A 56,685-nucleotide genomic window follows, 5' to 3' on the forward strand; every position below is an offset into this window, starting at 1 on the left:
ACTCGCATGGTTGTTACCTCGTGATCTCTGGTCGAAAAAAAAGCCCGCACTGTTCAGGTGCGGGCTTTTTTCTGTGTTTCCTGTACGCGTCAGCCCGCACCGTTACCTGTGGTAATGGTGATGGTAGTAATGGTGGTGGTGCTGATGCGGTTCATGGATGTTGTGTACTCTGTCATTTTTATTTGTCTGTCTTGTATTCCTATATTGGTTAAAGTATCTGCCCGCCTAAGTCAATAAATTTTTAAATTGATCACATTCCGAAACTTGTTCATGTGCTGCTGGCGATATATTTATTTTCAACCAATTCCCCCTGTTATGATCTCTTGCAACCAGACGTAATCTCTTATTATTTTAAAAATTACAGCACGTTATTTTGTTAGTTTTTTTTCAATATCATGGACCAAACGGTGCAACATTACCGTATCTCGCTGTCCCAGCAGGCCGATTCGCTGTTGTAGCCAGTCGGTTAATTTGTGGTCATCGGCCGCCTCCAGAGTCGTTAGCAGGCGTAAAAGGCGCGCGCGTAACGCCTGTAACTGCGATTCATCAGCAATATCAACGGATTCAGTGGTCTGTTGCATTAAACCTGCTAATTGATAGCAATACACCATGACCGCCTGACCCAGATTGAGCGAAGGGTAATCCGCCACCATCGGCACGCCGGTCAATACATCCGCCAGCGCCAGCTCGTCATTGGTCAGACCGGAATCCTCACGGCCAAAAACCAGCGCAGCATGACGCATCCAGCGTGATTTTTCCTGTAATAAGGGAACCAGTTCAGCGGGCGAAGCGTAGTAATGAAATTTTGCCCGGCTGCGGGCTGTCGTCGCTACGGTAAAATCCACATCGTGGAGCGCGTCGACAAGGGTGTGGAAAACCTCAATATTATCAATAATATCTCCAGATCCATGTGCGACCCAACGGGTGGCGGGCTCCAGGTGCGCCTGGCTGTCGACAATACGCAGGTCAGTAAATCCCATGGTCTTCATAGCCCGGGCGGCTGCGCCGATATTTTCCGCTCTGGCGGGAGCGACAAGAACGATTGTTACACGCATTTCATTACTCTTTTTGACTAATTTACAGGAAATTAGCTGGCGTTTGTAAGCATATTACGCTTCGCAAATTTACAAAATTTTAACGGATATCACTGAAAAAGCATTTTTGATTTCGTAAAAGACGCTACACTATTGCGTATCTGTACTATTGCTGTTTATGTTAACAGAACATCGTTATCCTGCTGTTTATTTAGGATAATTTAATTTAAAATAGATCCTGTTCTTTGGATTCATCACATTTATTAGTTGGCTTACGTAACTAGTTGGAATATTGCAAATTTGTGATGAAAGCTAGCATTTAGCTACGATGATTTCATCAAACTGTTAACGTGCTACAATTGAACTTGATATATGTCAACGAAGCGTAGTTTTATTAGGTGTCCGGTACGTCTTAGCCTGTTATGTTGCTGTTAAAATGGTTAGGATGACAGCCGTTTTTGACACTGTCGGGTCCAGAGGGAAAGTACCCACGACCAAGCTAATGATGTTGTTGACGTTGATGGAAAGTGCATCAAGAACGCAATTACGTACTTTAGTCATGTTACGCCGATCATGTTAATTTGCGACATGCATCAGGCAGGTCAGGGACTTTTGTACTTCCTGTTTCGATTTAGTTGGCAATTTAGGTAGCAAACATGCAGACCCCGCACATTCTTATCGTTGAAGACGAGTTGGTAACACGCAACACGTTGAAAAGTATTTTCGAAGCGGAAGGCTATGATGTATTCGAAGCGACAGATGGCGCGGAAATGCATCAGATCCTCTCTGAATATGACATCAACCTGGTGATCATGGATATCAATCTGCCAGGGAAAAACGGTCTCCTGTTAGCGCGTGAACTGCGTGAACAGGCTAACGTTGCGCTGATGTTCCTGACGGGCCGCGATAACGAAGTCGACAAAATTCTCGGCCTCGAAATCGGCGCGGATGATTACATCACCAAACCGTTTAACCCACGCGAATTGACCATCCGTGCCCGCAACCTGCTGTCCCGTACCATGAACCTGGGTACCGTCAGCGAAGAGCGTCGTAGCGTTGAAAGCTACAAGTTCAACGGTTGGGAACTGGATATCAACAGTCGTTCACTGATCGGCCCGGACGGCGAGCAGTATAAACTACCGCGCAGCGAGTTCCGCGCGATGCTTCACTTCTGCGAAAACCCTGGCAAAATTCAGTCGCGCGCAGAGCTGTTGAAGAAAATGACCGGCCGCGAGCTGAAGCCGCATGACCGTACTGTTGACGTTACCATTCGTCGTATTCGTAAGCATTTCGAATCCACGCCGGATACGCCGGAAATCATCGCCACCATTCACGGCGAAGGTTATCGCTTCTGCGGCGACCTGCAGGATTAATTCGGCCCAGGCGCCGAACCGTAAAAACAGCCGGTAAGTTATTCTTACTGGCTGTTTCTTATGCCCCCCCTTCCGCTAAGCGGCCTCGCTTTCCCTCCTGACCTGCCGTTATGACGTACTCTTTTACATAAAAATTGTCGTATAGCGCTGTTTATCTCAGCTTGCGAAAGTTAAGGTAGTTTGTGTATTTACATTAAAGAGTAATACACGGGATTTGTTAGTCCCCAAAAAATAAGGGGATGCTCACAGGACGTGAGGTTTCAAAGGATGAAAAAATCACCATTATGCTGCTACCTGTTTTGTGCAGCGATGTCAGCTTCATCAGCCGCGCTGGCTGCTACCGCGCCGGTCTCCGCAGGCGTTATTCATTTCAAAGGCCAGATTGTCGAATATGGTTGTAATCTTGCGCCTCACGATCGCAATATCGAGGTATCATGTTTGCGGAATAATATCCCCCATTTACAGACAGTCGCCACACCGTCTGGAAACGCTATTTCGTTGATGAATGGAATCGCCACGGTACGGCACGTGTCGTTAAAAGATCATCCGGAGATTCAAAGCCTGATCGTCCAGTACCGCTAACCGCTTATGGCTCCCGCCGGGAGGAGTTCCGGCAGGCGGCGATTTCGCTCAGTAAAACGCCGCCCGCCTGCATTTTGTACTTTTCTCTCATTCGTATCCTCCAACAGCGATGTTCATCGCTTCGCTATCCTGTACGCTCTACGCGCTCGTTAAGCACGGTACCTATGATAGCTGTCATAAAATGATTGCAAATAAAATCATCACATTTACTATGGTTAACCTTACAAACAGCGTTGTCGCTCATGCATTGATAAGGTGAATACATTGACTTAAATATTCTTGTTGGCTATTTTAATTTACTTAATTATAATTTTAAGTGAATATTAAATTTATGTTTACCTTTTAATAGTCAACCACTTTATCAGCCATAATAATGGGGAAGATATGAAGCAGTTAAACGGCGGGAATGTGTATCGTCCCACAGGGAAAGAAAAAAACCTGCAAGCCATTTTAAATATTCATCGGCACGTTATTCAAAACATCTCCCCTGTCACTATTACGGCCGGTAAAACACTGGATATCAAGATTGATAATCAATCCCACATCCTGTTAATCACTAAAGGCGCTATTAAAGTATGTCGGCGTATCGACAGCATTGTAATGGGCTGCGGTGTCTCACCAATGATTTTAGGCCTTGTAGATGCCTATGCTGACTTATACCAGTTAGAAGAGAATTCAGACGTCTTTTTTATCGCCGAAACCACCTGTGAATATTATCCTGTACCAGTAAAAGATTTTGTGGAAATAGCTGATGAAAAGCATCTCTGGCGTGACATTTCGAACATCCTGATGTACCGCATTGCTTTCATGACTAACCGTGACAGAAACCTTATCGGGCAGGACGCCTATAGCCAGATAAAAGCGCTGTTACTTGAACTGTGGTCGTATCCTGAAAGCTCACGATTTGAGATCAACGCACAGAACTTCATACAGCAGAGAACCGGGCTTTCACGCAGCCGTATCATGCAGGTACTTTCAGAACTAAAAGCGGGGGACTATATAAAAATACTGCATGGAAGACTGTTAGAGCTTCGAAACCTGCCGGTTTCATTTTAAACGGACAAGCGTCGTATATTCTTAAAAAGAAAGCAATATAGAGTTAAATAAATCCTCCAGGAAATAATAACTATTATCAAAAAAGAGATCTTGCTCTATAAACCCAGTCATCAACCATACTTCTTTAGTGGTATTTTATTAAGCTTTGTTACCGAGTCCGAAACTGGACTGCCGTTCAATATTGCATCAGAATTTTTATTGAGTTCATAGTTGATATACGTAGAATAGCCGCCTGCTTATCTACAGAACAGAAAGAAGCGCATACAGAGTAAAATATAATATTTTATTTTATATAGCTATCTTTATTTTTCAGCGAATAGAATCAGGCAACAATTAATATGTTTAATAAGAAAATTATCATCCTGGCAATGTTAACTGCCGTAGCATCCACACCAGTATTTGCCCAGAACACGATTACGTTCAATGGCAAAATTTACGATCAGGCGTGTACGATTCAGGTTAATGGCTCCACGGATACCACCATTGATTTAGGTAATTACAGCAAAGAACGCATCGCGGAAAAAGGCGCCACAACCGATTACGTGCCGTTTACCGTAAGCCTGGTTAGCTGCCCGGAAGCAGGAACTGGCGTACCAACCCAGGCCATGTTCCGCTTCCACGGCGCAACAGATGATTCCAACCCAACGTACTTCAAAAACGCGGACGAAGGATCGGAAACGGGCGCCGCGGGTGTCGGTATTTCTATTCAGAACGCTTCACATAGCGATGTGACAGATAACACGGATGATGCCGCAGTAAACCTGCCAACCGACGGCTCGACAGCAGACTTTACCTATTACGCCGCCATGGCAAACGATGGTTCCGCAACCGTAACCGGTGGAGATGTTAGCACTCAGGTTACGTATACCGTTTCGTATCAGTAAGGCATTCTCATCCTGATGTGGACAGGCAGGATGCCAGTCCATAGCGTAAAACATCTTTACAGAGTAAAAAATGAAACACATAAAGAAATCCGTGTTGGTCGTATTACTGACAAGCCATGTTGCCCATGCCAGCATTGTTGTTGGCGGAACCCGACTGGTTTTCGACGGCAATAATGATGAGTCGTCAATCAATGTAGAGAATAAAGACAGCAAAGCGAATCTTGTTCAGTCATGGTTATCGGTTGCCGATCCCCGGGTCACAAATAAGCAGGCGTTTATTATCACCCCGCCTCTTTTTCGCCTTGATGCCGGGCAAAAGAACAGCATTCGGGTTATTCGCTCTGGCGCCCCTCTACCTGCAGATCGGGAGTCTATGTACTGGCTCAATATTAAGGGTATTCCTTCTATTGATGATAATGCCTCCGCGAACCGCGTGGAAATCTCCATTAATACCCAAATAAAGCTTATATATCGACCGCCAGCATTAACAAAATCGACGCCTGATAGCCAGAGCCAGCAATTAAAATGGCAGACGGCAGGTGATGTTATTACCGTAAATAACCCCACTCCCTATTATATGAACTTTGCCAGTGTGACGCTTAACAGCCATGAAGTGAAATCAGCGACCTTCGTTCCGCCAAAATCATCAGCGTCATTTAAATTGGGTTCTACTGCCGCCCCTCATGGCACGGTAACGTGGCGATTAATCAGCGATTATGGGATGAGTTTAGAGCCGCATTCCGGTTCATTCTAGCCATTAACGACTTCACTTTACTTTTACCCTTTCAGGACTTTTACTGTGCAATTCTCCAGAGTAGAGCCCCGTTCTCAATTAGCGTTATCGTTTCTCTTTATATGCTGTTCCATAAAACCAGCGTTAGCGCATGATCATTTTAATCCATTATCGTTGGAAAATGATGAACCGGGCGTGGAGAATGTCGATCTATCGGTTTTCGAAAAGGGGGGGCAGGCAGAAGGCACCTATAATGTTGATATTTATATTAATAACACCAGTGTTGAAACAAAAAATATTGCCTTTAAAAATAAAAAATCAGCAGATAATAAGCTCTCCCTACAGCCGTGTCTTAGCGTTGAACAACTCAAGCAGTGGGGCGTAAAAACAGAAAACTTCCCCGAGCTTAAAAATGACCCAAACGGGTGTACCGATCTTAGTCTGCTGGCTGGCGCTGTAGCAAAGTTTAATGTCATCGGTAACCGGCTGGATTTAGCGATCCCTCAAATCGCGTTGATCGCCGACCCGCGAGAATTCGTCCCTACCAGCGAATGGGATGAAGGCATTAATGCTTTTTTGCTGAACTACAGTTTTACCGGATCGCAGGATCACGATATTGATGAAAACCGGACGGAAAATAGCGAATACGCTAACCTGCGCCCTGGTATTAACATTGGCGCATGGCGTTTTCGTAACTACTCAACCTGGAATCATGATAGCGATGGGCAAAATAGCTGGGATTCTGCCTACACCTATGTTTCTCGCGATATCGAATTTTTAAAAGGACAGCTGATCGCCGGGGAAAATAACACGCCCGCGGACGTCTTTGACAGTATTTCATTTAAAGGCGTACAGATCTCTTCTGATGACGATATGTTGCCGGACAGTATGAAAGGGTTCGCCCCGGTCATTCGCGGGGTGGCCAAAAGCAGCGCGCAGGTAACCGTTGAACAAAACGGTTATACCATCTACAAAACTAACGTTCCGGCGGGTCCATTCGCCATCAACGATCTTTATCCAACCGGCGGTTCGGGCGACCTGTACGTCACCATCAAAGAATCCGATGGTTCTGAACAGCATTTCATTGTGCCCTACGCCAGCGTTCCGGTATTACAGCGTGAAGGCCACCTGAAATACGACCTGACGGTAGGCCGCACGCGTTCATCAGATACGCATTCCGCGCAACAGAACTTCGCTGAACTGACGGCCTTATACGGATTAGCAGGCGGCATAACCGCCTATGGCGGAATAGAGAGTACGCTGAGCAATGATGTTTATCATGCGGCGCTCATCGGGACAGGCTTAAACCTTGGCGATCTGGGCGCATTGTCTTTAGACGTCACCAACTCATGGTCAAAAATTAAAGCAGGCGATGTGGTTAGCGATACGCTTACCGGACAGTCCTGGCGTATTCGTTACAGCAAAGATATTCAGTCAACAGGCACCAATTTCACTGTCGCCGGTTACCGTTATTCGACCAAAGATTACTACGCTCTTGAGGATGTGCTGGATACCTATAGCGATAATAGTCACTATGATCATGTACGTAATCGCACCGACCTGTCGTTGTCGCAAGACATTATCTACGGTTCCATTTCACTCACTTTATATAATGAAGATTACTGGAATGACACTCATACCACATCATTAGGTATTGGCTATAACAACACATGGCATAACGTAAGCTACGGCATTAACTATTCTTATACGCTGAACGCCGATAATTCTCAGGATGAAGACGACGATACGGAAGACAGTAATGACCAGCAAATTTCAATCAATATTAGTATTCCGTTAGATGCCTTTATGCCGTCAACGTATGCCACCTACAATATGAATTCCGCGAAAGACGGCGATACCACGCATACTGTCGGTTTAAACGGAACAGCGCTGGCACAGAAAAATCTCTCATGGAGCGTTCAGGAAGGTTATTCCTCTCAAGAGAAAGCCACCAGCGGTAATGTGAGCGCAACCTATAACGGGACGTATGCGGATATTAACGGCGGGTATAGCTACGATAATCATATGCGCCGTCTGAATTATGGCGTTCAGGGCGGCGTACTGTTACATCGAAATGGCCTGACACTATCCCAGCCAATGGACGACACCATCATATTGGTTAAAGCCCCTGGCGCAGCGGGTGTCCCCGTGAATAACGAAACGGGCGTGGACACCGATTTTCGGGGGTATGCCGTCGTACCTTATGCTTCGCCTTACCATCGTAATGAAGTGTCTTTAGATACGACGGGCATTAGAAAAAATATTGAGCTCATTGATACCAGTAAAACGCTGGTGCCTACCCGTGGCGCGGTGGTCAGGGCTGAATATAAAACCAATATTGGTTACAAGGCATTGATGGTATTAACCCGCATAAACAATCTGCCTGTTCCTTTTGGCGCGACCGTCTCGTCTTTAACAAAACCAGACAATCACAGCAGTTTTGTTGGTGATGCGGGGCAAGCCTGGTTAACCGGACTGGAAAAACAAGGGCGGTTATTAGTGAAGTGGGGACCAACAGCAGCAGACCGGTGTCAGGTCTCTTATCGTATACCGAGCTCCCCCTCCGCTTCTGGCGTAGAAATTTTACACGAGCAATGCCAGTGATTCTGGTGGGATAAAAGATGAATATGAACAGATTTGCTGCATTAGCCGCCCTGTTAACGTTCACGGGTCTGGCATTATGGTCGCCATCGATCAGCGCGGCATACAATACCGCAGATGCCGTAGACATTAACGTTACGGGATTAATTTATGCCGATCCGTGTACCGTTACGGTACCTGACACGATCTCTCTTGGACAATATGCCCGGGCGGATATCGCCGTGGCCGGTGGCAATACCGCCACCATTCCTTTCACCATAAAAATGACGAATTGCCCGGCAACGACCACAAAAGCCGCGATTTCATTTAACGGCGTACCTTATCCCGATCCAAATTATGCTTCTGCGATTTATGCAAACAGCGCGGCCAATCCGGCGCAGGATTTAGGATTACAGCTTTTTAACCTGGACGGTAAAAGTCTGGTCAATCTGGCCAACAACGTCACTTACACGGTGGATATCAACAGTAATACCCATGAAGCCAATTTGCCTGTCGCCGCAAGGATGTATACCCCGCACGGAAAAGTCACGGCAGGGGATTTCACGTCCGTTGTGACGATCACTATTGCATGGCAATAACATCTTTCTATTTCACCTGGTATAAAAGCAGGAATTTTTCATGAGAAGGTTATATCTGGCGCTTATTCTGCTGTTCGCGTATTCCGGTCATAGTTACGCCTCCTGTAAACGTTCCGGTAATGAAGGCGCGATCACTATCACCCCGCCGTCGCAGCTTGTGGTGGATAGCCACGCCTATACCGCAGGCGAAGTGTTGTGGCAATCGGGCTGGATTTCCACCTCCGAAGTCACAATGGATGGCTGTAGTCGCGATTATAAGGTCGGTTTTTTATATGAACCCGGTAGCGCGCAGTCAAATACATCAGCGACAATCAATGCGAATGACGGGAACAACACACCGGTATTTAGCACCGGCATTTCCGGCGTGGGCATTGCGATTAAAACCCAAACGAATGCTGGCCCTTACGATAATGTCATGCCAATCGATAATACCTACCATAATGGCGATGGCAATAAAACACACCATGCGATGGCTCCCGCCTACAATGTTGAACTGGTCGCCTTAGGCGGTCCGATCACCTCCGGTACCGCGACATTCCAAAGCCCACTGGCGCGCGTATCTTTTCGCGATAGCGCAACGGAAGACTCCGGCGGCGATATCCTGACCCATCTGTATTTGGGGAATACGCAATTGATTATGAAAGCGATGGGATGTCGGGTAGAAACACCTGCCATCACCGTGGATTTAGGCAGCGTCAATTTAGGCAGTTTCGCTAACAGTCAAACCGCGGGCACAGGCGAGCAGGATATCTTATTGACCTGCGAACAAGGCACCGCTATTTCCGCATCGTTAAGCGCCCAACCGGCCAGCGGAAACAATCCTGATAATTCAGTCATCCAGTTGAGCAATGCAAGCGCGCCAACCAGCGCAACCGGCGTTGGCGTACAGTTGGGTATTCAGGCGCCGGACGCCGGTTTCTTTACCGACCGTTTGCCAATCAATCAAAAAATTGATCTCTTTACTCACACGATTACCACCAATGCCGATGGCAGCCAGACGGTTAACGGCGGAACCATGAATATGTCGACCACCCTGAAAATTAGCGCGCGCTACTATAAAACCGCCGCCACGGTGACTCCCGGCCAGGCGAATGCCACGGCAACATTAAACCTGACCTATAACTAACGGCATCACAGTTTCTGGCGCTGCGCGGGAAAACGTTAACGCGCGCGCCCGTTAGATTTATTTCCACAAACGTAATTCGTCATCTTTTACTGGCGGTAATGACTTACGTTGCTGACAAGAGAGCGAATACCAGTCCAGATGGCGCGTCAGGAACATCACGCCGCCAAGCGCCAGTAGCAGAACGCCGGTACCCAGAAGCAACGAGCTATCTTCCGAACGCAGCAATCCCCACATCACGCCATCCAGCGCCAATAACGCTAGCGTAAACAGTACGCTATTGCGCCATCCTTTCAGCACCGCCTGCAAATAAACGCTATTCATCAACGCGCCCACCAGGCTTGCAGCAATCCAGGCTGGCGTGAAACCGATATGTTCCGACAGTGCCAGCAACAGCAGGTAGAACATCACCAGCGATAACCCCACCAGCAGATACTGCATCGGGTGTAACCGCTGCCCCGTCAGGGTTTCGAAGACAAAGAAAGCCATAAACGTTAGCGTAATCAACAAAATGGCATATTTCGTCGCTCTGTCCGTCAGTTGATACTGGTCGGCTGGCGTCGATACAGCGACGCTAAACGCCGGTAAGTTGTCCCAATCCACCTTTTGCGCATCAGCAAACTGTTCGCCGAGATTCGTGGCAAACCGACTGGTTTGCCACTGGGCCTGAAATCCTGAACCGCTGATTTCGCGTTTACCGGGAAGAAAATCCCCCACAAAATTTGGGTGCGGCCAGTTACTGGTCAGGGTCATTTCACTGCTACGCCCGACGGGAACCAGTGAAAAGCTGCCGGTTCCGCTTAAATTTAGCGACATCGCCAACGTCAGGTTGCGCGTCGCCCACTGACTGTCCGGCAGCGGGATATGAATGCCCTCTCTACTTTCCGGTAAGCCGGTCCCCGGTTCTACAGTGAGCGTTTCACCATTCACCTGCGGCGCTTTTACTGCGCTGATACCGCGCGCATCGCCGACGCCTACGACGATAAAGGGCTTTCCAAGGGTAATGTTCGGTCTGTTCAGCTCATGCAGACGGGCCACATCAAACTCCGCCTTTATCGCCATATCGGTATGCCACACCTGCCCCTGATAAATACCTATTTTTCGCGCTTCAACGTTTTGATTGCCTTCGACCAATAGCGACTCCGGCAGCCAAAAATAGAGATAACTGCGCTTATACTGGACCTCTTTCTCCTCTTCCAGCACGGTATAGAGCTCTGTCACCGGAACCGCCACCAGCGGGCCGACAACCTTTTGCGGGCCGCTGGTACTCTGACGAATAGCGGCTTCTACATGGCTTCGATAATCAGCACGTTCCACGATGGTGTGCCGTACCATCATCAGGGGAATTAACAGCAGGATCATGGCGCCGCCTAACGTAATCATTTTCCACAACAGGGGGGATTTCAACATAGCGTTCTCCTTTGCAATGCCAGCAGTGTAAGAACGCGATGTGGGGAGAATTTGAAGTTATGTGAAGTGACGGTGAAGTGTCAACGAGGCCAGCACGCCGCCTTCGGGACGATTGCACAACGTCACCTCACCGTTGAGGAGCCGCGCCGCCTCGCTGACAAACGCCAGTCCAAGCCCACTGCTTTTACGCCCGTTTTCGCGGGGCAACGAATAGAATCGGTCGAAAATGCGCGGCAGCGCAAAATCAGGAATACCACAGCCGGAATCCGTCACCTGCAGGATCGCTTTCTCCCCCATCGGCTGAGCGCTTAATGTGATAACGCCATTTTCAGGCGTAAAGTCGATGGCATTGTCCAACACATTGCCCAGCGCCTGCGCCAGAAGCTCCGCGTCGGCGACGACAACCAGCGAGGAAGGCCGTAGAGTAAGGGTGATATTTTTTGCCGCCAACTGAATGCTGCGCGCCTCGCTAAGCTGCGTAAATAGCTCATCAACAGCAACCGGCGCGAGAGGGATATCCTGTCGGTTTTCCAGCCGCGCCTGGCGCAGCAGGGTTTCTACCAGCGCCTGCATTCGCGTATTTTGCGCCAGTATATTCTCTGTAAAGCGGGTAACCACATCCGCGGGCGGTCCTTCACGCAGAATCTCCGCCGCGCCGCGTATCGCCGCCAGCGGACTTTTCAGCTCATGAGTCAACGCATACACGTACTGCTCAATCTCATTCTTGCCTTCCAGCTTAATGCGCATACTCTCCAGCGCCTGCGCCAGTTTACGCAGCTCGCTGCTGCCTAATGCAGGTAACGCAAGCGGGCGGTTTTCGGTGACGGAATCCGCATAGCGCGTCAACCGGGCGATGGAGCGGTTAATCCACCAGACCATCCCCGCGCCAATCGCCAGCGCAATTCCCAGTAAAACGGCGCTGGCCCACAGAATGCGCCGTTCGCTGCGCTTAATCACCGGCGCCATTGCCGCATTCGGTTTACCGACAGACAGGACGCCGATAATCCGTCCATCGCTGATTATCGGCGCGGCTACGTACATCACCGTGCTATTGGGATCGGCAGTATCTTTTGCCGTGCTGCGGGCGCCATACTGTCCGCGCAGCGTAAGCCAGACGTCATTCCAGCGAGAATAATCCTGCCCCACCGCTTTGTTTTCCGAATCAAACAACACCTTCCCCTGCGCATCCGTCATGTAGACATGGTATTCATTGCGCACTTTGACGATCCCGCTGATATTGGCGCGAAACGGGCGATGTTGCAGCTGGGCGAATGCCTTCGCCAACTGGCCGTCAGTCGGGTTGCCGGAAAGGAGATCGTCGCGGGCCAGCGCCGCCAGCAGCGTTGCGGTGTCAATCAGCGTCCCTTCCGTCGCGCGGCGGACGCCCGGCTTTATCTCCTGAACGAAGATAGACAGTACAAACACGGCGGCGACGGCGACAATAAGAAAGTAGCCCAGCAGCAAACGCATTCCGATGCGCATCAGACGCTCCTCAGGCTGTATCCCATTCCACGATGCGTGTTAATTGGCGAGAGATCCGGATTGATCGCGCGTAGCTTAGCGCGCAGGGTTTTGATGTGTGTATCGACCGTCCGATCGAAGGTCTCCTGGGCATCAGACCAGACAATATCCATCAATTGCTGGCGCGAGTACACGCGCTCCGGCGACAGCAGCAGGGTTTTAAGGAGCAGAAACTCATAACGCGTCAGCGAGAGCGGCGTACCAAACCAGGCGATCTGCGCCGCCGGCTCATTGAGTTCAAAATGTCCGGTACGCACCACCGGCGACGGCGCAGCAAACTTTTTCACCCGGCGCAGCAGCGTGCGCACGCGGGCGCTCACTTCGCGCGGCGAGAACGGCTTGGCGACATAATCATCTGCGCCAATCTCCAGACCAAGCAATCGATCCACTTCATCGCTACGGGCAGTCAGGAAAAGAATCGGCAGCGCAGGATGGCGTTCCAGCAACTGCCGACACAGCTCAAAGCCGCTGATATCCGGTAGTCCCACATCGAGAATCACCGCATCCGGCCGTTGCTGACGCGCTTTTTCCAGCGCGGGCAGCCCGCGAGCGAATAGCTCAACGGTAAACCCTTCCAGTTGCAGGGTGTAGATGAGCGTATCGGCGATTCCCTGTTCATCCTCGACTAACCAGACCTGCGGTTGCTGCATACTCTTTCCCTGTTATTGTCGCCACGGCATGACCGGCACCGCGCTGATGGCGTTCTTCGGCGACCCGTCGACCACTTTGTCGGAATAGGCCAGATACGCCAGCGTGTTGCGTTTCTCATCATAGAAACGCACGACCTGCAATGACTTAAATATCAATGAGGTGCGTTTTTTGAAAACCACCTCTCCCTGCGCCTTGCCGTTCTTAATTTTGTCGCTCAGTTCAATAGGCCCGACCTGCTGACAAGAGATGGCGGCGTCAGACGTATCTTCCGCCAGCCCCAATCCGCCTTTTATGCCGCCCGTTTTCGCCCGGCTAACATAGCACGTCACGTTTTTGACATCAGGATCGTCAAAAGCTTCCACCACGATTTTATGGTCAGGACCGAACATTTTAAATACCGTATCGACTGAACCAATTTGTTCCGCGCGGGCGCTCTGCCCCAGCAGCAACAAAATTGAGAAAAGTACTAAGCTCTTGTATTTCATATTGTTACCATTCATAAAAGTTACATTGCGTAATTATTAGACATTCTAAAATAAAATGGTTATAGATCACAGGATTAGAATAATTACCTGTCACGTTGCCTAAAAAAAGCATTTAAGCTCAAAAAAAACACTGAATGCTAAAAGAACAAAAAATGCTATTATCCTCTTACCTGATATCGGGTGCTCGTTGTTGAAAGGATGGGGATATTTTATGGATCAGGCTGGCATAATTCGCGACCTGTTAATCTGGCTGGAAGGTCATCTGGATCAGCCGCTGTCACTTGACAATGTGGCGGCAAAAGCAGGCTATTCCAAGTGGCACCTGCAGAGAATGTTTAAGGACGTGACGGGCCACGCCATTGGCGCTTACATCCGCGCCCGTCGTTTATCGAAATCAGCAGTGGCGCTGCGTTTGACCGCGCGTCCAATTCTGGATATTGCTCTTCAGTACCGCTTCGATTCTCAGCAAACCTTTACGCGCGCCTTTAAGAAACAGTTTTCCCAGACGCCAGCGCTGTATCGTCGCTCCTCGGAATGGAGCGCCTTTGGCATTCGCCCGCCATTACGGCTGGGCGAGTTTACCGTGCCGGAACATCAGTTCGTTACGCTGGAAGATACGCCGCTCCTTGGCGTCACGCAGAGCTATTCCTGCTCGCTGGAACAGATTTCCGACTTCCGCCACGAAATGCGCGTGCAATTCTGGCATGATTTCCTCGGTCATTCGCCAACTATTCCGCCAGTGCTTTATGGGCTTAATGAAACGCGCCCCAGCATGGAGAAAGACGATGAGCAGGAAGTATTCTATACCACCGCACTGCCGCAAGAGCAGGCCGATGGCTATGTTCAGTCGGCGCATCCTGTGCTGTTGCAGGGCGGTGAATACGTCATGTTCACCTATGAAGGGTTAGGAACCGGCGTGCAGGATTTTATCCTGACCGTTTACGGCACCTGTATGCCAATGCTGAATCTGACCCGTCGTAAAGGGCAGGATATAGAGCGATACTATCCGTCAGAAGATACCAAAACCGGCGATCGCCCTATCAACCTGCGCTGCGAATTTCTGATCCCGATTCGCCGTTAACGCTGTAGCTCATCCAATGCAGGGGCGTCCAGATGCGAAACGTCCCCTGCGGTTTCTACCACCCACCCAGACGCCAGCCACTGACTTTCCTGGTAATCGATGCGGGAAATAGAGCAGTTGCGCAAACGTAACCGGCGTTCCGCCCAGGCGGGTAGTCCCAGTATAGTACTGACCAGACAGCCCAACGCGATACCGTGACTGACCAATAAAGGTCGGCTGCCCTGCGGTAGCTCCAGACAGGACGCCAGCGCGGCATGAACGCGATCGCTCAACTCCTGCATCGATTCCCCACCAGGAATGCGGCCATCCTGCGTGCCGTTGACCAGCTGACGACGCCAGCCCTCTTCTTCTTCCGTCAGCGAATCGATCTGGCGCTTTTCCAGCACGCCCATATCCAGCTCGCGCAGGCGGGAGTCAAAGGTGATATCACACCCGCACGCCTGGGCGATAATCTCCGCCGTGCGTTTTGTGCGGCCTAAATCGCTGCTGATGATATGGGTGATGCCGAGGCTGCGGGCGCGTTCTCCTACCTGCATGGCCTGCTGCTCGCCTTTTGCTGTCAGGGGACTGTCCGATTGGCCCTGAATACGTCGCTCGGCGTTCCACTGCGTTTCACCGTGGCGAACAAGGTATACCTGTAACATGTTTTTTTTCCGTTATACTGCGATAAATTTTTAAAACTGAGCTTAATTATGCACCAGGTTATCTCTGCGACCACCAATCCTGCCAAAATTCAGGCAATTCTACAGGCATTTGAAGAGATTTTCGGCGAAGGATCGTGCCATATTACGCCCGTCGCCGTCGAGAGCGGCGTACCGGAGCAGCCCTTCGGAAGCGAGGAAACGCGTGCTGGCGCACGAAATCGCGTGGATAATGCGCGACGCCTGCATCCACAAGCTGATTTCTGGGTAGCCATTGAAGCCGGAATTGACGATGACGCCACCTTCAGTTGGGTGGTGATTGATAACGGCGTTCAGCGCGGTGAAGCGCGATCGGCCACGCTGCCGCTGCCCGCCGTCATTCTCGACAGAGTCCGCCAGGGAGAAGCGCTTGGCCCGGTGATGTCCCACTATACCGGTATTGACGAGATTGGTCGCAAAGAGGGCGCCATTGGCGTATTTACCGCCGGAAAATTAACGCGCTCCAGCGTTTACTACCAGGCGGTGATCCTGGCGCTCAGCCCGTTTCATAACGCGGTGTATCGATAATTATTTGCGCTATGTTGTAGGCCTGATAAGCACAGCGCCATCAGGCATTTCGCGGCGATGTTGCCGGATGGCCGCTTCGCCTTATCCGGCCTACGAGCAAATCAGGCGTTTTTCAGCAGTACGTTCTCAAGCCAATGACGCAGTTCAACCGGCGCGGATTTCAGGCTGTTTGACCCGCGCGTGATGGTGGCGATGCCCGCCCCCAGCTCGGTTTTCAACTCGCGCTGGCTCATTTCGCCACGCAACAACTCCTCAATAATGCGCACGCGCGTTCCCAGCGCTTCACGCTCGTCCGGCGTAAGCATCAGTTGTAATAAAGGCAGATGCAGATCCTCTGCATATGCCTGACGGAGTAACTCCACAAAACGAAGCCACTCCTGATTACGTTGTTCGGCGATAGCCGATGAATAAGGGGAATGCTGGGTCATGTTATACCGCCGTTTGTACTGTTACACGAGTACAAATGATAACATAACCCGTCTGCATTAATACCGTTGCTGCCACTCAGAGTCGCTCATTAAGGCCTCTTTCTGCCCCATAAAGTGGCGATAGTAAGCGTCATAGGCCAGAACGTTTTTCACGTAGCCGCGCGTTTCCGAAAAGGGAATGCTTTCGACAAACGCTACGGCATCGATACGCCCGGCGCTATTGCCAAGCCAGGTGCGCACGCGTCCCGGCCCGGCGTTATACGCCGCCGAGGCGAAAATACGGTTATTACCAAACTGCTGATAGACATACTGCAAATAGCTGGTGCCAATGTTGATGTTGGTCTCCGGCTCCAGCAGTTGGCCGGGGCCGCGGTAGTCCGGAATCGAAAACATTTTCACCGTATGGGTGGCCGTTCCCGGCATAATCTGCATTAAGCCGCTGGCCCCTACCGGCGATTTTACTTTCGGGTTCCAGGCGCTCTCCTGGCGGGCAATCGCCATGGCATAGCTTTGTGAGATATCTTTTCCGCGGGTATAGCGGGTAAAGAGATCGTTATACGCCAGCGGGAAACGCTCCTCCAGATGATCCCACAGTTTTCCGGCGATCGTCGCCTGTACGCTCAGATCCCACCAGTGCTGGTTAAACGCATAGCGCGCCAGCTGCGCCTGTTCAGATTTACTACGGCTTTTTACCAGATTCGCCCATTCGCTGCGCGCCGTGTTATCCAGGTTCCAGTACATCAGCTCCCGTACACGCGCCATCTCCGGCCCCTGCGTCAACGCGCTGTTTACGTTGGCGGGCGCTTTATCAATTTTAAGCGTGTACTCTTCGCCTAAACGCTGCGCCGCAACCATCGGATAAAAACCGCGCTTCTGCATTAAAGCATGAAGGATCTCTTTCGCTTCGGCGTCACGACCGCGCTCCAGCAATAAATCCGCCTGCCAGTAACGCCACTCGTCTTTCTCTTTCGCCTCCATTGGCAGGCGGGCAAGCCAGGTATTGAGACCGCGACGATCGCCCATCCCCAGCGCCATACGCACGCGCCGTTCGATAAGCGACGTCGATTGCGAGCGCATAATCGCGTCATCGCGCCATTTCGCCTGCGCATCGGTCACATCGTTGCCCATCAGTCGCCAGGCAACGATATCGCGCAGCGCCTGCGTTTGTTCCTCATTAAGTTTCTGCGCCTGTACCAGCGAGGGGATCATCAGACGCGCATTTTCCGCGTCCTGGCGGGCGACGCTGGCAAACGCGACTTCCGCCATCTGGCGGGTAAAATCGGTGGCGCCGGTGGTGCGTGCGAAGGTCAACACGTTATTAGGGTCATTAGCCAGGGTAATGATCGCTGAGGCGATCGTTTGATATTCCGCCGGCATCTGTCCGGCCAGCACCGTAACCAACCCCGTATTCCCGGCTTTCATCGCCAGCCGAATACGTTCCAGATACGCCAGCGGGTCTTGCTTGCCGGAGGCCCGCCAAACGCTGAACAGTTTATCGCAGGCATTCGGCTGACTTTTGCCGGTCAGCCAAAGGTCTTTCGCGCCCTGCCAGGCCGCTTCCGTTTGCCCGGTACTCCATTTCGCGTAGTAATAGTTACATTGCGCTTCCGTGGTGCCGGGTTTCTCCGGGCTAAACGCCAGCAAGCCGCGCCAGTCTTCACGACGCGCCAGCTCATTGACGAAGCGTGATTGCAGCGTACGCGCAGGCGGAAGCGTAGGATTGGCGCGCACAAACTGCGTGACAGCAATCGCCGGTTGATTCATCAAATCGTCGGTGATCTTACGGTATTCCAGATACGGGTAGAGCGGATAATCTTTCAGACCCGGCATCATCTGCTCTACCACATCCATCTGGCGGTTGTCCCAGGCCTGCTTAATCTGCGCATAGCGGTTACGCTGCTCTTCCAGTGAGTCGGCCCGCGCGAGGTGACAAAAGGTCAGCAGGCATACGCTGGCGGCGACGAGACGCCAGACAAATGGTTTGGCTCTATCCACAAGCACTTCCTCAATTGTTATCCAATGCAGCATCATGCCGCGTAATGAATTTATGCTAACCAGTCATAGCCATTTGCGCCACGTTACGGACACTTTTTTACTTTTATTGCGAGTGCGATCTGCTGGCTGGGCTTAGGCAGGGAAAAAGGCTACACTTCGCCTTTGAAATCTATTCACCATCACGATAAACATAGAGGCGAAGTCCAACGTGGCTCAATTCGTTTATACCATGCATCGTGTCGGCAAAGTGGTTCCGCCGAAACGTCATATTCTGAAAAACATCTCGCTGAGCTTCTTCCCTGGCGCCAAAATCGGCGTGCTGGGCCTTAACGGCGCCGGTAAGTCTACCCTGCTGCGCATCATGGCGGGTCTCGATAAAGATATCGAGGGTGAAGCGCGCCCGCAGCCCGGCATTAAGATTGGCTACCTGCCGCAGGAACCTCAGCTAAACCCGGAACATACGGTACGCGAGTCGATTGAAGAGGCCGTTTCGGAAGTGGTTAACGCCCTCAAACGTCTGGATGAAGTGTACGCGCTGTATGCCGATCCGGATGCCGACTTCGACAAGCTGGCGGCAGAGCAAGGCCGGCTTGAAGAGATTATCCAGGCGCACGACGGTCATAACCTGAACGTGCAACTTGAGCGCGCAGCTGACGCTCTGCGTCTGCCGGACTGGGATGCCAAAGTCGAAAAACTGTCCGGCGGCGAGCGCCGTCGCGTGGCGCTGTGCCGTCTGTTGCTGGAAAAGCCGGACATGCTGCTGCTCGACGAACCCACCAACCACCTGGATGCCGAATCTGTTGCGTGGCTGGAACGTTTCCTGCACGACTTCGAAGGCACCGTCGTGGCGATTACCCACGACCGTTACTTCCTCGATAACGTCGCCGGCTGGATTCTGGAACTTGACCGCGGCGAAGGTATTCCGTGGGAAGGCAACTACTCCTCCTGGCTGGAGCAGAAAGATCAGCGTCTGGCGCAGGAAGCGTCTGCCGAAGCGGCGCGCCGTAAATCCATTGAGAAAGAGCTGGAGTGGGTGCGTCAGGGCGCGAAAGGCCGTCAGTCGAAAGGTAAGGCGCGTCTGGCTCGCTTTGAAGAACTGAACAGCGTTGAGTATCAGAAACGTAACGAAACCAACGAACTGTTTATTCCACCAGGACCGCGTCTGGGCGACAAAGTCATTGAAGTCAGCAACCTGCGTAAATCCTACGGCGACCGCGTACTGATCGACGACCTGAGCTTCTCGGTGCCGAAAGGCGCTATCGTCGGGATCATCGGGCCAAACGGCGCGGGTAAATCGACCCTGTTCCGCATGATGTCCGGTCAGGAGCAGCCTGATAGCGGCACCATTACGCTGGGTGAAACCGTCAAGCTGGCCTCGGTCGATCAGTTCCGCGACGCGATGGACAACAGCAAAACCGTCTGGGAAGAAGTGTCCGGCGGGCTGGATATCATGAAGATCGGCAACACTGAAATGCCAAGCCGCGCCTATGTAGGCCGCTTTAACTTCAAAGGCGTCGATCAGGGCAAACGCGTTGGCGAACTGTCCGGCGGTGAGCGCGGTCGTTTGCACCTGGCGAAACTGCTGCAGGTGGGCGGCAACGTCCTGCTGCTCGACGAACCGACGAACGACCTGGATATCGAAACCCTGCGCGCGCTGGAAAACGCCCTGCTGGAGTTCCCTGGCTGCGCGATGGTTATCTCGCACGACCGTTGGTTCCTTGACCGTATCGCCACCCACATTCTGGATTATCAGGATGAAGGTAAGGTGGAATTCTTCGAAGGCAACTTTACCGAATACGAAGAGTACAAGAAACGCACGCTGGGCGCCGAGGCGCTGGAGCCGAAGCGTATCAAGTACAAGCGTATTGCCAAATAAATGTCTGAATGCCGGGTGGCGCTTGCGCTTACCCGGCCTACAAACCCAGCGATTCCAGTACGTTGTGAAACTGTAGGCCTGATAAGACGCGGTAAGCGTCGCATCAGGCATTGGTTCTTATCCCTGCTCGCCCATCATCTCTTTCACCAGTTCCACACAGCGCAAAAAGCGGCCATCGTAATCAGCCTCTTTAACGTGAACGAACTCAATGTTGTTCTCTTTCAGCATCTCGACCAGCAGGTTCTGGAACGCTTTGCGATCCACTGAACTGCCCAGGCTTCGCAGCCCGTCAGCTACCCACGGCGTATTATTCTCCAGCAAAATCACCAGGTCGAAGCGATACTCGTCGATCAGCGCCTGGACAAAGGGATGCTCGCGCCCTTCGTATTTTTTGCAAAATGCCTGGGTGGTGACGAAATCGGTATCGATAAACGCCACTTTATTCGCATATTTCACTGCAAAATCAATATATTGCGCATGACCCAGCGCGATTTTATCGTAGTCGGAATACTGTAACGCCATCTCATCGCCGCCCAGATGCGAAAAGACATAGTCGCGGCCATATTCCCAGGCGCTGGTGGTATTAAAAATATTGGCGAGCTTATTGACCAGCGTAGACTTGCCGCTTGATTCCCCGCCCAGAATCGCGACGGTACGCACGAAAAACGGCTTCACTTCGGTAGGAATATATTCCCAGTAACGAAACGGATTTTCGCGGATTTGCGCCCCACTGATATTCATAAACGTGCGTTCAGGATCGACCAGCACCGTCTCAATCCCTAAATGCTCCAGGTACTGCGGCGCATCAGCCTCTTCGGAAGTGTAGATCCAGCTCGGCTGTATTCCCTTCTCTGCCATAAACGCTTTAATGCCGTTGCTCCAGACGTCCCAGCCATGCGGATAAGGCTCCATCCCCTCTTCATTAAAGGCGTGAATGCGAATATTTTTTTGGTATTTGAAGGTTTGCAGCAACCAGCGCAGGCGATCCGACACGGTGGGCTGCTGCGACATGGCGCTATCCTCAAACAGCCCACGGTCGCGCGTATCGTCATATCCCATAATGATGTGCAACTCATCCACCTGGCTACAGGCGCGCTGGATCAAGTAGATGTGTCCGGTATGCAATGGATAAAATTTACCGAACACCACGCCAATGTTTTTCTGTCGGCGGGGAAACTCCAGCCCGAGAAAACGGTGTAGCGCCTCCAGTTTTTGCGCGCTGGGGCTTTTGATTTTGGCGTTAAGTAACTGACTCAGATACCCCTTGGTCATACCGCTGGCGTCAGCCACCTGTTGCAGAGTGCAACCTTGCTGCTTAATCGCGGTTTTGAGATAGTCGAACGATGACACAAGAGCCTCCTGCTGGAAAAATCGCATAACACTGCCTGACGGCGCTTCGCTTATCAGGCCTACAACATCAATCCGTATCAATCCGTATCAATCCGTAGGCCGGATAAGACGCATTGCATCGCCATCCGGCAAATTATACAACATCACTACATACAGAGAATTATAAGTCGTCAAACACGCTTAACGCATCTGCGAGCTTTTTAACACCGAACACCTGCATTCCTTCCGGCGGCTTTTTCGGTACGTTGGCGGCAGGCACAATCGCCCGACGAAAACCGTGTTTCGCCGCCTCGGAAATACGCTCCTGCCCGCTCGGCACCGGACGAATCTCGCCTGCCAGCCCCACTTCGCCAAACACCACCAGATCCTGCGGCAACGGCCTGTCACGCAGGCTGGAGACCATCGCCAGCAGTAAAGCCAGATCCGCGCTGGTTTCGGTGACTTTCACGCCGCCGACCACGTTGACGAAGACGTCCTGATCCGACATTTGCAGACCGCCGTGTCGGTGCAGCACCGCCAGCAGGATTGCCAGACGGTTTTGTTCCAGACCGACCGCCACGCGTCTGGGGTTCGCCATCATCGAGTGATCGACCAGCGCCTGAATCTCCACCAGCAACGGTCGCGTACCTTCCCAGACGACCATCACTGAACTGCCGGAAGTGACCTCATCGCCACGGCTTAAAAAGATGGCGGACGGATTGCTCACTTCGCGCAACCCCTGTTCGGTCATGGCGAAGACGCCCAGCTCATTGACTGCGCCAAAGCGGTTTTTGTGGCTGCGCAGCGTGCGGAAACGAGAATCGGCGTCGCCGTCGAGCAATACTGAGCAATCGATACAGTGTTCCAGCACTTTCGGCCCCGCCAGCGATCCGTCTTTGGTGACGTGGCCGACCATCACGATCGCCACGCCGCGCGTTTTGGCGAAGCGCGTCAGGTAGGCTGCCGTTTCGCGCACCTGGGCGACGCTGCCTGGCGACGACTGGATGTCCGCCATATGCATCACCTGTATAGAGTCGATCACCATTAGCTTCGGCTGTTCTTCTTCGGCAATCAGGCAGATCTGCTCGATGCTGGTTTCGGAGAGCATATTCAGATTCGCCGTCGGCAGGCCGAGACGGTGCGCGCGCATCGCCACCTGCTGTAGCGACTCTTCGCCGGTGACGTACAGTGTTTTCATCTGCTCGGCGAGCTTGCACAGCGTTTGCAGCAGCAACGTTGATTTGCCCGCGCCGGGATTACCGCCAATCAAAATGGCGCTGCCGGGTACCACCCCGCCGCCCAGCACGCGGTCAAACTCTTTAAAACCGGTAGAAAAGCGCGGCAGTTCCTCAAGACTGATGTCAGACAGTTTCTGCACTTTTGATACGCCCGCACTGCCGGCGTATCCGCTCAGACGTTCGTTACGCGCCACCGTCGGCGATGCGGCAAGGCGCACCTCGGTAATGGTGTTCCAGGCATGGCAGGCGCTGCATTGCCCCTGCCAGCGCGGGTAATCGGCCCCGCATTCATTACAAACAAAGGCGCGTTTGGGAGCTTTTGCCACGTTTTACCTCTTTCGTTAACGCTGTTGCCGGATGGCGCTGGCGCTTATCCGGCCTACGGTCGCCTGGCCATTGGGCAGGTTAATCATTTCTGGTTCATGCTGCCGGAGAGAATGCAAAACACGCCCATCAGGTCAGCGTGGCGGATCGTAATCTCCGTCTTTTCGTTTACTTTTGGCTTGGCATGGAAGGCAATACCTAACCCTGCCGCTTTGATCATGGGCAGATCGTTAGCGCCGTCGCCAATCGCCACCGTCTGCGCCAGCGGGATGTCATGCTCTTGCGCCAGACGAAGCAAGGTATTGGCTTTATACTCAGCATCCACAATATCGCCGATAACGTGACCGGTAAATTTACCGTCCATGATCTCCAACTCATTGGCGACCGCCGCCGTCAGGCGTAGCTGGTCACGCAGATAGTCGGCGAAGAAAGTGAAGCCGCCGGAGGCGATAGCGATTTTCCAGCCAAGCGCTTCCAGTTTTAGTACCAACTGCGTTAATCCTGGCATTAGCGGCAGATTCCCGCGCACCTGGCGCAAAATATCGGCATCCGCGCCTTTCAGCGTCGCCACGCGGCTGCGCAGGCTGGCGGTAAAATCAAGCTCGCCGCGCATCGCGCGCTCTGTCACTTCAGCCACCTTCTCGCCGGTACCGGCCAGCTTCGCGATTTCATCGATACACTCAATCTGGATCGCCGTGGAATCCATATCCATCACCAGCAGCCCCGGTGTGCGCAGATGCGGAATTTTACCCAGCGGCGCGACATCCAGCTGCGCCTCATGCGCCAGCCGCGTCGCACGCGGCGTCAGCGACCCCGCCAGACGAATGACCTGATAATCCTCCACGCACCAGGCGGCGACAATCACCATTGCGGCGCCCAGTTTGGTCTGATATTGAGTTAAACGCTGCTTATCCAGCCCGCGCCCATACAGCAGCCAACCGCTGCGGCCTGCATGGTAATCCAGAGGCATCACCTCGTCGCCGCTTAAAGAAAGAGGCAAACCAGGCCATAAAGAGACATCTTCAGGCAGATCGCACCAGGTAATGTTAGGCATTAAAGCTCCTGTAAATCGTTCAGGCCGGTAACCGCCCCGCGGAAAATAACGCATGAGGCTACCTTGTAACCATCGCTTCTGGCAACATTAAGCCTCAAATTTTCAGCAGGTGGAATATGGCTCGCGCAAAACTGAAATTTCGGCTGCATCGTGCAGTCATTGTATTGTTCTGTCTCACACTGCTCGTCGCGCTCATGCAGGGCGCGTCCTGGTTTAGTCAAAACCACCAGCGACAGCGCAACCCGCAGCTGGAAGAGCTGGCCCGCACGCTGGCGCGCCAGGTGACGCTCAACATCGCCCCGCTGATGCGCAGCGAAACACCGGATGAAAATCGCATCAACGCCGTGCTGCGTCAGCTCACGCAAGAGAGCCGTATTCTGGATGCCGGCGTCTATGATGAACAGGGCGATCTTATTACTCGCGCTGGCGAAAGCGTCAATGTGCGCGACAGGCTGGCGCTGGATGGCAAAAAAGCGGGCAGCTATTTTAACCAACAAATTGTCGAGCCTATCCAGGGGAAAAACGGCCCCTTGGGTTACCTGCGTCTGACGCTGGATACCCACACGCTGGCCACCGAAGCAAAGCAGGTCGATAACACCACCAACATTCTACGCCTGATGCTGCTACTCTCGCTGGCGATAGGCGTGGTGCTGACGCGCACCTTGCTACAAGGTAAACGCACCCGCTGGCAGCAGTCGCCCTTCCTGTTAACGGCCAGCAAGCCTGTTCCGGAAGAGGAAGAGCGTGAGGAAAAAGAGTAAAATGACGGCTTAATAAAGGTAAGGAAAACCACCATGACTACATTACGCCTGCTTATTTCTGACTCTTATGACCCCTGGTTTAACCTGGCGGTCGAGGAGTGCATTTTCCGCCAGATGCCCGCCACCCAGCGCGTGCTGTTCCTGTGGCGCAACGCGGATACGGTGGTGATTGGACGCGCGCAAAACCCGTGGAAAGAGTGTAATACGCGGCGTATGGAAGAAGATAACGTCCGTCTGGCCCGCCGTAGCAGCGGCGGCGGCGCGGTATTCCATGACCTCGGTAATACCTGCTTTACCTTTATGGCCGGTAAACCGGAATACGATAAAACCATCTCCACCCATATTGTGCTCGCGGCGCTGAATTCGCTGGGGGTCATGGCCGATGCTTCGGGACGCAACGATCTGGTCGTAAAAACGCCGGACGGCGATCGCAAAGTCTCCGGTTCAGCCTATCGCGAAACCAAAGATCGCGGCTTCCATCACGGTACGCTGCTGTTGAACGCCGACCTCAGCCGTCTGGCGAACTATCTGAATCCCGATAAAAAGAAACTTGCGGCGAAAGGGATTACCTCCGTTCGCTCCCGCGTGGCTAATCTTACCGAGCTATTACCGGGTATCACCCATGAACAGGTCTGCCAGGCGGTCACGGAAGCCTTTTTCGCCCATTACGGCGAACGCGTCGACGCGGAAGTGATTTCACCGGATAAAACGCCGGATCTGCCGAATTTTGCCGAAACCTTTGCGCGCCAGAGCAGTTGGGAGTGGAATTTCGGCCAGGCACCGGCGTTCAGCCATCTGCTGGACGAACGTTTCACCTGGGGCGGCGTCGAGCTGCATTTTGACGTCGAGAAAGGTCATATCACCCGCGCACAGGCGTTTACCGATAGCCTGAACCCGGCACCGCTGGAAGCGCTGGCGGGGCGACTGCAAGGGTGTTTATACCGCGCGGATATGCTGCAACAGGCGTGCGAAGCGCTGCTGATTGATTTCCCGGAGCAGGAAAAAGAACTGCGGGAATTATCGGCGTGGATTGCCAGAGCAGTGCGCTAAATGAATAATATCAGAGAGATGAATGTGTCTCTGATATTATTTAAACATAACAACATATTCTGAAAAATGAGTGAATAGCACAAATAGTTAAAACACACTCGCCAACTACTATAATCTTTAAAATTAATATTATTTCCCCGCACTTCATAAACCCAGCGAATTATAAACCATTTATCATCACCACTGATGATTAAAGTTTTTCTTAAGCAAGATTTAATTTTATTAAATTTACAACCTATCATTCTCTTCATAGAATCCCGGCGCGCATTACATGTTCTTTGGAAATATACTTAATCGTTAGGGATTACTGATGAAAAAATTATTAATAGCGACCTCTGTCGTAATAGGATTATCAACTTCAGCGCAAGCGGTTGAATCCACTGCTGTATTAAAACTGACTGGCGTTTTAACCAACGGCGCATGTATACCAGAGTTAAGTGATGGTGGAGTTGTAGATTTCGGTACTAAGGCCGTTAGCGATCTGCTGCCAACTGAGACGAATCAACTGGGATACAAAGATATAACAATCACCATTCAGTGTCTTGCACCGTCAAAAGTTGGCTGGACCGCTACCGATAATCATCCCGATTCGGTAACATCATTGACTATCGATGACGCAACATTTAGACATCAGAACAATAGAATACCAAACTATCAGCTAGGTCTGGGTAAAACAGCAGGTGGTATCAACATTGGTTCATACGGCCTCTCTATGGACTTGAATAATGCGACCGCCGATGGAGTTCAGACGAAAATGGTAGTGGCAAGTAGTAATAATCCAGATTACTGGGCTATCGCAGGAAACGAATTCGTTGCGATTACAAATACATTTCCAACTGTCACTACATATAGTGTCGGCGATGAAAATGGCCCCGCCGCCTTTACCACCGCAACATTTCCTATACGCGTAGCTGCCGCTATACAGGGAACGGACACACTGGCTATTACCGATAACACCACGCTTGATGGTCAGGCGACCTTTACACTCGTATATCTGTAACTCCAGCATTCACATGGAATATTCAACACCTCTTTAATGGAACTATAATGAAAAAAATTTTGCTTATTACTGCAATTGCAGCAGCCTTTGCTACAACCAGCGTGAATGCTGACACCACCGCCGTATTAAAAGTCACCGGTCAACTGATTGTTGGCGGTTGTACCCCAGAACTCAGCGACGGCGGCGTGGTTGATTACGGTACTATCCGCCTCGCCACACTTTCCGCAACCGATGTAAACCAACTGGGCACTAAAGATGTCTCTCTGAGTATCTCTTGTCCGTCTGCAACCAAAGCAGCCTGGACTATTACCGATGACCGTGCGGACACCCACCCAGGCGCATCCGTTATCTCCATAGCCAATGGCAATATGACTAATGGCACGGTGTCTGATACCACAATGTCCTACGGCGTTGGCAAAACAACCGAAGGTGTAAAAATCGGCGCGTTCTCTATTTATACCGATACCGCGAACGTTACCGCTGACGGTGTAAAATCTGACGCTATCTCAGGAACCGTTGATAGCCCAGTCTGGCAGAAGTCCACCACCGGGATTATCAAAAACGGCAATATGGAAATGTTTACCGTTGCTACAAAAGGCACCACCGAACCAGTTCCGTATACTCTTGCCATTTTCCCGCTGAAAACCTCACTGGCCATTCAGGATACTGCAACGCTGGCCATTACTGATGATACTGTTCTGGATGGTCAGGCAACCATCACGCTTAAATATCTCTGATCCAGACCGTATAAAAAGGTTATTGATCTGTCTCCCTTATTATGGGGAGACAGATTAAAATTAAAGGACTAATTCTGATGCCAGCAGTGACTAAACTTCCATTATTATTACTCAGCGTCCCCTTTGTTTTTTCAGCACTCTTTTCACAGGCTAACGCTGCCGGCATGGTACCGGAAACTACGCTACTGGTGATTGAAGAATCCACACACAGCGGCGTAATGAATGTTAAAAACACCGACAGCAATCCGGCTTTGTTATATACCACCGTCGTTGATTTACCTGACGACAATGGTGTGAAACTGGATGTCACTCAACCGGTTGTTCGCGTTGAAGCAGGCCAGCAGCAGCAACTACGCTTTATTATGGAAAGCACGGAACCGCTCACCGTCGAGCACTATAAACGCGTCACGTTTGAAGGTATTCCTCCGAAATCTACCAATAAGGGAATGAAAATAGGTTTTAATCTACGCCAGGATTTGCCGGTATTAATTCGTCCTAAAAATCTACCGGTCGTTACTGATGCCTGGAAATTATTAACCTGGTCCAGAAACGGACAAACAATCAACGTCAAAAATCCGTCTCCCTACGTTGTACGTTTAGCCCAAAATATTACCTTCTTACCTTCCGGGGGCGAAGGCACGATTAAAAAAACCTATATTCTGCCCGGCGAAACATTGAACGTCAGTATAAAAACGCCCCTTGCTGCTGATACATCCGTACGTTTTTACCCTGCCAGCCGTTACGGCATTGAAGTCCCCAGCTTTACCTCACCGCTGGTGCCGTGATGAGAGCTAGCACGTGAAGTATTTAAAACTGCCGCTATACATCAAAACTGCGCTTTATTGCTCACTGGCGACCACGACGTTTTCGGCTCTGGCGGAGGAGCTGAATTTTGACATGGGTATTCTCACCTCCAGAGGCATTAGCCCCAACGTGGCACAATATTTTTCCCGTGCGCCGCGTTTTCTACCAGGCAGCCACACCGTCATGGTAAAGATCAATGGCGTAAATAGAGGGTCGTTGGTCGCGCGTTTCGACACAGAAGGCCAACTTTGCGTGGATGACGATTTCCTCAGCGCCAGCGGGCTCGTACCGCTTAATATCAGCGCCAAAGAAACATGCCATAGCCTACAAGAAGATTATCCCTCAGCGATTATTACCCCACTGCCAAACAGTGAATCGCTGGAGCTTTTTGTTCCGGCGCAGGCTCTGGATAATAACTTACTCTCGCTAAACAACGTGATTAAAGGCGGCACCGCCGGGTTATTTAACTATAACCTGTACGCCAGTCGCAGCGAGTCATCCGGTAGCGATAGCCGAAACTATGCCCAGGCAAACCTTGAAGCTGGCTTAAACTTCGCGGAATGGACGCTGCGCAGCCGCTACATGCTGACGAATAATGATGGAGAATACCGTACCGATAGTCTATATACCTATGCGGAGCACGTATTTCAGGCACAAAAAAAGCGTGCGCAAGTTGGGCAGATCAACGTCAACTCCAGTCTATTCAGTGGCGCGCCGATCAACGGCGTACAGCTTATCCCTGAACAAGGGCTGGCACAGGATACACAAGGCGTAACCATTAACGGTATTGCCCGAACCCACCAGGCTCGCGTTGAAGTTCGTCAGTCCGGACAGATTATTTATACCGCACCAGTGAACGCTGGGGCATTTACCCTTGAAAATGTCCCCATCATACGCAGCAATACCGACCTTAACGTCAGCGTCGTTGAAACCGATGGCTCAACGACAACCTTCACGGTGCCGGCAGTATCTTTTAATTTACGCGAACTCACGCCCGCAGGCTTGACAATGTCCATAGGGCGCGTACGTGATACCACCAGCGACTATTCTCTCCCCTGGATCTATAACATCAGCGATGGTTGGAAACTGAGTGAAAACTGGCTGGCGCAGGCGTCTGGCGTACTGGCACAAGACTATCAAGCGGCAGGAGGTATGCTGCAATGGCTTCCAACCAACAAATGGACGTTTTCCGGCTCAATGCTGGGCAGTAAAGCGTCCTTCGGCGAATCTCTGCAGGGTGCGAAAAGTGAACTACGCGCCAGCATGGCGCTGCCCGGGGAAATTAGCCTTGACGTCAGTACCGCCCGCTACAGCGACGGATACCGTGAGTTAACGGATGCGCTCAATAAAGATGCTTACGAATACCAAAGTAGCTCCAGTGCTAATATCGCCTGGAACCATAATCTGTTAGGTACCTTCTCTCTGGGTTATTACACTTATCAGGCTACGGATAATAACAACGACTCTCGCAGTATAATGGCTTCCTGGGGCAAAACATTTAAATATGCCTCAATTACCGCTAACTGGCAGCACGCTGTTAATCAGGATGATGAGAATCATAACGGCAGTAATGATGATGATATGTTTTACATCAACATCAGCATTCCACTAGGTGAGCAGCGCGTCGGCGCTTATATGCGTAATCAAGGTGATAAAACAACCTACGGGCTACAAAATAATGGTTCGCTAAGTAAAGATACCCATTACTATATTTCTGCGGATCGTGATGCAAAAAACCAGCAAAATAGCTTCAACGGTAATCTCAATAGCAATCTCCATTACACTCAACTCAGCGTGGGCGGCGGCACTGATGGCGATAATTACCGCAACTATAACGCAACCTTCAGCGGAGGCATCGCTGCACACGAACATGGCATAACGTTCTCGCCTTACACCATCAAAAATACCTTTGCTATCGCACGCCTGAGTGAACCAGAAAGCGGCATTGAAATCGCCACGCCACAGGGGCGAATCTGGACTGACCGCTGGGGGCAGGCCGTCATTCCGGGGCTAACTGAATGGCGGAAATCCCGCGTAGAGGTTAATGCGAATACGCTACCAAAGAGCATGGAACTGGCAAACGGTATTAAGAATATTACCGTCGCGCACAGCGCTTTTCGGGTACTGGATTTCAACGTGCTGAATACACGCCGTGTGATGCTGACAGTAAAGCGTCCGGACGGCTCATGGCTACCTAAAGGCACCAGCATTGTAGATGAAAAAAATAACTATTTGGTCAGCGCTGTCGACAGCGGACGCGTATTTATCACCGATGTTGGGGATAATCCTGCGTTATATGCCGCTGATGATGATATGAATCGTCTGTGTCGCATCCACTACACGCTGCAGAAAACCCAGGATAAAGAGGCATTTTATGAAACGGCAAAGGGAGTCTGTCAATGAAATCCAACAGCAAATGGTTGGGGATTGCTATATGTTGTCTCTTCACCGCACTACTCCCTCCATCAGCCCGAGCCGACGATGACTGCCAAATAACGTTCTCTTCGCCAAACGTCAGCTTTGGCTGGCTTAAGCAAGATGATATCGTCAATTCTCAGCAAGGCTGGAATCAAATGTCTTCACAGGAGGTTCACGTTAGTGTGAGTTGCCCAGAAAGCCAGAATATTGCTCTTTTTGTGCAGGCCTCAGCGGGGGAAAAGGGACGATTTTATTTTGGAAATAACGGTGGTCTCGCCGTACGTGTTAGTCAGATGATAGTAGATGGTAAAAGTTATCCTATTGCCAGTACCCTTGATAGAGTGAGCTTTGCTCCCAATGACAGTGCCCTGGATAGTCTGTTACTACATAATAACAACGGTATCATCGCGATGGATAATAACCAGCAGGTCAGTGGGAAAATGATGAACGTCACGCTGACATTAACACCTGTCTTGAACGATAATCAATTTACACATTCTACCGATACGGTCATGCTGGAAAGCAATTTACAGTGGGAAGTGCTGACGAAATAAACGATGAAGGGGGCCTGCTCTGGCCCCCTTCACAATCTTACTCTTTATCGCCCAGCAGTACGGATTCCAGCGCGATTTTGATCATGTCGTTGAAGGTCGTCTGACGTTCAGCGGCAGTGGTCTGCTCGTGGGTACGGATATGGTCGGACACGGTGCAGATGGTCAGCGCTTTCGCGCCAAACTCAGCCGCAACGCCGTAGATGCCCGCCGCTTCCATCTCTACGCCCAGTACGCCGTATTTTTCCATCACGTCGAACATTTCGCCGTCCGGAGAGTAGAACAGGTCTGCGGAGAACAGGTTGCCCACGCGCGCGTCTACGCCCAGCGCTTTCGCCGCGTCAACCGCGTTACGTACCATGTCGAAGTCAGCGATAGCCGCGAAGTCATGATCTTTAAAACGGATACGGTTCACTTTGGAGTCGGTGCAGGCACCCATACCGATCACCACGTCGCGCAGTTTGACGTCCATGCGCACAGCGCCGCAGGAGCCGACGCGAATGATTTTCTTCACGCCGAAATCGGTGATCAGCTCTTTGGTGTAGATGGAGCAGGACGGGATACCCATACCGTGGCCCATCACGGAGATCTTACGGCCTTTGTAAGTCCCGGTGAAACCTAACATGCCGCGAACGTTGTTCACTTCGCGGACATCTTCGAGGAAAGTCTCAGCAATGTGCTTCGCACGCAGCGGGTCGCCCGGCATCAATACGACGTCAGCGAAATCACCCATTTCTGCATTAATATGTGGAGTTGCCATCTTCAGTTCCCTTTAAATTTGTTGTTATTGCCTGATGGCGGCTACGCCTTATCAGGTCTACAAAATGTGTGTCAAAACAGTGAAATACCCTAAGGATTTCGCGTTGTAGGAAGGCGACGAATTCGTGAATCCCCGGGAGCATAGATGAACTATGTGACCGGGGTGAGCGAATGAAGTCAACGCATCTACAGCGCGAAAGACAACAGGTATCACAGCATGTTTTTACCGTAGTCCATTGGCGATGTACCAAAGTAGGTCGCCAGCGTCTGGCCGATATCCGCGAAGGTTTCACGGTGACCTAAAGAGCCCGGTTTGACTTTCGGACCGTAGATCAGCACCGGAATGTGCTCACGGGTATGGTCAGTACCAGTCCAGCTCGGGTCACAGCCGTGGTCAGCGGTCAGGATCAGAATGTCATCTTCCCCCACCAGCTCCATCAGCTCCGGCAGACGGCGGTCAAACAGCTCCAGGCCTGCGGCGTAGCCCGCGATGTCGCGACGGTGGCCCCAGGAAGAGTCGAAGTCAACGAAGTTAGTGAAAACGATGGTTTTATCGCCCGCTTCTTTCATCTCTTTGAGGGTCGCGTCGAACAGCGCGTCCAGACCGGTCGCTTTCACTTTCTTAGTGATGCCGCAGTTGGCGTAGATGTCGGCAATTTTACCGACGGACACCACGTGGCCCTGTTTTTCATCGACCAGTTTCTGCAGCACGGTCGGCGCTGGCGGTTCTACGGCCAGGTCGTGACGGTTGCCGGTACGCTGGAAGTTACCGGCCTTGTCGCCGATAAACGGACGCGCGATCACGCGGCCAATGTTGTAGCCGCCTTCGGTCAGCTCTTCACGGGCGATTTCGCACAGCTCGTAGAGTTTATCCAGGCCAAAGGTCTCTTCGTGGCAGGCAATCTGGAACACGGAGTCAGCGGAGGTGTAAAAAATCGGCTTGCCGGTTTTCATGTGCTCTTCGCCGAGCTGGTCCAGAATGACCGTACCGGAAGAGTGGCAGTTCCCGAGATAGCCCGGCAGGTTGGCGCGTTTCACCAGCTTATCCAGCAGTTCCTGCGGGAAGCTGTTTTCGTGGTCGCTGAAATAGCCCCAGTCGAACAGTACCGGCACGCCGGCGATTTCCCAGTGGCCGGACGGCGTATCTTTGCCGGAGGACAGTTCGTGCGCCCATGCGTATGCGCCAATAACGTCCGCGTTGCCGTCCATACCGGCGGCAATTTTACCGGTAGAGCCTTCATGCGCTTTCACCAGCCCCAGACGAGTCAGGTTAGGCAGATTCAACGGGCCCTTACGGCCATTGTCAGCTTCGCCTTTGGCGCAAGCTTCTGCGATGTGGCCCAGAGTGTCGGAACCTACGTCGCCAAAACGATCCGCGTCTTCAGTAGCGCCGATGCCGAATGAGTCCAGCACCATAATAAATGCACGTTTCATATCTTCTCCGTACTTAGTGCTTCAAAAATAATTGATCAGATCAGTATACAACTATTCAGTAATTCGACGATAGACCGAAGGTGTGCTTGCTGGCGCTTTATCGTCAAGGATAATTGCCGCTTTGACGGCCTTCGCCGCTTCCTGCCAACTGGCTTCGTCTTTGGCATGAATCACCGCCAGCGGGCGCTGCCCGTCGATGCTGTCGCCCAGACGGGCCATGTCGGTAAAGCCAACGCTGTAATCAATGGTATCAGACGCCTGACGACGGCCGCCGCCCATCGAGACGACCGCCATCCCCAGCGCACGCGTATCCATTGCGCTGATAAACCCTTCGGTATCAGCATATACCGCTTTGCTCAACATGGCGGTCGGCAGGTATTTATCGTAGTTCTCAACGAAATCGCTCGGCCCTTTCTGCGCGGCCACCATACGACCAAAGACTTCTGCCGCTTTACCGTTATCCAGCACCGCCTGTAATTTCGCACGCGCTTCGGCGTCGTCTTTCGCCAGCTGGCCGGAGATCAGCATCTCCACGCATAGCGCCATAGTGACATCAAACAAGCGCGGATTGCGGTATTCACCGGTCAGGAACTGCACGGCTTCACGCACTTCCACCGCGTTACCGGCGCTCGAAGCCAGCACTTGGTTCATATCGGTTAACAACGCCGTAGTGCGAACTCCCGCGCCGTTTGCCACGCCGACAATCGCTTCAGCAAGGGCTTCAGAAAGTTCATAGGTTGGCATAAACGCGCCGCTGCCGACTTTGACGTCCATTACCAGCGCATCCAGCCCTTCGGCCAGTTTCTTGGCGAGGATGGAACCGGTGATCAGCGGAATAGAGTCCACCGTCGCGGTAATATCGCGGGTGGCGTAAAAACGTTTGTCCGCCGGTGCAAGCGAGCTGGTTTGCCCAATAATCGCCACACCCACGTCTTGAATAATTTCGCGGAAACGGTTGTCGTCCGGGAAGATATCAAAGCCCGGGATCGCTTCCAGTTTGTCGAGCGTACCGCCGGTATGTCCGAGGCCGCGACCGGAGATCATCGGCACATAACCGCCACAGGCCGCTACCATTGGCCCCAGCATCAGAGACGTCACGTCCCCTACGCCGCCGGTCGAATGCTTATCGACAATCGGGCCATTGAGATTCAGGCTTTTCCAGTCAAGGACAGTACCGGAATCCCGCATCGCCATGGTCAGCGAAACACGCTCCGGCATGGTCATATCGTGGAAGAAGATGGTCATCGCCAGGGCGGCAATCTGCCCTTCAGAGATAGTATTGTCACGAATACCATTGATAAAGAAACGAATTTCTTCGTCACTCAACGCATGACCATCACGCTTTTTACGAATAATTTCTTGTGCGAGAAACACGGTACCCTCCTGAGGGAAAAGAGTAGAAGGCTTACATCGCCGGATGACGGCTAACGCCTTATCCGGCCTACAGGCCTGGATTTGTAGGCCGGATAAGCGCAGCGCCATCCGGCAAATCAGAGCTTAGTAGCTGCTGGCGCTCTTACCGTCGCCGTGACCCAGCGCTTTCAGCAGGCTTGCCAGCAGGCTGGATGCGCCAAAGCGGTAGTGACGAGAATCTGCCCAGTCAGCGCCAAACAGTTCGTCTGCAATCGCGAGGAATTTCTGCGCGTCTTCCGCCGTACGTACGCCGCCCGCCGGTTTGAAGCCAACGGTTTTGGAAACGCCCATGTCGCGGATCACTTCCATCATGATGCGCGCGCTTTCCGGCGTAGCGTTTACCGGCACTTTACCGGTAGAGGTTTTGATGAAATCCGCACCGGCTTTGATGGAGATTTCAGAGGCTTTACGAATCAGCGCCTCTTCTTTCAGCTCGCCGGTTTCGATAATCACTTTCAGCAATACGTTCGCTGCGGCACAAGCGTCTTTACAGGCTTTTACCAGGTCAAAACCCACCTGCTCGTTACCGGCGATCAACGCGCGGTACGGGAACACCACGTCCACTTCGTCAGCGCCGTAGGCGATCGCCGCACGGGTTTCCGCCAGCGCAATATCGATGTCATCATTGCCATGCGGGAAGTTAGTCACCGTTGCAATGCGGATGTCCGGCGTACCTTGTTCTTTCAGAGTTTTACGCGCAATCGGGATAAAACGCGGGTAAATACAAATCGCCGCCGTATTCCCGACCGGGGTTTTTGCCTGATGACACAACGCGATCACTTTTTCATTGGTGTCGTCATCGTTCAGAGTGGTCAGATCCATCAGTTTGAGCGCACGCAGGCTGCTTGCTTTTAAATCAGTCATGACATTCTCCAACGGCATTGCCGTATAAAATTTCACCTTGCGAGTCTGTTAATATTCTAACATTCACTCGCGTTTACACTTCGATATACATCACAGTTAATGAAAACTACGTACAAATTTGCATTACTGTAATGAGATCTGAATCAAATTATCCCGCCGTCACCGTCTGTTCTTCGAGCGATAAGCGCATCAGGATCAAAGTCGGTTTGCCGCCGTTTTCTACAATAGCGCATCGTCCCGGCATAAAGAGGAAACGAAGATGCCTGCCTCATGCGAAACTGCGCTCCAGCAGCGTTGCCAGCAAATTGTGACCAGCCCGGTGCTCACGCCTGAACAAAAACGCCATTTTCTGGCGCTGGAAGCTGAAAACGCCCTGCCTTATCCCCCCCTGCCGGAAGATGCCCGCCAGGCGCTGGATGAAGGCGTCATTTGCGATATGTTTGAGGGGCACGCCCCCTTCAAACCGCGCTACGTGTTGCCCGATTACGCCCGATTTCTGGCTAACGGTTCACAGTGGCTGGAACTGGAAGGCGCGAAAGATCTGGATGATGCGTTATCCCTACTCACCATTCTGTATCATCACGTTCCTTCCGTGACGTCCATGCCGGTTTATCTCGGCCAGCTTGATGCGTTGCTGCAACCGTATGTTAGAATTCTAACACAAGATGCGATCGATATTCGAATAAAACGTTTCTGGCGTTATCTCGACAGAACGCTGCCAGACGCCTTTATGCATGCCAATATTGGCCCTGCCGATACGCCTGTCACACGAGCGATTTTGCGCGCTGATGCCGAGCTAAAGCAGGTGGCGCCTAACCTGACGTTTATCTACGATGCGGAAATTACGCCGGACGATCTGCTGCTGGAGGTCGCCAAAAACATTTGCGAATGTAGTAAGCCACACATTTCCAATGGCCCTGTAAATGATAAAATTTTCACAAAAGGCCATTATGGCATCGTCAGTTGTTATAACTCGCTACCGCTTGGCGGCGGCGGCAGTACGCTGGTACGTCTCAACCTGAAAGCCGTGGCAGAACGCAGTACGTCTGTCGATGACTTCTTTTCACGTACGCTACCGCACTACTGCCGACAGCAGATCGCCATCATTAATTCACGATGTGAATTCCTCTATGAAAAGTCACATTTCTTTGAGAATAGCTTTCTTGTACAGGAAGGTTTGATCGATCCTGAACGTTTTGCGCCGATGTTCGGTATGTACGGGCTGGCGGAAGCCGTGAACCTGCTGTGCGAAAACGCGGGCCTGAACGCCCGTTATGGCAAAAATGAAACGGCGAACGAGCTGGGCTACCGTATCAGCGCCCAACTGGCGGATTTCGTCGAAAATACGCCAGTGAAGTATGGCTGGAAGCAACGGGCGCTGCTCCATGCCCAGTCTGGCATCAGTTCCGATATTGGCACTACGCCGGGCGCACGTCTGCCGTATGGCGATGAACCGGACCCTATCACCCATTTGCAAACCGTCGCGCCGCACCATGCCTTTTATCATGCCGGGATCAGCGACATTCTGACGCTGGACGAAACCATCAAGCGTAATCCGCAGGCGCTGGTTCAGCTTTGTCTTGGCGCGTTCAAAGCCGGGATGCGGGAATTTACCGCCAATGTCAGCGGCAACGATCTGGTGCGCGTCACCGGTTATATGGTGCGCCTGTCGGATCTGGCGAAATTTCGCGCCGAAGGCTCGCGCACGAATACCACCTGGCTGGGAGAAGAAGCCGCACGTAATACCCGCATCCTGGAACGACAGCCACGCGTAGTCAGCCATGAACAACAGATGCGCTTTAGTCAGTAAGATCATTGCGTTTTCCTGCGTCGATGGGCCAGGCAGCCGCCTGGCATTATTCTTACAGGGCTGCAATTTGCGCTGCAAGAATTGCCATAACCCGTGGACGATGGGACGCTGTAACGACTGCGGGGAATGCGTATCGCAGTGTCCGCACCACGCCCTCAGCGTTGATGGCGGGAAAGTGGTATGGCGGTCGGACATCTGCGAGCAGTGCGATACCTGCCTGAAAATGTGCCCACAGCAGGCAACGCCAATGGCGCAGACCATGAGCGTGAACGATGTGCTGCGTCATATTCGTAAAGCATCGCTGTTTATTGAAGGTATTACCGTCAGCGGCGGAGAGGCGACCACGCAATTACCGTTTATTGTGGCGCTATTTACAGCGATCAAAGCCGATCCGCAGTTACAACGGCTGACCTGCCTGGTGGACAGTAATGGTCAGTTAAGCGAGACCGGCTGGCAGAAACTACTGCCGGTTTGCGACGGCGTAATGCTCGATCTGAAAGCCTGGAAGAGCGAGTGTCATCACCGTCTGACCGGACGTGATAATACGCATATTAAGCACAGTATCCGCTTTCTTGCTGCGCAGGGAAAACTGGCGGAGCTGCGGTTGCTGGTTATCCCGGGTCAGGTGGACTATGTGGCGCATATTGATTCACTGGCGGCGTTTATTACTTCGCTGGGCGAGGTTCCGGTGCGTCTGAATGCCTTTCATGCGCACGGCGTCTATGGCGAAGCGAAGGCCTGGCCAGGCGCGACGCCGCAAGAGGTGGAACGGCTGGCTGACGGATTGCGCGCGCGTGGGGTGGCGAAGCTGATTTTGCCGGCGCTATATTTGTAAGCGTCGCCTGCCGGACGGCGGCTGCGATGCCATCAGAGCCGAAACAAGGTAATGGTATTGCGATACAGCGTATCGGCTATCACCTCTGCGGGCTCCGGACGTAATTCGCAGAGCGCATCAAATACGCGCGCCGCCTGCTCCGGGCGGTTCGGCTGCCCCTGAAACCCCTTTAGCGGCATATCCGGCGCATCGGTCTCCAGCAACAGCGCGTCCAGCGGCAACCGCGCCATAACATCACGGGTTTTACTGGCGCGCGGGTAGGTGATGGTGCCGCCGACGCCGATTTTATAGCCCAGTCGCACAAAGCGTTCGGCCTGCTGCAGACTGCCGGCAAAACCATGCACCACACCGGTTCGCGGCAGATCCTGGCGCTTTAAGTGCATCGCCAGTTTGTCATGCGTGCGCCGCGAGTGCAGGATCACCGGCAGATCGTAGCGTTTTGCCAGTTGTAGTTGCGCGTCTAAAAATCGCTCTTGCCTGGCGAACTGCGGATCGTCGCGATAAAGATCGAGACCAATCTCGCCTACCGCCACGACGTTCTGTTGTTGCGCCAGCACTTGTTGCAGCTTATCAGGATCGTCATCGGCATGACGCTCAATCACAATGGGGTGTAATCCCAGCGCAGCATAAAGCGACGGGAAACGCGCCGCCAGCGCCAGCACGCGGGGAAAGTGAGCCGCCTCGGTCGCCGGCACGATGATTTTTTCAACGCCCGCCTCACAGGCACGCTGAATACTGGCGCGCTCATCGCCCGTAAAGGGCGGGAAATCAAAATGGCAATGCGTATCGATAAAGCGCCAGCTCACGCCAGATCCTCGTCGGTAAATGTGGTGTCGTTTGCCTGCGGCGCGCTAATGACCTCCGCCACATGCGTATCATTGGCCACCGGCGCCGGAGGCACGACCACCGTTTCCGGCACGGCAATCCGCGACGTATGGCGCAGGAGAGGCGGCGTTGCGGCGAGCAATTTACCAACGGTGGCAAGGAAATAACGCCCGCATAATTGCCCGGTTTTGTAATCCTCACGCAGCGCCGGGATACGGCTGCCCAGCGCCATGCTGTGCAGCGGTTTCGGCGGATAAATTTCAATGATCCGCAGCTTACCCGGCGGCTTTTCAATAAATTGTTGGATCGCGCTGTAGGACGTTTCATGATGCTGCACCAGGTTGACCAACGGCTGTAGACTGCTCTCTCCCAGCCAGCGCTCCATACGCTTAAACCACTGCGGCGTGTAATACATTTGCGAGGGTACGGTGCGGATCACCACAATGGTTTTCGCCCCCCGCTTTGCCGCCTCCTGAACCGGAATGGCGTCGCTAATGCCACCGTCCAGATAGTTGATGCCCTCTAACGTAACGCCGGTACGGTAGAAACCCGGTATGGCGCTGGAGGCGCGAATGATATCAAGCCAGTTTTGTTTTGTCGGCGAGAAATAGCCCGGCGTGTAATCATCCCCCCGGCAGGCGCACATATAAAAGGATTTTCCGCTGTCGAACAGGCGCGCTGCGGTATCCATTTGCAGCGGCATCCGGGCGGCGGTGGATTCCACCAGCCAGTCGAGGTCAATAAGGTTTCCTCCGCGTACAAATCGTAGCGGATCAAAAAATTCGCGCCTGGTGGTATAGCGCATAATAACTTTACGCCCGTAGCCGGGCTGGTTGCAGAGATACGCCGAGAGATTTTGCGCACCGGCTGATGTGCCGAAGTAGAGATGGAAAGGATTAAACTGCGCACGCATAAACTCATCCAGCACGCCTGCGGTAAAGATACCCCGCTGCCCCCCGCCCTCACAGACCAGCGCCATACGGCCTGGCCGGAACGGTGTTAATGATAACGGCGCAATATTGCCGAGCGTAACCGGTATTCGCTGGCCCACCTCTGCCTTCCTGTTTTTCATTTTTTTCCAGGCTGACAAGGTAACGCAAAACGTTAACGGCTAAAACCGTAAAAGCCAGTCCGCTGGACTGGCTTGATAGCAATATATCTTTACAGATGCCTGCTAGGGTCGTTTACGGCCCATGAACAGGCTGACCAGGAAGAGCACGATCCCGACGACGAAGACGATTTTCGCCGCGCCGGCAGCCGTACCAGCCAGTCCACCAAAACCCAATGCGGCGGCAATTAACGCGATAACCAGAAATATAATGCCCCAACGAAACATAAGCCTCTCCTTTACCATAGTTAATGTCGACCGCTAAATATGAGCGCTCAGGCTACTCATTCGCGATATTTTTAGTGTGGTGCACATTACGCCTCCCGACAAACGTCGGGAGGACGAATTACGACGAATTACTGAACTTTCAGATCGTTTTTAACACTTTTTACGCCATCAACGGCTTTCGCGATGCTTTCAGCGCGGTCGCTTTGTTCCTGAGTTTCAACGGTACCGGAGAGCTGTACGACGCCATCGGTCGTTTCCACTTTCACTTTACGGGAAGGGACGAGATCGTCCGCCAGCAACTTGGCTTTGACTTCACTGGTCGTGGCCGTATCGCCGGCATAACCTTTCACGGAACCTTCTTTATTGTCGCGAACGTGAAGTTTGTCGCTAACGGAGGTCACGCCTTCTACGCCTTTCGCCACTTTCACGGCGGCTTCAGCCTGCGCCTGGCTTTCTACAAAGCCGCTCAGGGTGACGACTTTCTGATTGGTTTCGACAGAAATATCGGTGCTTTTAATATTGTCATGGTCTACCAGCGCAGCTTTGACTTTCGCAGTGATAGCGCTGTCATCCATGAAGTTACCGACTTTATTCATAGAGCTATCGACTTTTTGCCCTGCGGTTTCGGTTCCGCTTTGCGCCTTGTCCGTTGTTGCGTTTTCTGCAAAGGCAGAACCTGTCGCAACAGCAGAGGTCAACATTACGGCCAGCAGAGTTTTAGAAATCTTCAGTCTTGTCATAGTCATCGATTTTGTCCTGTATAGTTTGCTCGTAATTTGAGCTCAGGCAACACGAGGTTGCATTGCTGAATGCGGTGAAACTCACCGGTTTCTGAAGTCAATGACTGGCATCACATTCGTGAATTTGTAACGACGCGTCGCCTGCCACCCTTCCGTTTCAGTTATTAATATCGTGACTAAAACAAATCTCAGCTTTAAGCTCTCATATTCACGCATTGAACAGGCATTAAAGCCGACATTTATGTCATCACTTTGTTAAATATAGATCACAATTTTAAAATCGCTTGTCGGTGCGTATAAAAAACAGGCAGATCGGAGAAAAAACGCGGGATTTAAGAACATTCCGTAAGCGGTTAAAAAGGCAGGGAAAGTACGAAGGCGCGGCGGATGCCGCGCCCGGAAAGGGATCAGTGTTCGCGCGTTTTACGGAACTGAACGTCAGGGTAACGTTCCTGGGTCAGGTTCAGGTTAACCATTGTTGGGGCGATATAGGTGAGGTTGTCGCCGCCATCCAGCGCCAGTTGCGTTTCATTCTTACGCTTAAACTCTTCGAATTTCTTCGCATCGGCGCTTTCCACCCAGCGCGCCGTCGCCACGTTGACGGATTCATAAATCGCCTCAACGTTGTATTCGCTTTTCAGGCGCGCGACAACAACGTCAAACTGCAGAACGCCCACGGCGCCGACAATCAGATCGTTGTTGGAGATGGGACGGAATACCTGCACCGCCCCCTCTTCAGAAAGCTGCACCAGCCCTTTCAGTAGCTGCTTCTGCTTGAGCGGATCTTTCAGGCGAATACGACGGAACAGTTCCGGCGCAAAGTTCGGGATACCGGTAAACTTCATCATCTCGCCCTGGGTGAAGGTATCGCCGATCTGAATGGTGCCGTGGTTATGCAGACCCAAAATATCGCCCGGGTACGCTTCTTCAACGTGCGAACGATCGCCCGCCATAAATGTTAACGCGTCGGAAATCACCACATCTTTGCCGGTACGGACCTGGCGTAACTTCATGCCCTTCTCATACTTACCGGAAACCACGCGCATAAACGCCACGCGGTCGCGGTGTTTCGGGTCCATATTGGCCTGAATTTTAAAGACAAAACCGGTGAATTTCTCTTCCGAGGCTTCCACTGTGCGGGTATCGGTTTGACGCGGCATCGGCGCGGGCGCCCACGCCACTAAACCATCCAGCATATGGTCAACGCCAAAGTTACCCAGCGCGGTACCGAAAAATACCGGAGTAATTTCCCCTGCCAGGAACAGCTCTTCATCAAACTCGTTAGACGCGCCCTGCACCAGTTCCAGCTCGTCGCGCAGTTGCTGCGCCAGGTCTTCACCCACGGCGGCATCCAGATCCGGGTTATTCAGCCCTTTAACGATGCGCACTTCCTGAATGGTGTGGCCCTTACCGGTCTGATACAGATAAGTTTCATCTTTATAAAGGTGATAAACGCCCTTAAACAGCTTGCCGCAGCCAATCGGCCAGGTGATCGGCGCGCAGCCGATTTTCAGCTCATTTTCCACTTCATCCAGCAGCTCCATCGGGTCGCGGATGTCACGGTCGAGTTTGTTCATAAAGGTCAGGATTGGCGTATCGCGCAGACGGGTAACTTCCATCAGCTTACGAGTCCTGTCTTCAACACCTTTTGCGGCGTCGATCACCATCAGGCAGCAGTCCACCGCCGTCAGAGTACGGTAGGTATCTTCGGAGAAGTCTTCGTGCCCCGGGGTGTCCAGCAGGTTCACCAGACAGTCGTGATACGGGAACTGCATCACCGAGGTGGTGATAGAGATACCACGCTGTTTTTCCATCTCCATCCAGTCAGATTTTGCATGTTGGCTGGAGCCACGGCCTTTTACCGTACCGGCGGTCTGAATCGCCTGTCCGAACAGCAACACTTTTTCGGTAATGGTGGTTTTACCGGCGTCCGGGTGAGAAATAATGGCAAAAGTGCGGCGTTTGGCCACCTCTTGCAAATAAGGAGACAACGTCATAGTCAAATCTTCTTGAGTAAGCGCGGCGTTTGACCACGCATGTTGAATACGAAAAATGCGGCTATTTTACCCATCAACCTGGGGGAGGCAATCAGTGTTTACACAGGAGCTGCTCCAGTTCGCTTAATGACGCCACAGTCCAGGTTGGATGAATACCCGCGGGCTGCTCGCGATGATGCGCGTTAAGCCAGCAGGTCGACAGTCCGGCGTTAATGCCGCCAAGAATATCGGACTCCGCGGTATCGCCAACCATTAATACGCGCGAGCGGTCAGGATTCCCCGCCTGCTCCAGGGCGTAGTTAAAGATTTTCGGATCGGGCTTCGCGACGCCAACCTGCTCGGAAATCACCAGCAGATCGAAATACTCGCGCAGCCCGGTGCGCTCCAGACGAGTTTGTTGTAGCGCGGTAAAACCGTTAGTAATAATACCGATTTTAGCCTGCCCGCGAATCGCATTAAGTAGCGAAACGGCGCCCGGCAAAGGAGAACAGATCTCTGCCATCGCACTAATAAAAGCGTCATTCAGCAGCCCCGGCGCAACGTTTAGCCGTTCAGCCCAACTTTGAAAGCGCGCGTGCTGCAATTGTAATGAGGTAATCGCGCCGTTCTGATAATCCACCCATAGCGGCTTATTCACGGCCTGGTAATCCTGGAAATCCTCAGCGGTAAAGGTGACGCTATAGTCAAGGAACATCCGCTGTAAGCCGGTGAAAGAATCAAACGTAAACAGCGTTTCATCGGCATCAAAGAAAATCCAGTCCCACTTAATCATTACACCTTGCCTCTTTTATTACATGCTTATCGGTAACGCCATGATGATGGCGTCCTCATGCCCTTGTGCCGTGGGATAGTAATTGCGGCGAATCGTCGCCTCGTTAAACCCCAGACTTTCATACAGCGCGATGGCGGCAGCGTTAGAGGCGCGTACCTCCAGCCATAGCGTTACAACACCGCGCGTTTCCAGTTCATCAATCAGATGCTCAAGCAGCATACGCCCCAGCCCCCGACGCTGAAAATCCGGATCGACGGCGATATTGAACAGCGTCGCTTCGTCCAGCACCACCTGTGTAATGGCAAACGCGGCCATTCTGTCATCAGCGGTCAGCTTAAGGTTGAGATACCGTTCGCCCTGGTTGCCGAAAAACGTTTTTTCGCTCCACGGAAACGCATGAGCGCGTTGCTCAATCTGCCAGGCTGCGGGGAGATCGGTCGTGCTGAGGATAGAAATCGTGTTCATGTTCGCAGATTTGTTGCCATAGTGCGGCGCGTGCCGCCGGGTTTGCCCGGAGTTCATTAAACGCCGGCGTCGTGACCTGAGCGCCTTCGAGTTGGAGCGGCGCGTCAGTTCCTAACCGCCAGCTATTACAACGGCTGCCCTGCGGCAGCATGGCGACGCGCTCAGGCGCCAGGGGTAAAACCTGATCGGGACTCACGGTCAACGCGCGTAAAATATCGCGCATTAGCGGCTCGTTCAGCGCGGGTAATTCCTCTGCAACCACGATCAGACGAACGTGCGCGGGAAGGGAAATCGCAATCTCGCCCTGTAGCGCGCCAGGACGTCGCAGCGCCCACTGCGTAATACCCAGTTGCTGTAACTGCCAGTCTCGTCGGGATGTCATAGCGAAACGCTCCTGTAATCAGGGGCGCAAATATAGCAAATCTGTCGAATCTCCGCCATCAAACTACTATAATCGCCGCCAGTCTGAATTAAGGAGCATTCCATGTCTGCTTTTACCCCGGCAAGTGAAGTCTTGCTGCGCCACAGTGATGATTTCGAACAAAGCCGTATTCTTTTTGCCGGAGATTTGCAGGATGACCTGCCCGCGCGCTTTGAATGCGCCGCCAGCCGCGCGTATACGCAACAGTTTCACCACTGGCAGGCGCTAAGCCGCCAGATGGGCGATAACGTCCGTTTTAGCCTGGTCGCGCAAGCCAGCGATGTCGCTGACTGCGATACGCTGATTTACTACTGGCCGAAAAATAAACCCGAAGCGCAGTTCCAGTTGATGAATATTTTGTCGCTAATGCCGGTGGGCAGCGATGTTTTCGTCGTGGGAGAAAACCGTAGCGGCGTGCGTAGCGCCGAACCGATGCTGGCGGACTATGCGCCGCTGAACAAAGTAGATAGCGCGCGACGTTGCGGCCTTTACCATGGTCGTCTGGAAAAGCAGCCGCAGTTTAGTCTTGAATCCTGGTGGGCCGAGTACAACATCGACGGGCTGACCATCAAAACGTTGCCGGGCGTATTCAGCCGCGACGGACTGGATGTCGGTAGCCAACTGCTGTTGTCTACGCTGACGCCGCACACCAAAGGTAAAGTGCTGGATGTCGGCTGCGGCGCTGGCGTGCTTTCCGCCGCGCTGGCCAGCCATTCGCCGAAAGTGCGCCTGACGCTGTGTGACGTCAGCGCGCCGGCGGTGGAAGCCAGCCGCGCCACGCTTGCCGCTAATGGTCTTGAAGGCGAGGTATTCGCCAGCAACGTCTTTTCGGAAGTCAAAGGACGTTTTGACATGATCATCTCCAACCCGCCGTTCCACGACGGAATGCAAACCAGCCTCGATGCGGCGCAAACGCTCATTCGCGGCGCAGTGCGCCATCTGAACAGCGGCGGAGAGTTACGCATCGTGGCGAACGCCTTTCTGCCCTATCCTAAGATTCTGGATGAGACCTTTGGCTTCCATGAAGTCATCGCGCAAACCGGGCGCTTTAAGGTTTATCGTACCGTGATGACCCGTCAGGCGAAGAAATAGTTGGCCTGATAAGCGCAGCGCCATCTGGTTGCATGTGCCGGATGGCGACGCAAAGCGTCTTATCCAACCTACGTCTCGCGTCCATTTTTGCAGCAATCAATCTATCCCATGCAATTAACTATTGACGAATAGCTGAAAACCACTAGAATGCGCCTCCGTGGTAGTGATTCTTTTCAAGAATCGATGGTATGCGAAGGTGGCGGAATTGGTAGACGCGCTAGCTTCAGGTGTTAGTGTCCTTACGGACGTGGGGGTTCAAGTCCCCCCCCTCGCACCAAAACCACGTTGATATTGCTCGCACTGGGCGAAGGTGGCGGAATTGGTAGACGCGCTAGCTTCAGGTGTTAGTGTTCTTACGGACGTGGGGGTTCAAGTCCCCCCCCTCGCACCAACGAGGCGATATCAAAAAGTAAGATAACTGTGCGAAGGTGGCGGAATTGGTAGACGCGCTAGCTTCAGGTGTTAGTGTCCTTACGGACGTGGGGGTTCAAGTCCCCCCCCTCGCACCAATTATCTTATCCTTCCTTTGTCTCTTCATTTTCATCCCTGATTCCAGTTCATCATTGCCAACATCATGCCGCCAATAAGCGCCATACACGATGGCAGCAATACAAAATGCCGTAATTGTTTGTGATACAACATCAGCGCAGACAGTAGCAATCCTGATACAATCAACAGCTTCAGCGCATCAGCTGACAGGCCGATAAACGCCAGTCCAACGATAATCACTCCAGGCAATAACACGCCCCATCCGCTGCCTAACGTCCGCTGCAACATGGTTTCACCTCTGGAATTGATAATGATAACCAATATCATATGATATATTTTCTCATTTGTCAGCCAGGGAGAAAGCTAAAGAGATGAGTTTTACTTAACGGTTGATGACACGTATTCAGTAAGGTGATAAATTGTCCGACTGTTAACGTAAAAACAACAACACCTCGCTTTAGGCGACCTTTTCTCATACGTTATTTTCATGTTGGCGCCCGATTCCGTGTATATCACCGATAAATAACGACAATTACCCATGACAACACCATCCTGGCGGTCGCTTCGTATTAAGAAGTATCAGTTTTCTTTACGTCTTTTCTTGTTTCTCAACGCCGTGTCGGCGCTATTTACTCTCGTTTTCCCCCTTTATCAGATCAATGTATTTTGCACGCCAATGATCGGGATAGTGGTCCTGAGCGTATTACTGTTGATATGGCATGGGAAATATGGACAAAAAAGAATTAACCTCCCCTTTATCTCCCTACTCTTTGGGGGAATATGGGCGGCGCATATTGCGCTAAAGTATCCGGCGTTAGGCCATTATGATTTCTCTTTTTTATTGATTTCCCTGCTTAGCGTTCTGTTTATCGGCTCGATAGCCTTTGCCGCGAATATCGTCGCGTTTACGCTCTATTCGCTACCGCCAGTCGCGGTCTGCCTGTGGCTGAACGGTAATGAACAAGGTTTGCGAATTCTCTATTTGCTGGCCCTGCCAATGGTAGGAATCGCTATTCAACATGTTATCCAGAAACGCTACGATAATTTTGCCCAACAGCTCATGTTTAAGCTGCTGGCCGAGCGGGAAACTCTCAATGGCCTGAGTATGCTTGATCCATTAACCGGCTTATATAACCGCCGTGGCCTGCAAAATCGGCTGGATACGTTACAGGCGCCGGGCAGCCATGAACACTACGTTCTGCTATTGGATATCGATCATTTCAAAGCGTACAACGATCACTACGGTCATATGATGGGCGATCAGGCGTTAATCCGCGTCTCAGCGGCAATTCGGGACACCGTGCGATCGCGCGATGTCGTCTGCCGTTTTGGCGGGGAAGAATTCCTGGTGTTGCTGACCACCGCCGAACCACAGCAAGCCCGCGCTACCGCAGAACGTATCCGACAGGAAGTATACGATCTTAAAATCCCGCATATGTTTAACGAAAGCGTCGCCACCAATGTCACTGTCAGTATCGGCATTGCGCCCCTGACGGATCGCAATATCGGAGACGCTATCGAAAAAGCGGATAAAGCGCTCTACGAAGCCAAGCATCTTGGACGTAACCACATTCTGGTCAGCGACGACATGCGCGCCCTATGAATCCTGTTGGCGTAATCGTGCTACGCCAACAGCGTTAACCATAAACCGCTTGCCATCGTTTATCGCTATCGATAGGATTAGCAATCATTATCATTTAGATTAACATCATTAAACTGCGCTATGGCCTACCGTTCCGCACCGATTGCTGACGATATTATCTGGCGAGCTGCTCCCCAGCCGGAAGACGCCTCGCTGGCGGACGCAGTACGCGAGACGATCGCCTCTACCCGTGAGCACCTGTTGGACTTCATCCGGCTGGATGAAACACCGCCGCCAACGGCAATGACTCTTGCCCAGTGGACGCGCCCCGCGACGTTTCGTTCATTGCTGGCCGCCTATTCCGATCATATCTATCGGCACACGCCAGGCCTGCCACGTGAAAATAAGCCGTTACTCTCCCTGTGGGCGCAATGGTATATCGGGCTGATGGTGCCGCCACTGATGCTGGCATTACTGACGCAAGCGCGCGCTATCGATGTCTCGGCAGAACATATTCACGTTGAATTTCATGAAACCGGGCGCGCCGCGTGTTTCTGGCTTGATGTGCATCAGGATAACCTGGCAACGGAGCGTTCCCCGGAAGAACGAATGGAAACGCTGGTAGTCTCCGCACTACAGCCGGTCATTCAGGCGCTGGAGGCGACTGGCGACATCAACGCGAAACTTATCTGGAGCAATACCGGTTATTTAATCAACTGGTATCTGACTGAGATGAAACCGCTGCTTGGCGAAGCCCTGCTGGCAACGCTACGCCAGCGCTGTTTTTTTGAAAAGCAGCTATCCGACGGTCAGGATAACCCGCTGTGGCGGACCGTCGTAATGCGCGACGGTCTTCTGGTACGCAGAACCTGCTGCCAACGTTACCGCTTACCTGACGTACAGCAGTGCGGCGACTGCACGCTAAAGTAAACTGCGTTACGTTGCCTTCAGTTATCGTCACGGCTTACTGCTGCTGGCCTGTCACATTATTTTATTTACAGCGGCGCTCTCCGTATGCCAAATTACGTTTTGCCATTTTTGGGTCTACCGTGGCTATTGGTAAGGTCTCAGGAGAGAAGAATGAGTCTGCAATCTGTACGGCAATTTCTGGCCGATCATGCTCCCGATATTGAAATTATCGAATTAAATCAAAGCACAGCGACTGTCGAGCTGGCAGCCAAAGCGCACAACGTAGAGCCAGGGCAGATAGCTAAGACGCTCTCGCTTAAAGTAAAAGACACCATTATCCTGGTGGTCGCGAAAGGCGATGCCCGCCTGGATAATAAGAAGCTTAAAACCACTTTCGGCGCAAAAGCGCGTATGTTGAGCAGCGATGAAGTGGTCAATGCAACCGGACATCCTGTCGGCGGTGTATGTCCCTTTGGGCTGGAGCACCCGCTGCCCGTCTATTGCGACATCTCTCTGAAGGGGTATAACGAAGTATTGCCTGCCGCAGGCGCCACGCACAGCGCGGTACGCATCACGCCGGAAAGAATGGCTGAACTGACATCGGCGACCTGGGTAGACGTGTGCCAATAACGTGCCTGACACCCGGATTCCCCGAACAAGCACGGCGCATCCGGCGCGGGCTATACCCGATGCTGGAGCGCGGTACCATCGCCGGCGCGCAGATATAACAGAATATCCGCCGCATCGAGTAACCCGGCATCAGAACTCACGCCCAGCTTGGACATCACATTAAACTTATGCGCCCGGATAGTCTTAATGTTACGTTCTAACTGGACGGCAATTTGCGGCATTGAGTAGCCGTTCGACATGAAACGCAGAATCTCCCGCTCGGTTGGACTAAGCATACAATTCTGGTGAAGTTCCCAAAGATTGTCTGTACGCTCCGTTGTCCGCCGGGCGCTATTAAGCGATGTAAATAAGGCATCCTGTAAAACATCCAACGGCGACGCTTTGCTGATGACCCCATCCAGCGGCAGCGGGGATAATGCGCTGATTAAGCGGGCTTCAGCATCATCATCGGCAATCACCAGACGCCGCATATGGGGATAATTTATCGCCAGTTCCGTCAGGCTGGATAATCCTGTCCGGCGTTCAGTTCTTAACGCAGAAAGAGAAAAAATAACGGCAGAAAACGGCGTCTTTAGCGCAGCCTTATAAAACGCGGATGGTTTTGAAAAAATATGAAGCGTATGTCGGCAATCCGGCATTGCATCAAATAGCCCTTTAATACCAATGGTGCTCATCACGCATTTTTCTACGAGCGCAACATTTCTCTTGCTGATTCTATTTTCCATTCCATGGTTTCTCCATATACCGAAGGTAGGTTCAATTCTCTGGCTCCCTGAGAACTGTTTATCCATGCATACATCTCTGCATTACTGTGTATTGATAAGCGTCGCATGGCGCTATTTTTTTGGGCGCTAATTGTTTTATTACTTTTTTTAAGTAACGCCGCAATTTGGTTAATGCCCCACCCTTTTCCTAAAAGGCGTAATACTTTTCGTTCAGACAGCGTAAGGACAATCGGCCTGTCGTGGGACTGCTGAATTTCAGACGGTACCTGAGGCGATAATAATGTTTTGCTTATTCTTTCTGAGCGAGCGTTTCCCGCATGGATAACGCTAATAAGATTCTCGATTGGCTCTTCGTCTGAAAGCAAGGTGCTGACGGGGCCCATCAGGAGATCAACTGCATGTGGATAGCAGGATTTAGGAACCAGAAATATCCAATGTATGTCGCGATATTGCGAGATTAAGCTATAAAAATATTCGCAGATAGCGCGGGAAGAGGCATTGTTAACTGCTAAATCAGCAATAACTAAATTACTCCGGCGTAGCTGTAGCAGCGTTAGCTCTTCTATCGTACGGCAATACGCCAGTTTATAATCGGGGAAATTACCTGTTATAGCCCCTTTAAGACCTTCCTGTATAAGAGGGGTTTTACTGATAATAAGTCCATTTTTGCAGCATCCTGGCAGCATAATTCCTCCGCACCCACGCCGCCCCCTTTCATTGCCCCATTAATAAAAACACTATTAACAATGATCGCAAAGAAATATAGGCCGAGTGGATTAATTATCCTTGTTTTATTTTTAAATATCTAACATTGATTGCGCTACAATCCACATAGCACAAAAACATGAAATCACTATCGCATAGTTACTCATAAAACCAGAAGCAAGACAATTAAATTAACTAAATTTGCACATTAGCAATTCTAACGAAAACTCATCATATTAATAAATTTAAAATATGAGTTCGTCCTTCATTCATATTGCTGAGTCCTAAAACAAAAGCCCAACAATACTGTCTACCATCCATAAAACCCATGTAATATCTGCGAATTACACTAAGGTATGCCTATTTTTACGCCCGCTGCTCACGCCATTGTGGTTAAACCATTAATGCATATCGTTGATAAAATTCACCACATCATTGATTCAAAAATGAGCGGCCAGGCTGGCATAATGCCTCTATTCTGGAAACGGACATACGAGAACCGTCGCCCATAAGGATATCCTGCCTGTGACGAAGCGCACGTCTCAGGAAGCTTATGCGTTGCGTCTGGTGGTTGACGTTTTTATCAACAAGAAATTGATCTTAACCAACGCCATCATGCCTGCGCTTCGTGTTAAAAAGAAAGCCTCTGTCATAGTGGCGGCGCATAGAATGTCTTTTCGGACAGGACGAGTCATGCAAGAAGAGCAATCAATTCAACGAGCAGTAACACGGTTATGTATTCAATGCGGGCTGCTTTTATTGCAGCACGGGGCGGAAAGCGCACTGGTTGATGAGCTTTCCACCCGACTCGGTTTGGCGCTCGGTATGGATAGCGTCGAAAGCGCGATCTCCTCTAACGCCATTGTCCTGACGACCATTAAAGACGGACAATGTCTGACATCGACACGTAAAAACCAGGATCGCGGCATTAATATGCACGTCGTCACGGAGGTTCAGCATATCGTTATCCTCGCGGAACATCGTCTGCTGGATTACAAAGGCGTGGAAAAACGCTTTAGCCAGCTCCGCCCGCTGCGTTATCCGCGCTGGCTGGTGGCGTTTATGGTCGGTCTTTCCTGCTCCTGCTTTTGTAAGCTGAATAATGGCGGCTGGGATGGCGCGGTTATTACCTTTTTCGCCAGTATGATAGCCATGTATATCCGCCAGATGCTGGCGCAGCGGCATTTACATCCGCAGATCAATTTTTGCATTACCGCCTTTGTCGCTACCACGATTTCCGGGCTGATGCTCACCCTTCCCGCCTTTAGCCAGACGCCCACTATCGCCATGGCGGCGAGCGTACTGCTACTGGTGCCGGGCTTTCCGCTGATTAATTCCGTCGCAGATATGTTTAAAGGACATATTAATACCGGGCTGGCGCGCTGGGCTATCGCCAGCCTGTTGACACTGGCCACCTGTGTGGGCGTAGTGATGTCAATGACAATATGGGGGCTACGAGGATGGGTATAATCGACTTTTTACTGGCGCTAATGCAGGACATGATCTTGTCTGCGATCCCCGCCGTCGGGTTTGCGATGGTCTTTAATGTTCCCCACCGGGCGCTTCCGTGGTGCGCGCTACTGGGGGCGCTGGGTCATGGCTCGCGTATGCTGATGATGAGCGCTGGCTTTAATATCGAATGGTCGACGTTTATGGCTTCGCTGCTGGTCGGCAGTATTGGTATTCAGTGGTCACGCTGGTATCTCGCTCACCCTAAAGTGTTTACCGTCGCGGCCGTGATCCCGATGTTTCCGGGGATTTCCGCCTATACCGCGATGATTTCCGCAGTAAAAATTAGCCATCTGGGCTATAGCGAACCGATGATGATTACGCTGCTGACCAATTTTCTGAAAGCCTCTTCCATTGTTGGCGCCCTCTCAATTGGCCTCTCTGTACCGGGATTATGGCTGTACCGCAAACGCCCCCGCGTGTGATTGGTGGAACGCCTCCTGCTGTTCTTACAGGTCTGTGTGGTACTATAAAAACAGTCGCCCTTCTCGGTTGTTGTTCCATATTGAGAAACATTATGTCTTCCAGAATTTTAACGTCGGACGTCATCGGTATTGACGTCCTTTTACACGATCATCATGCTGTGCTGGCGAAGTCAACGGGCGGCGCAGTGGCGGTATTCGCTAATAATGCGCCTGCATTTTATGCCGTGACGCCTGCACGCATGGCTGAACTGCTGGCGCTTGAAGAAAAGTTATCACGTCCGGGAAGCGATGTGGCGTTAGACGCGCAATTTTACGAAGAACCCGAAGCCGCCCCCGTTGCGATTCCCTGCGGAAAATTCGCCATGTATCCCGCCTGGCAACCGGATGCGGATTTTCAGCGTCAGGCTGCCCTTTGGGGCGTGGCGCTTCGGGAGCCGGTCACCGCAGAAGAGCTGGCGGCGTTTATCGCCTACTGGCAGGCGGAAGGTAAGGTTTTTCACCATATCCAGTGGCAGCAAAAGCTGGCGCGCAGCGTGCAAATCAGCCGTTCCAGCAATGGCGGAATGCCGCAGCGCGACATCAATAGCGTCAGCGAACCTGACAATCATATTCCACCAGGTTTTAGGGGGTAACGATGAAAAATGTTGGCGACCTGATGCAGCGTCTACAAAAAATGATGCCTGCGCATATTACGCCGGCGTTTAAAACGGGCGAAGAACTGCTGGCGTGGCAGAAAGAGCAAGGCGAGATCCGGGCGGCGGCGCTGGCGCGGGAAAATCGGGCGATGAAAATGCAGCGCACCTTTAACCGTTCCGGCATTCGACCGCTGCATCAAAACTGTTCGTTTGATAACTATCGGGTTGAGTGCGACGGACAAATGAACGCGTTAAGCAAAGCCCGACAATACGTTGATGAGTTTGACGGCAATATCGCCAGCTTTGTCTTTTCCGGCAAGCCGGGAACCGGTAAAAATCATCTCGCCGCGGCTATTTGTAACGAGCTGCTGCTGCGCGGAAAATCAGTACTGATTATCACCGTGGCGGATATTATGTCAGCGATGAAAGACACGTTCAGCAATCGGGAAACCAGCGAAGAGCAGTTGCTTAACGATCTGAGTAACGTTGATCTGTTGGTGATCGACGAGATCGGCGTGCAGACCGAATCCCGCTATGAAAAAGTGATCATCAATCAAATTGTCGATCGTCGTTCCTCGTCAAAACGTCCCACCGGCATGTTGACGAACAGCAATATGGAAGAGATGACGAAAATGCTTGGCGAACGCGTCATGGACCGTATGCGTCTCGGCAACAGTTTATGGGTTAATTTTACCTGGGACAGTTACCGCAGCCGGGTGACGGGTAAAGAGTATTAAATTGCAACGTGCGCCAGGGCGATACAACGCCTGGCTGGCATAACACAGGTGATTACCATGAATACAGCGAAACATGTTCTGTGCTGCGCGGCGATCGCCAGCGTACTGATTTCCACCAGCGGTATTGCCGCCAGTCAGTTAAGCGCTCAGGGCGCGAACGCACAGCAGGGCGGGATGTCGCTTTCTGCGCTAACCGGTCTGCTCAGCAACGGCGCCCAGTCGCTCAGCGCCGATAATATGAATAATGCCGCCGGTATTTTGCAGTACTGCGCCAAACAGAAGCTGGCGTCCGCTACCAACGTGGAAAACGTTAAAAATCAGATTCTGAACAAGTTGGGGTTGGATACTACACAGCAGGAGCAGGACACTAACTACCTGAACGGCCTGCAAGGGTTGCTCAAGACGAAGGACGGCCAGCAGTTGAACCTCAATAATATCGGCAGTACGCCACTGGCGGAAAAGGTGAAAACCAAAGCTTGCGATCTGGTGTTGCAGCAAGGGCTGAATTTCCTTTCCTGACTGCGTTTTTCTGACCGTGCGCCACGCTGGGACGTCCTGATAAAAGCCGTGTTTTGGCCCTTTACCCGCCAGCACGGCATTAACCCGACTTTTCCTTTCGTCTTTTCCTGTTATTAACCGCTATGTCAGGAAGTGATGCCGATCAAAAAAACAACTTTCTAAACTCATTCTAAATAATAGCGCCGTGTAAAGTCATTAGAATTGCAGCAATGTGACATCGCTATTACATTGTTAGAAATTTTTTCCTGCCAGCGATAAGCCTGGTTTATTGAGGATCGTCAGTTGTCCGAGTTGCTCTCTGTCGCTCTGTTTCTCGCCTCTGTGCTGATATATGCCTGGAAGGCGGGCCGTAACACCTGGTGGTTTGCCGCCACTCTCACGGTGCTGGGACTTTTTGTCATTCTGAATATTACCCTGTATGCCAGCGACTATTTTACCGGCGACGGGATCAACGACGCAGTGCTTTATACGCTCACGAATAGTCTGACGGGAGCGGGAGTCGGCAAATATATTCTGCCGGGAATCGGCATTGCCCTGGCGTTAGTGGCGGTATTTGGCGCGCTGGGATGGGTACTACGCCGCCGCCGTCACCATCCTCATCATGTCGGTTACAGCCTGCTGGCGTTACTGCTGGCGTTGGGTTCGGTCGACGCCAGCCCGGCGTTTCGCCAGATTACCGAACTGGTAAAATCACAAATGCGCGATGGCGATCCGGATTTTGCCGTTTATTATAAAGAACCAGCAAAAACCATTCCTAATCCGAAGCTCAATCTGGTCTATATCTACGGCGAGAGCCTGGAACGGACCTATTTTGATAATGACGCGTTCCCCAATCTCACGCCAGAGTTGGGCGCGCTGAAAAATGAGGGGCTGGATTTCAGCCATACCATGCAACTGCCGGGAACGGATTACACCATCGCCGGGATGGTGGCCTCCCAGTGTGGTATTCCGCTGTTTGCGCCGTTTGAGGGCAATGCCTCAGCGTCGGTTTCCAGCTTCTTCCCGCAGAATATCTGCCTCGGCGATATTCTGAAAAACTCCGGCTACCAGAACTATTTCGTGCAGGGCGCTAACCTGCGTTTTGCCGGGAAAGACGTGTTCCTGAAATCACACGGATTTGATCATCTGTACGGCGCTGAAGAGCTGAAAACGGTGGTGGCAGACCCGTCTTA

Annotated in this window: 59 protein-coding genes, 3 tRNA genes and 1 other annotated feature (2 of these 63 running past the window's edge); of the genes, 33 read left to right on the forward strand and 29 right to left on the reverse strand. The window is 52.0% G+C overall.

The features are described 5' to 3' along the window. From thrA to yjjY, 4 genes are all read right to left on the reverse strand, one after another. A protein-coding gene (gene thrA, locus NBA72_RS12155; RefSeq protein WP_001264677.1) for a bifunctional aspartate kinase/homoserine dehydrogenase I crosses the window boundary here: on the reverse strand, positions 1-8 show its start. Its footprint begins 2,455 nt before the window's first position; the window shows 8 of its 2,463 coding nt (coding positions 1-8); the start codon lies at positions 6-8; its stop codon lies beyond the left edge, outside the window. A gap of 25 nt (positions 9-33) precedes the next feature. Then, positions 34-154: a sequence feature (Thr leader region), on the reverse strand. Beyond that, complete coding sequence (gene thrL / locus NBA72_RS12160; protein ID WP_001575544.1) at positions 90-155, reverse strand: thr operon leader peptide; 66 nt, start codon at positions 153-155, stop codon at positions 90-92. It overlaps the preceding feature by 65 nt. A 213-nt stretch (positions 156-368) precedes the next feature. Beyond that, a complete protein-coding gene (locus NBA72_RS12165; protein WP_023232159.1) occupies positions 369-1,055 on the reverse strand; it encodes a tRNA/rRNA methyltransferase in 687 nt (228 codons plus the stop codon). Between the two features lie 399 nt (positions 1,056-1,454). Further along, positions 1,455-1,595, reverse strand: a complete 141-nt coding sequence (gene yjjY, locus NBA72_RS12170) for a protein YjjY (RefSeq protein ID WP_001541509.1) — start codon at positions 1,593-1,595, stop codon at positions 1,455-1,457. Positions 1,596-1,690: 95 nt separating this feature from the next. Here yjjY and arcA point away from each other — a divergent pair, with 95 nt between their 5' ends. From arcA to sthE, 8 genes are all read left to right on the forward strand, one after another. After that, positions 1,691-2,407 carry a two-component system response regulator ArcA gene (gene arcA, locus NBA72_RS12175; RefSeq protein WP_001194359.1) on the forward strand — a complete coding sequence of 239 codons (717 nt, stop codon included), beginning with the start codon at positions 1,691-1,693 and terminating at the stop codon, positions 2,405-2,407. Between the two features lie 267 nt (positions 2,408-2,674). Then, on the forward strand, positions 2,675-2,989 hold the full coding sequence (locus tag NBA72_RS12180; protein ID WP_000749515.1) for a hypothetical protein: 315 nt from the start codon (positions 2,675-2,677) through the stop codon (positions 2,987-2,989). Positions 2,990-3,373: 384 nt separating this feature from the next. Next, the gene (locus NBA72_RS12185) at positions 3,374-4,045 is read left to right on the forward strand and encodes a winged helix-turn-helix transcriptional regulator (RefSeq protein WP_000811635.1); all 672 of its coding nucleotides are present in this window, start codon (positions 3,374-3,376) and stop codon (positions 4,043-4,045) included. 338 nt (positions 4,046-4,383) lie between these two features. Further along, complete coding sequence (locus NBA72_RS12190) at positions 4,384-4,929, forward strand: fimbrial protein (RefSeq protein ID WP_042947731.1); 546 nt, start codon at positions 4,384-4,386, stop codon at positions 4,927-4,929. A gap of 70 nt (positions 4,930-4,999) precedes the next feature. Then, positions 5,000-5,683: a fimbrial biogenesis chaperone SthA gene (gene sthA / locus NBA72_RS12195; protein ID WP_042947732.1), complete on the forward strand. Its 684-nt coding sequence runs from the start codon at positions 5,000-5,002 to the stop codon at positions 5,681-5,683. Between the two features lie 45 nt (positions 5,684-5,728). Beyond that, a complete protein-coding gene (locus NBA72_RS12200; RefSeq protein ID WP_001160707.1) occupies positions 5,729-8,266 on the forward strand; it encodes a fimbrial outer membrane usher protein in 2,538 nt (845 codons plus the stop codon). Positions 8,267-8,283: 17 nt separating this feature from the next. Beyond that, on the forward strand, positions 8,284-8,841 hold the full coding sequence (locus NBA72_RS12205) for a fimbrial protein (RefSeq protein WP_001584421.1): 558 nt from the start codon (positions 8,284-8,286) through the stop codon (positions 8,839-8,841). A 40-nt stretch (positions 8,842-8,881) separates the two neighbouring features. Beyond that, positions 8,882-9,967, forward strand: coding sequence for a fimbrial major subunit SthE (gene sthE, locus NBA72_RS12210; RefSeq protein ID WP_042947738.1), 1,086 nt, complete (start codon positions 8,882-8,884; stop codon positions 9,965-9,967). A gap of 57 nt (positions 9,968-10,024) precedes the next feature. Here sthE and creD read toward each other — a convergent pair whose 3' ends face one another. The 4 genes from creD to creA are packed head-to-tail and all read right to left on the reverse strand — an operon-like array spanning position 10,025 to position 14,031. After that, positions 10,025-11,374 (reverse strand): cell envelope integrity protein CreD, encoded by a 1,350-nt coding sequence (gene creD / locus NBA72_RS12215; RefSeq protein ID WP_000920383.1) that lies wholly within the window; start codon positions 11,372-11,374, stop codon positions 10,025-10,027. Between the two features lie 57 nt (positions 11,375-11,431). Further along, positions 11,432-12,856, reverse strand: a complete 1,425-nt coding sequence (gene creC, locus NBA72_RS12220) for a two-component system sensor histidine kinase CreC (RefSeq protein WP_042947741.1) — start codon at positions 12,854-12,856, stop codon at positions 11,432-11,434. Then, entirely contained in the window at positions 12,856-13,545 is a 690-nt protein-coding gene (gene creB, locus NBA72_RS12225) for a two-component system response regulator CreB (RefSeq protein ID WP_001187046.1), read from the reverse strand. The genes creC and creB overlap by 1 nt, the downstream gene beginning before the upstream one ends. A 12-nt stretch (positions 13,546-13,557) precedes the next feature. Continuing rightward, entirely contained in the window at positions 13,558-14,031 is a 474-nt protein-coding gene (gene creA, locus NBA72_RS12230) for a protein CreA (protein ID WP_000875811.1), read from the reverse strand. A gap of 211 nt (positions 14,032-14,242) precedes the next feature. On the opposite strand from creA, the gene robA reads away from it, so the two are divergent. After that, a complete protein-coding gene (robA, locus tag NBA72_RS12235; RefSeq protein WP_000371685.1) occupies positions 14,243-15,112 on the forward strand; it encodes an MDR efflux pump AcrAB transcriptional activator RobA in 870 nt (289 codons plus the stop codon). On the opposite strand, the gene gpmB is transcribed toward robA, so the two are convergent. Continuing rightward, on the reverse strand, positions 15,109-15,756 hold the full coding sequence (gpmB, locus tag NBA72_RS12240) for a 2,3-diphosphoglycerate-dependent phosphoglycerate mutase GpmB (protein WP_000942363.1): 648 nt from the start codon (positions 15,754-15,756) through the stop codon (positions 15,109-15,111). The genes robA and gpmB overlap by 4 nt on opposite strands. 48 nt (positions 15,757-15,804) lie before the next feature. Here gpmB and yjjX point away from each other — a divergent pair, with 48 nt between their 5' ends. Then, positions 15,805-16,320, forward strand: a complete 516-nt coding sequence (gene yjjX, locus NBA72_RS12245) for an inosine/xanthosine triphosphatase (RefSeq protein WP_000554310.1) — start codon at positions 15,805-15,807, stop codon at positions 16,318-16,320. 101 nt (positions 16,321-16,421) lie between these two features. Here the strand turns inward: yjjX and trpR are convergent, their stop codons facing one another. Both trpR and sltY read right to left on the reverse strand, forming a co-directional pair. Then, positions 16,422-16,748 (reverse strand): trp operon repressor, encoded by a 327-nt coding sequence (gene trpR, locus NBA72_RS12250; RefSeq protein WP_000192003.1) that lies wholly within the window; start codon positions 16,746-16,748, stop codon positions 16,422-16,424. Positions 16,749-16,805: 57 nt separating this feature from the next. Further along, the gene (sltY, locus tag NBA72_RS12255; RefSeq protein ID WP_000373271.1) at positions 16,806-18,743 is read right to left on the reverse strand and encodes a murein transglycosylase; all 1,938 of its coding nucleotides are present in this window, start codon (positions 18,741-18,743) and stop codon (positions 16,806-16,808) included. A 208-nt stretch (positions 18,744-18,951) separates the two neighbouring features. Here sltY and ettA point away from each other — a divergent pair, with 208 nt between their 5' ends. After that, complete coding sequence (gene ettA / locus NBA72_RS12260; RefSeq protein ID WP_000046770.1) at positions 18,952-20,619, forward strand: energy-dependent translational throttle protein EttA; 1,668 nt, start codon at positions 18,952-18,954, stop codon at positions 20,617-20,619. A gap of 117 nt (positions 20,620-20,736) precedes the next feature. Here ettA and nadR read toward each other — a convergent pair whose 3' ends face one another. From nadR to serB, 3 genes are all read right to left on the reverse strand, one after another. Then, positions 20,737-21,969 carry a multifunctional transcriptional regulator/nicotinamide-nucleotide adenylyltransferase/ribosylnicotinamide kinase NadR gene (nadR, locus tag NBA72_RS12265; protein WP_000093829.1) on the reverse strand — a complete coding sequence of 411 codons (1,233 nt, stop codon included), beginning with the start codon at positions 21,967-21,969 and terminating at the stop codon, positions 20,737-20,739. Positions 21,970-22,129: 160 nt separating this feature from the next. After that, on the reverse strand, positions 22,130-23,512 hold the full coding sequence (gene radA, locus NBA72_RS12270) for a DNA repair protein RadA (RefSeq protein ID WP_001029710.1): 1,383 nt from the start codon (positions 23,510-23,512) through the stop codon (positions 22,130-22,132). 83 nt (positions 23,513-23,595) lie between these two features. Further along, complete coding sequence (serB, locus tag NBA72_RS12275) at positions 23,596-24,564, reverse strand: phosphoserine phosphatase (RefSeq protein ID WP_001132983.1); 969 nt, start codon at positions 24,562-24,564, stop codon at positions 23,596-23,598. Between the two features lie 116 nt (positions 24,565-24,680). Between serB and NBA72_RS12280 the strand changes: the two genes are divergently transcribed. The 7 genes from NBA72_RS12280 (at position 24,681) to NBA72_RS12310 (ending at position 31,888) form a co-directional block, all read left to right on the forward strand. Further along, entirely contained in the window at positions 24,681-25,325 is a 645-nt protein-coding gene (locus NBA72_RS12280) for a YtjB family periplasmic protein (RefSeq protein ID WP_000090067.1), read from the forward strand. A gap of 33 nt (positions 25,326-25,358) precedes the next feature. Beyond that, positions 25,359-26,375, forward strand: coding sequence for a lipoate--protein ligase LplA (gene lplA / locus NBA72_RS12285; protein WP_042947750.1), 1,017 nt, complete (start codon positions 25,359-25,361; stop codon positions 26,373-26,375). 310 nt (positions 26,376-26,685) lie between these two features. Next, positions 26,686-27,375, forward strand: a complete 690-nt coding sequence (locus NBA72_RS12290; RefSeq protein WP_023181324.1) for a DUF1120 domain-containing protein — start codon at positions 26,686-26,688, stop codon at positions 27,373-27,375. Positions 27,376-27,422: 47 nt separating this feature from the next. Next, positions 27,423-28,112, forward strand: coding sequence for a DUF1120 domain-containing protein (locus NBA72_RS12295; protein ID WP_042947751.1), 690 nt, complete (start codon positions 27,423-27,425; stop codon positions 28,110-28,112). Between the two features lie 77 nt (positions 28,113-28,189). After that, positions 28,190-28,897: a fimbrial biogenesis chaperone StjC gene (gene stjC, locus NBA72_RS12300; RefSeq protein ID WP_001112028.1), complete on the forward strand. Its 708-nt coding sequence runs from the start codon at positions 28,190-28,192 to the stop codon at positions 28,895-28,897. A 13-nt stretch (positions 28,898-28,910) separates the two neighbouring features. Continuing rightward, positions 28,911-31,319, forward strand: a complete 2,409-nt coding sequence (locus NBA72_RS12305) for a fimbrial biogenesis outer membrane usher protein (protein WP_042947752.1) — start codon at positions 28,911-28,913, stop codon at positions 31,317-31,319. Continuing rightward, a complete protein-coding gene (locus NBA72_RS12310) occupies positions 31,316-31,888 on the forward strand; it encodes a membrane protein (protein WP_017441766.1) in 573 nt (190 codons plus the stop codon). Before NBA72_RS12305 ends, NBA72_RS12310 begins: the two co-directional genes overlap by 4 nt. Before the next feature lie 37 nt (positions 31,889-31,925). Here the strand turns inward: NBA72_RS12310 and deoD are convergent, their stop codons facing one another. The 4 genes from deoD to deoC form a co-directional block, all read right to left on the reverse strand. Then, complete coding sequence (gene deoD / locus NBA72_RS12315; RefSeq protein ID WP_000224864.1) at positions 31,926-32,645, reverse strand: purine-nucleoside phosphorylase; 720 nt, start codon at positions 32,643-32,645, stop codon at positions 31,926-31,928. Positions 32,646-32,854: 209 nt separating this feature from the next. Beyond that, on the reverse strand, positions 32,855-34,078 hold the full coding sequence (deoB, locus tag NBA72_RS12320) for a phosphopentomutase (RefSeq protein WP_000816454.1): 1,224 nt from the start codon (positions 34,076-34,078) through the stop codon (positions 32,855-32,857). A gap of 51 nt (positions 34,079-34,129) precedes the next feature. Continuing rightward, positions 34,130-35,452, reverse strand: coding sequence for a thymidine phosphorylase (gene deoA / locus NBA72_RS12325; RefSeq protein WP_000477838.1), 1,323 nt, complete (start codon positions 35,450-35,452; stop codon positions 34,130-34,132). Positions 35,453-35,575: 123 nt separating this feature from the next. Next, positions 35,576-36,355, reverse strand: coding sequence for a deoxyribose-phosphate aldolase (deoC, locus tag NBA72_RS12330; RefSeq protein ID WP_001519713.1), 780 nt, complete (start codon positions 36,353-36,355; stop codon positions 35,576-35,578). Positions 36,356-36,614: 259 nt separating this feature from the next. Here deoC and NBA72_RS12335 point away from each other — a divergent pair, with 259 nt between their 5' ends. Both NBA72_RS12335 and NBA72_RS12340 read left to right on the forward strand, forming a co-directional pair. Next, positions 36,615-38,165 (forward strand): YjjI family glycine radical enzyme, encoded by a 1,551-nt coding sequence (locus tag NBA72_RS12335; protein ID WP_001111671.1) that lies wholly within the window; start codon positions 36,615-36,617, stop codon positions 38,163-38,165. After that, positions 38,137-39,000 (forward strand): YjjW family glycine radical enzyme activase, encoded by an 864-nt coding sequence (locus NBA72_RS12340; protein WP_042947756.1) that lies wholly within the window; start codon positions 38,137-38,139, stop codon positions 38,998-39,000. The genes NBA72_RS12335 and NBA72_RS12340 overlap by 29 nt, the downstream gene beginning before the upstream one ends. 32 nt (positions 39,001-39,032) lie before the next feature. Here NBA72_RS12340 and NBA72_RS12345 read toward each other — a convergent pair whose 3' ends face one another. The 8 genes from NBA72_RS12345 to NBA72_RS12380 form a co-directional block, all read right to left on the reverse strand. Next, positions 39,033-39,806, reverse strand: a complete 774-nt coding sequence (locus NBA72_RS12345; RefSeq protein WP_042947758.1) for a metal-dependent hydrolase — start codon at positions 39,804-39,806, stop codon at positions 39,033-39,035. Beyond that, positions 39,803-40,876 (reverse strand): patatin-like phospholipase family protein, encoded by a 1,074-nt coding sequence (locus NBA72_RS12350; protein WP_000531540.1) that lies wholly within the window; start codon positions 40,874-40,876, stop codon positions 39,803-39,805. Before NBA72_RS12350 ends, NBA72_RS12345 begins: the two co-directional genes overlap by 4 nt. Before the next feature lie 123 nt (positions 40,877-40,999). After that, positions 41,000-41,161: a DUF1328 domain-containing protein gene (locus tag NBA72_RS12355; RefSeq protein ID WP_000490276.1), complete on the reverse strand. Its 162-nt coding sequence runs from the start codon at positions 41,159-41,161 to the stop codon at positions 41,000-41,002. A gap of 128 nt (positions 41,162-41,289) precedes the next feature. After that, entirely contained in the window at positions 41,290-41,907 is a 618-nt protein-coding gene (gene osmY, locus NBA72_RS12360) for a molecular chaperone OsmY (RefSeq protein WP_000178963.1), read from the reverse strand. A 401-nt stretch (positions 41,908-42,308) separates the two neighbouring features. Next, the gene (gene prfC / locus NBA72_RS12365) at positions 42,309-43,898 is read right to left on the reverse strand and encodes a peptide chain release factor 3 (protein ID WP_000175965.1); all 1,590 of its coding nucleotides are present in this window, start codon (positions 43,896-43,898) and stop codon (positions 42,309-42,311) included. 91 nt (positions 43,899-43,989) lie between these two features. Next, the gene (gene yjjG, locus NBA72_RS12370) at positions 43,990-44,667 is read right to left on the reverse strand and encodes a pyrimidine 5'-nucleotidase (protein WP_000870686.1); all 678 of its coding nucleotides are present in this window, start codon (positions 44,665-44,667) and stop codon (positions 43,990-43,992) included. Between the two features lie 21 nt (positions 44,668-44,688). Next, the gene (gene rimI, locus NBA72_RS12375) at positions 44,689-45,135 is read right to left on the reverse strand and encodes a ribosomal protein S18-alanine N-acetyltransferase (RefSeq protein ID WP_001092436.1); all 447 of its coding nucleotides are present in this window, start codon (positions 45,133-45,135) and stop codon (positions 44,689-44,691) included. Further along, positions 45,080-45,517 (reverse strand): DNA polymerase III subunit psi, encoded by a 438-nt coding sequence (locus NBA72_RS12380; protein WP_000203996.1) that lies wholly within the window; start codon positions 45,515-45,517, stop codon positions 45,080-45,082. The genes rimI and NBA72_RS12380 overlap by 56 nt, the downstream gene beginning before the upstream one ends. A gap of 102 nt (positions 45,518-45,619) precedes the next feature. On the opposite strand from NBA72_RS12380, the gene rsmC reads away from it, so the two are divergent. The 4 genes from rsmC (at position 45,620) to NBA72_RS12400 (ending at position 47,157) form a co-directional block, all read left to right on the forward strand. After that, complete coding sequence (gene rsmC, locus NBA72_RS12385) at positions 45,620-46,648, forward strand: 16S rRNA (guanine(1207)-N(2))-methyltransferase RsmC (protein WP_001272293.1); 1,029 nt, start codon at positions 45,620-45,622, stop codon at positions 46,646-46,648. A gap of 190 nt (positions 46,649-46,838) precedes the next feature. After that, a tRNA-Leu gene (locus NBA72_RS12390) sits at positions 46,839-46,925 on the forward strand. 27 nt (positions 46,926-46,952) lie between these two features. Then, positions 46,953-47,039: transfer RNA gene (locus NBA72_RS12395), tRNA-Leu, on the forward strand. 31 nt (positions 47,040-47,070) lie between these two features. Next, positions 47,071-47,157 (forward strand) — tRNA-Leu (locus NBA72_RS12400). Positions 47,158-47,188: 31 nt separating this feature from the next. Here the strand turns inward: NBA72_RS12400 and NBA72_RS12405 are convergent. Continuing rightward, positions 47,189-47,425: a DUF1435 domain-containing protein gene (locus NBA72_RS12405; protein ID WP_000941877.1), complete on the reverse strand. Its 237-nt coding sequence runs from the start codon at positions 47,423-47,425 to the stop codon at positions 47,189-47,191. Positions 47,426-47,675: 250 nt separating this feature from the next. On the opposite strand from NBA72_RS12405, the gene NBA72_RS12410 reads away from it, so the two are divergent. From NBA72_RS12410 to NBA72_RS12420, 3 genes are all read left to right on the forward strand, one after another. Continuing rightward, complete coding sequence (locus NBA72_RS12410) at positions 47,676-48,740, forward strand: GGDEF domain-containing protein (RefSeq protein WP_000211210.1); 1,065 nt, start codon at positions 47,676-47,678, stop codon at positions 48,738-48,740. Between the two features lie 120 nt (positions 48,741-48,860). Then, positions 48,861-49,649, forward strand: coding sequence for a siderophore-iron reductase FhuF (fhuF, locus tag NBA72_RS12415; RefSeq protein ID WP_042947764.1), 789 nt, complete (start codon positions 48,861-48,863; stop codon positions 49,647-49,649). Positions 49,650-49,799: 150 nt separating this feature from the next. Beyond that, positions 49,800-50,258, forward strand: coding sequence for a YbaK/EbsC family protein (locus tag NBA72_RS12420; RefSeq protein WP_000058276.1), 459 nt, complete (start codon positions 49,800-49,802; stop codon positions 50,256-50,258). Positions 50,259-50,308: 50 nt separating this feature from the next. Here NBA72_RS12420 and bglJ read toward each other — a convergent pair whose 3' ends face one another. Next, positions 50,309-50,983 carry a DNA-binding transcriptional activator BglJ gene (bglJ, locus tag NBA72_RS12425; RefSeq protein WP_000431547.1) on the reverse strand — a complete coding sequence of 225 codons (675 nt, stop codon included), beginning with the start codon at positions 50,981-50,983 and terminating at the stop codon, positions 50,309-50,311. Beyond that, entirely contained in the window at positions 50,944-51,669 is a 726-nt protein-coding gene (locus NBA72_RS12430) for a response regulator transcription factor (protein WP_042947767.1), read from the reverse strand. Before NBA72_RS12430 ends, bglJ begins: the two co-directional genes overlap by 40 nt. A 712-nt stretch (positions 51,670-52,381) precedes the next feature. Here NBA72_RS12430 and NBA72_RS12435 point away from each other — a divergent pair. From NBA72_RS12435 to opgB, 6 genes are all read left to right on the forward strand, one after another. Continuing rightward, complete coding sequence (locus NBA72_RS12435) at positions 52,382-53,158, forward strand: threonine/serine ThrE exporter family protein (RefSeq protein ID WP_001747536.1); 777 nt, start codon at positions 52,382-52,384, stop codon at positions 53,156-53,158. Next, positions 53,149-53,622: a threonine/serine exporter gene (locus NBA72_RS12440; protein WP_000511329.1), complete on the forward strand. Its 474-nt coding sequence runs from the start codon at positions 53,149-53,151 to the stop codon at positions 53,620-53,622. Before NBA72_RS12435 ends, NBA72_RS12440 begins: the two co-directional genes overlap by 10 nt. Before the next feature lie 92 nt (positions 53,623-53,714). Further along, positions 53,715-54,254 (forward strand): primosomal protein DnaT, encoded by a 540-nt coding sequence (gene dnaT / locus NBA72_RS12445; protein WP_000098578.1) that lies wholly within the window; start codon positions 53,715-53,717, stop codon positions 54,252-54,254. A 2-nt stretch (positions 54,255-54,256) separates the two neighbouring features. Further along, complete coding sequence (gene dnaC, locus NBA72_RS12450; protein WP_000799924.1) at positions 54,257-54,994, forward strand: DNA replication protein DnaC; 738 nt, start codon at positions 54,257-54,259, stop codon at positions 54,992-54,994. A 57-nt stretch (positions 54,995-55,051) separates the two neighbouring features. Beyond that, positions 55,052-55,513 carry a DUF2501 domain-containing protein gene (locus tag NBA72_RS12455; RefSeq protein WP_042947771.1) on the forward strand — a complete coding sequence of 154 codons (462 nt, stop codon included), beginning with the start codon at positions 55,052-55,054 and terminating at the stop codon, positions 55,511-55,513. Between the two features lie 282 nt (positions 55,514-55,795). Then, positions 55,796-56,685: the 5' portion of a phosphatidylglycerol--membrane-oligosaccharide glycerophosphotransferase gene (gene opgB, locus NBA72_RS12460; RefSeq protein ID WP_042947772.1), read on the forward strand. 1,402 nt of this gene lie beyond the right edge of the window; the window shows 890 of its 2,292 coding nt (coding positions 1-890); it begins with the start codon at positions 55,796-55,798; its stop codon lies off the right edge, out of view.

Origin of the sequence: Salmonella sp. NW1250 (assembly GCF_051812965.1) — a bacterium.
Lineage (GTDB): Bacteria > Pseudomonadota > Gammaproteobacteria > Enterobacterales > Enterobacteriaceae > Salmonella > Salmonella enterica.

What these genes read in the sequence shown, in the direction of transcription:
- NBA72_RS12185 (WP_000811635.1), top strand. Translation starts at nt 3,374, where the DNA reads ATGAAGCAGTTAAACGGCGGGAATGTGTATCGTCCCACAGGGAAAGAA.
- NBA72_RS12430 (WP_042947767.1), bottom strand. Translation starts at nt 51,669, where the DNA reads ATGCTGCCAGGATGCTGCAAAAATGGACTTATTATCAGTAAAACCCCT.
- robA (WP_000371685.1), top strand. Translation starts at nt 14,243, where the DNA reads ATGGATCAGGCTGGCATAATTCGCGACCTGTTAATCTGGCTGGAAGGT.
- NBA72_RS12455 (WP_042947771.1), top strand. Translation starts at nt 55,052, where the DNA reads ATGAATACAGCGAAACATGTTCTGTGCTGCGCGGCGATCGCCAGCGTA.
- creD (WP_000920383.1), bottom strand. Translation starts at nt 11,374, where the DNA reads ATGTTGAAATCCCCCCTGTTGTGGAAAATGATTACGTTAGGCGGCGCC.
- NBA72_RS12420 (WP_000058276.1), top strand. Translation starts at nt 49,800, where the DNA reads ATGAGTCTGCAATCTGTACGGCAATTTCTGGCCGATCATGCTCCCGAT.
- yjjX (WP_000554310.1), top strand. Translation starts at nt 15,805, where the DNA reads ATGCACCAGGTTATCTCTGCGACCACCAATCCTGCCAAAATTCAGGCA.
- NBA72_RS12165 (WP_023232159.1), bottom strand. Translation starts at nt 1,055, where the DNA reads ATGCGTGTAACAATCGTTCTTGTCGCTCCCGCCAGAGCGGAAAATATC.
- dnaT (WP_000098578.1), top strand. Translation starts at nt 53,715, where the DNA reads ATGTCTTCCAGAATTTTAACGTCGGACGTCATCGGTATTGACGTCCTT.
- deoB (WP_000816454.1), bottom strand. Translation starts at nt 34,078, where the DNA reads ATGAAACGTGCATTTATTATGGTGCTGGACTCATTCGGCATCGGCGCT.
- trpR (WP_000192003.1), bottom strand. Translation starts at nt 16,748, where the DNA reads ATGACCCAGCATTCCCCTTATTCATCGGCTATCGCCGAACAACGTAAT.
- deoD (WP_000224864.1), bottom strand. Translation starts at nt 32,645, where the DNA reads ATGGCAACTCCACATATTAATGCAGAAATGGGTGATTTCGCTGACGTC.
- serB (WP_001132983.1), bottom strand. Translation starts at nt 24,564, where the DNA reads ATGCCTAACATTACCTGGTGCGATCTGCCTGAAGATGTCTCTTTATGG.
- NBA72_RS12410 (WP_000211210.1), top strand. Translation starts at nt 47,676, where the DNA reads ATGACAACACCATCCTGGCGGTCGCTTCGTATTAAGAAGTATCAGTTT.
- rsmC (WP_001272293.1), top strand. Translation starts at nt 45,620, where the DNA reads ATGTCTGCTTTTACCCCGGCAAGTGAAGTCTTGCTGCGCCACAGTGAT.
- lplA (WP_042947750.1), top strand. Translation starts at nt 25,359, where the DNA reads ATGACTACATTACGCCTGCTTATTTCTGACTCTTATGACCCCTGGTTT.
- rimI (WP_001092436.1), bottom strand. Translation starts at nt 45,135, where the DNA reads ATGAACACGATTTCTATCCTCAGCACGACCGATCTCCCCGCAGCCTGG.
- NBA72_RS12440 (WP_000511329.1), top strand. Translation starts at nt 53,149, where the DNA reads ATGGGTATAATCGACTTTTTACTGGCGCTAATGCAGGACATGATCTTG.
- bglJ (WP_000431547.1), bottom strand. Translation starts at nt 50,983, where the DNA reads ATGGAAAATAGAATCAGCAAGAGAAATGTTGCGCTCGTAGAAAAATGC.
- fhuF (WP_042947764.1), top strand. Translation starts at nt 48,861, where the DNA reads ATGGCCTACCGTTCCGCACCGATTGCTGACGATATTATCTGGCGAGCT.
- sthE (WP_042947738.1), top strand. Translation starts at nt 8,882, where the DNA reads ATGAGAAGGTTATATCTGGCGCTTATTCTGCTGTTCGCGTATTCCGGT.
- osmY (WP_000178963.1), bottom strand. Translation starts at nt 41,907, where the DNA reads ATGACTATGACAAGACTGAAGATTTCTAAAACTCTGCTGGCCGTAATG.
- NBA72_RS12340 (WP_042947756.1), top strand. Translation starts at nt 38,137, where the DNA reads ATGAACAACAGATGCGCTTTAGTCAGTAAGATCATTGCGTTTTCCTGC.
- NBA72_RS12435 (WP_001747536.1), top strand. Translation starts at nt 52,382, where the DNA reads ATGCAAGAAGAGCAATCAATTCAACGAGCAGTAACACGGTTATGTATT.
- stjC (WP_001112028.1), top strand. Translation starts at nt 28,190, where the DNA reads ATGCCAGCAGTGACTAAACTTCCATTATTATTACTCAGCGTCCCCTTT.
- NBA72_RS12280 (WP_000090067.1), top strand. Translation starts at nt 24,681, where the DNA reads ATGGCTCGCGCAAAACTGAAATTTCGGCTGCATCGTGCAGTCATTGTA.
- dnaC (WP_000799924.1), top strand. Translation starts at nt 54,257, where the DNA reads ATGAAAAATGTTGGCGACCTGATGCAGCGTCTACAAAAAATGATGCCT.
- gpmB (WP_000942363.1), bottom strand. Translation starts at nt 15,756, where the DNA reads ATGTTACAGGTATACCTTGTTCGCCACGGTGAAACGCAGTGGAACGCC.
- NBA72_RS12290 (WP_023181324.1), top strand. Translation starts at nt 26,686, where the DNA reads ATGAAAAAATTATTAATAGCGACCTCTGTCGTAATAGGATTATCAACT.
- deoC (WP_001519713.1), bottom strand. Translation starts at nt 36,355, where the DNA reads ATGACTGATTTAAAAGCAAGCAGCCTGCGTGCGCTCAAACTGATGGAT.
- NBA72_RS12190 (WP_042947731.1), top strand. Translation starts at nt 4,384, where the DNA reads ATGTTTAATAAGAAAATTATCATCCTGGCAATGTTAACTGCCGTAGCA.
- sthA (WP_042947732.1), top strand. Translation starts at nt 5,000, where the DNA reads ATGAAACACATAAAGAAATCCGTGTTGGTCGTATTACTGACAAGCCAT.
- NBA72_RS12405 (WP_000941877.1), bottom strand. Translation starts at nt 47,425, where the DNA reads ATGTTGCAGCGGACGTTAGGCAGCGGATGGGGCGTGTTATTGCCTGGA.
- arcA (WP_001194359.1), top strand. Translation starts at nt 1,691, where the DNA reads ATGCAGACCCCGCACATTCTTATCGTTGAAGACGAGTTGGTAACACGC.
- NBA72_RS12205 (WP_001584421.1), top strand. Translation starts at nt 8,284, where the DNA reads ATGAATATGAACAGATTTGCTGCATTAGCCGCCCTGTTAACGTTCACG.
- NBA72_RS12295 (WP_042947751.1), top strand. Translation starts at nt 27,423, where the DNA reads ATGAAAAAAATTTTGCTTATTACTGCAATTGCAGCAGCCTTTGCTACA.
- prfC (WP_000175965.1), bottom strand. Translation starts at nt 43,898, where the DNA reads ATGACGTTGTCTCCTTATTTGCAAGAGGTGGCCAAACGCCGCACTTTT.
- NBA72_RS12180 (WP_000749515.1), top strand. Translation starts at nt 2,675, where the DNA reads ATGAAAAAATCACCATTATGCTGCTACCTGTTTTGTGCAGCGATGTCA.
- NBA72_RS12310 (WP_017441766.1), top strand. Translation starts at nt 31,316, where the DNA reads ATGAAATCCAACAGCAAATGGTTGGGGATTGCTATATGTTGTCTCTTC.
- NBA72_RS12355 (WP_000490276.1), bottom strand. Translation starts at nt 41,161, where the DNA reads ATGTTTCGTTGGGGCATTATATTTCTGGTTATCGCGTTAATTGCCGCC.
- yjjY (WP_001541509.1), bottom strand. Translation starts at nt 1,595, where the DNA reads ATGACTAAAGTACGTAATTGCGTTCTTGATGCACTTTCCATCAACGTC.
- NBA72_RS12335 (WP_001111671.1), top strand. Translation starts at nt 36,615, where the DNA reads ATGCCTGCCTCATGCGAAACTGCGCTCCAGCAGCGTTGCCAGCAAATT.
- creA (WP_000875811.1), bottom strand. Translation starts at nt 14,031, where the DNA reads ATGAAATACAAGAGCTTAGTACTTTTCTCAATTTTGTTGCTGCTGGGG.
- creC (WP_042947741.1), bottom strand. Translation starts at nt 12,856, where the DNA reads ATGCGCATCGGAATGCGTTTGCTGCTGGGCTACTTTCTTATTGTCGCC.
- NBA72_RS12380 (WP_000203996.1), bottom strand. Translation starts at nt 45,517, where the DNA reads ATGACATCCCGACGAGACTGGCAGTTACAGCAACTGGGTATTACGCAG.
- creB (WP_001187046.1), bottom strand. Translation starts at nt 13,545, where the DNA reads ATGCAGCAACCGCAGGTCTGGTTAGTCGAGGATGAACAGGGAATCGCC.